55 protein-coding genes (1 of these 55 running past the window's edge) are annotated in these 55,796 nt (G+C 74.4%); 36 read left to right on the forward strand and 19 right to left on the reverse strand.

What is annotated here, in order from left to right:
* The first annotated feature begins 104 nt into the window (after positions 1–104).
* Positions 105–623, forward strand: a complete 519-nt coding sequence (locus tag AB0O09_RS27825) for an SMI1/KNR4 family protein (protein WP_363545896.1) — start codon at positions 105–107, stop codon at positions 621–623.
* A 79-nt stretch (positions 624–702) separates the two neighbouring features.
* Here the strand turns inward: AB0O09_RS27825 and AB0O09_RS27830 are convergent, their stop codons facing one another.
* Both AB0O09_RS27830 and AB0O09_RS27835 read right to left on the reverse strand, forming a co-directional pair.
* Positions 703–2,172: a glycoside hydrolase family 6 protein gene (locus AB0O09_RS27830; RefSeq protein ID WP_363545899.1), complete on the reverse strand. Its 1,470-nt coding sequence runs from the start codon at positions 2,170–2,172 to the stop codon at positions 703–705.
* Positions 2,173–2,421: 249 nt separating this feature from the next.
* Positions 2,422–2,688 (reverse strand): GlsB/YeaQ/YmgE family stress response membrane protein, encoded by a 267-nt coding sequence (locus tag AB0O09_RS27835; RefSeq protein ID WP_030265783.1) that lies wholly within the window; start codon positions 2,686–2,688, stop codon positions 2,422–2,424.
* 227 nt (positions 2,689–2,915) lie between these two features.
* Between AB0O09_RS27835 and AB0O09_RS27840 the strand changes: the two genes are divergently transcribed.
* The 12 genes from AB0O09_RS27840 (at position 2,916) to AB0O09_RS27895 (ending at position 12,379) form a co-directional block, all read left to right on the forward strand.
* Complete coding sequence (locus tag AB0O09_RS27840) at positions 2,916–3,626, forward strand: response regulator transcription factor (protein WP_363545902.1); 711 nt, start codon at positions 2,916–2,918, stop codon at positions 3,624–3,626.
* The gene (locus AB0O09_RS27845) at positions 3,623–5,062 is read left to right on the forward strand and encodes a HAMP domain-containing sensor histidine kinase (protein WP_363545905.1); all 1,440 of its coding nucleotides are present in this window, start codon (positions 3,623–3,625) and stop codon (positions 5,060–5,062) included. Before AB0O09_RS27840 ends, AB0O09_RS27845 begins: the two co-directional genes overlap by 4 nt.
* A gap of 112 nt (positions 5,063–5,174) precedes the next feature.
* Entirely contained in the window at positions 5,175–5,564 is a 390-nt protein-coding gene (locus AB0O09_RS27850) for a hypothetical protein (protein WP_363545908.1), read from the forward strand.
* Positions 5,561–5,767, forward strand: coding sequence for a hypothetical protein (locus tag AB0O09_RS27855; protein WP_030265795.1), 207 nt, complete (start codon positions 5,561–5,563; stop codon positions 5,765–5,767). Before AB0O09_RS27850 ends, AB0O09_RS27855 begins: the two co-directional genes overlap by 4 nt.
* Positions 5,768–6,140: 373 nt before the next feature.
* Positions 6,141–6,695, forward strand: coding sequence for a cysteine dioxygenase family protein (locus tag AB0O09_RS27860; RefSeq protein ID WP_363545911.1), 555 nt, complete (start codon positions 6,141–6,143; stop codon positions 6,693–6,695).
* Positions 6,689–7,087: a rhodanese-like domain-containing protein gene (locus AB0O09_RS27865; protein WP_363545914.1), complete on the forward strand. Its 399-nt coding sequence runs from the start codon at positions 6,689–6,691 to the stop codon at positions 7,085–7,087. Before AB0O09_RS27860 ends, AB0O09_RS27865 begins: the two co-directional genes overlap by 7 nt.
* A gap of 100 nt (positions 7,088–7,187) precedes the next feature.
* Complete coding sequence (locus AB0O09_RS27870) at positions 7,188–8,273, forward strand: ATP-binding cassette domain-containing protein (protein WP_363545916.1); 1,086 nt, start codon at positions 7,188–7,190, stop codon at positions 8,271–8,273.
* On the forward strand, positions 8,263–8,922 hold the full coding sequence (locus AB0O09_RS27875) for an ABC transporter permease (RefSeq protein ID WP_359981093.1): 660 nt from the start codon (positions 8,263–8,265) through the stop codon (positions 8,920–8,922). The genes AB0O09_RS27870 and AB0O09_RS27875 overlap by 11 nt, the downstream gene beginning before the upstream one ends.
* Positions 8,919–9,638, forward strand: a complete 720-nt coding sequence (locus tag AB0O09_RS27880) for an ABC transporter permease subunit (protein WP_363545919.1) — start codon at positions 8,919–8,921, stop codon at positions 9,636–9,638. Before AB0O09_RS27875 ends, AB0O09_RS27880 begins: the two co-directional genes overlap by 4 nt.
* Positions 9,635–10,543 carry an ABC transporter substrate-binding protein gene (locus tag AB0O09_RS27885; protein ID WP_363545922.1) on the forward strand — a complete coding sequence of 303 codons (909 nt, stop codon included), beginning with the start codon at positions 9,635–9,637 and terminating at the stop codon, positions 10,541–10,543. The genes AB0O09_RS27880 and AB0O09_RS27885 overlap by 4 nt, the downstream gene beginning before the upstream one ends.
* A 57-nt stretch (positions 10,544–10,600) precedes the next feature.
* Positions 10,601–11,413 carry a class I SAM-dependent methyltransferase gene (locus AB0O09_RS27890; protein WP_363545925.1) on the forward strand — a complete coding sequence of 271 codons (813 nt, stop codon included), beginning with the start codon at positions 10,601–10,603 and terminating at the stop codon, positions 11,411–11,413.
* A 42-nt stretch (positions 11,414–11,455) separates the two neighbouring features.
* Positions 11,456–12,379 (forward strand): hypothetical protein, encoded by a 924-nt coding sequence (locus AB0O09_RS27895; protein ID WP_363545928.1) that lies wholly within the window; start codon positions 11,456–11,458, stop codon positions 12,377–12,379.
* A gap of 7 nt (positions 12,380–12,386) precedes the next feature.
* Here AB0O09_RS27895 and AB0O09_RS27900 read toward each other — a convergent pair whose 3' ends face one another.
* Positions 12,387–13,655, reverse strand: coding sequence for a multidrug effflux MFS transporter (locus AB0O09_RS27900; protein ID WP_363545931.1), 1,269 nt, complete (start codon positions 13,653–13,655; stop codon positions 12,387–12,389).
* A gap of 87 nt (positions 13,656–13,742) precedes the next feature.
* The gene (locus tag AB0O09_RS27905) at positions 13,743–14,114 is read right to left on the reverse strand and encodes an ADP-ribosylation/crystallin J1 (protein ID WP_363545934.1); all 372 of its coding nucleotides are present in this window, start codon (positions 14,112–14,114) and stop codon (positions 13,743–13,745) included.
* A 170-nt stretch (positions 14,115–14,284) separates the two neighbouring features.
* On the opposite strand from AB0O09_RS27905, the gene AB0O09_RS27910 reads away from it, so the two are divergent.
* On the forward strand, positions 14,285–15,298 hold the full coding sequence (locus AB0O09_RS27910; RefSeq protein WP_363545937.1) for a chitinase: 1,014 nt from the start codon (positions 14,285–14,287) through the stop codon (positions 15,296–15,298).
* A 45-nt stretch (positions 15,299–15,343) separates the two neighbouring features.
* On the opposite strand, the gene AB0O09_RS27915 is transcribed toward AB0O09_RS27910, so the two are convergent.
* On the reverse strand, positions 15,344–15,667 hold the full coding sequence (locus tag AB0O09_RS27915; protein WP_363545940.1) for a hypothetical protein: 324 nt from the start codon (positions 15,665–15,667) through the stop codon (positions 15,344–15,346).
* Positions 15,668–15,775: 108 nt separating this feature from the next.
* Here AB0O09_RS27915 and AB0O09_RS27920 point away from each other — a divergent pair, with 108 nt between their 5' ends.
* Both AB0O09_RS27920 and AB0O09_RS27925 read left to right on the forward strand, forming a co-directional pair.
* On the forward strand, positions 15,776–16,633 hold the full coding sequence (locus tag AB0O09_RS27920) for a carbon-nitrogen hydrolase family protein (protein WP_363545943.1): 858 nt from the start codon (positions 15,776–15,778) through the stop codon (positions 16,631–16,633).
* Between the two features lie 104 nt (positions 16,634–16,737).
* Positions 16,738–18,132, forward strand: coding sequence for a class II fumarate hydratase (locus tag AB0O09_RS27925; protein ID WP_363545945.1), 1,395 nt, complete (start codon positions 16,738–16,740; stop codon positions 18,130–18,132).
* A gap of 103 nt (positions 18,133–18,235) precedes the next feature.
* On the opposite strand, the gene AB0O09_RS27930 is transcribed toward AB0O09_RS27925, so the two are convergent.
* Together AB0O09_RS27930 and AB0O09_RS27935 are read right to left on the reverse strand one after the other, a co-directional pair.
* Positions 18,236–18,655 (reverse strand): SPW repeat protein, encoded by a 420-nt coding sequence (locus AB0O09_RS27930; RefSeq protein WP_363545948.1) that lies wholly within the window; start codon positions 18,653–18,655, stop codon positions 18,236–18,238.
* A gap of 147 nt (positions 18,656–18,802) precedes the next feature.
* Positions 18,803–19,846: a winged helix DNA-binding domain-containing protein gene (locus AB0O09_RS27935; RefSeq protein WP_363545950.1), complete on the reverse strand. Its 1,044-nt coding sequence runs from the start codon at positions 19,844–19,846 to the stop codon at positions 18,803–18,805.
* A gap of 95 nt (positions 19,847–19,941) precedes the next feature.
* Between AB0O09_RS27935 and AB0O09_RS27940 the strand changes: the two genes are divergently transcribed.
* Complete coding sequence (locus tag AB0O09_RS27940; protein WP_363545952.1) at positions 19,942–20,508, forward strand: PadR family transcriptional regulator; 567 nt, start codon at positions 19,942–19,944, stop codon at positions 20,506–20,508.
* On the forward strand, positions 20,508–22,214 hold the full coding sequence (locus tag AB0O09_RS27945; RefSeq protein WP_363545955.1) for an acyl-CoA dehydrogenase family protein: 1,707 nt from the start codon (positions 20,508–20,510) through the stop codon (positions 22,212–22,214). The genes AB0O09_RS27940 and AB0O09_RS27945 overlap by 1 nt, the downstream gene beginning before the upstream one ends.
* A gap of 52 nt (positions 22,215–22,266) precedes the next feature.
* On the opposite strand, the gene AB0O09_RS27950 is transcribed toward AB0O09_RS27945, so the two are convergent.
* A complete protein-coding gene (locus AB0O09_RS27950; RefSeq protein ID WP_363546042.1) occupies positions 22,267–23,607 on the reverse strand; it encodes a M28 family metallopeptidase in 1,341 nt (446 codons plus the stop codon).
* Positions 23,608–23,873: 266 nt separating this feature from the next.
* Between AB0O09_RS27950 and AB0O09_RS27955 the strand changes: the two genes are divergently transcribed.
* The 7 genes from AB0O09_RS27955 to fahA all read left to right on the forward strand — a co-directional run bounded on the left by AB0O09_RS27955 (position 23,874) and on the right by fahA (position 31,078).
* Positions 23,874–24,764, forward strand: a complete 891-nt coding sequence (locus AB0O09_RS27955; RefSeq protein WP_363545957.1) for a hypothetical protein — start codon at positions 23,874–23,876, stop codon at positions 24,762–24,764.
* Between the two features lie 36 nt (positions 24,765–24,800).
* Positions 24,801–25,100, forward strand: a complete 300-nt coding sequence (locus tag AB0O09_RS27960; protein WP_344623677.1) for an antibiotic biosynthesis monooxygenase — start codon at positions 24,801–24,803, stop codon at positions 25,098–25,100.
* Between the two features lie 73 nt (positions 25,101–25,173).
* Positions 25,174–26,463: a phosphoribosyltransferase family protein gene (locus tag AB0O09_RS27965; RefSeq protein WP_363545961.1), complete on the forward strand. Its 1,290-nt coding sequence runs from the start codon at positions 25,174–25,176 to the stop codon at positions 26,461–26,463.
* 165 nt (positions 26,464–26,628) lie between these two features.
* A complete protein-coding gene (hppD, locus tag AB0O09_RS27970) occupies positions 26,629–27,837 on the forward strand; it encodes a 4-hydroxyphenylpyruvate dioxygenase (protein WP_363545964.1) in 1,209 nt (402 codons plus the stop codon).
* A gap of 27 nt (positions 27,838–27,864) precedes the next feature.
* Positions 27,865–29,064 (forward strand): cupin domain-containing protein, encoded by a 1,200-nt coding sequence (locus AB0O09_RS27975; RefSeq protein WP_363545967.1) that lies wholly within the window; start codon positions 27,865–27,867, stop codon positions 29,062–29,064.
* On the forward strand, positions 29,061–29,873 hold the full coding sequence (locus AB0O09_RS27980) for a hypothetical protein (protein ID WP_363545970.1): 813 nt from the start codon (positions 29,061–29,063) through the stop codon (positions 29,871–29,873). Before AB0O09_RS27975 ends, AB0O09_RS27980 begins: the two co-directional genes overlap by 4 nt.
* A complete protein-coding gene (gene fahA / locus AB0O09_RS27985; RefSeq protein WP_363545972.1) occupies positions 29,870–31,078 on the forward strand; it encodes a fumarylacetoacetase in 1,209 nt (402 codons plus the stop codon). The genes AB0O09_RS27980 and fahA overlap by 4 nt, the downstream gene beginning before the upstream one ends.
* Positions 31,079–31,129: 51 nt before the next feature.
* Here fahA and AB0O09_RS27990 read toward each other — a convergent pair whose 3' ends face one another.
* The gene (locus AB0O09_RS27990; RefSeq protein ID WP_363545975.1) at positions 31,130–31,738 is read right to left on the reverse strand and encodes a hypothetical protein; all 609 of its coding nucleotides are present in this window, start codon (positions 31,736–31,738) and stop codon (positions 31,130–31,132) included.
* Positions 31,739–31,819: 81 nt separating this feature from the next.
* On the opposite strand from AB0O09_RS27990, the gene AB0O09_RS27995 reads away from it, so the two are divergent.
* The 3 genes from AB0O09_RS27995 to AB0O09_RS28005 all read left to right on the forward strand — a co-directional run bounded on the left by AB0O09_RS27995 (position 31,820) and on the right by AB0O09_RS28005 (position 34,665).
* Positions 31,820–32,851: an enoyl-CoA hydratase/isomerase family protein gene (locus tag AB0O09_RS27995; RefSeq protein WP_363545978.1), complete on the forward strand. Its 1,032-nt coding sequence runs from the start codon at positions 31,820–31,822 to the stop codon at positions 32,849–32,851.
* Between the two features lie 111 nt (positions 32,852–32,962).
* Complete coding sequence (locus tag AB0O09_RS28000) at positions 32,963–33,739, forward strand: enoyl-CoA hydratase (protein WP_095872351.1); 777 nt, start codon at positions 32,963–32,965, stop codon at positions 33,737–33,739.
* A 98-nt stretch (positions 33,740–33,837) separates the two neighbouring features.
* Complete coding sequence (locus tag AB0O09_RS28005) at positions 33,838–34,665, forward strand: VWA domain-containing protein (protein ID WP_363545981.1); 828 nt, start codon at positions 33,838–33,840, stop codon at positions 34,663–34,665.
* A 3-nt stretch (positions 34,666–34,668) separates the two neighbouring features.
* On the opposite strand, the gene AB0O09_RS28010 is transcribed toward AB0O09_RS28005, so the two are convergent.
* Complete coding sequence (locus AB0O09_RS28010; protein WP_363545984.1) at positions 34,669–36,507, reverse strand: NAD-binding protein; 1,839 nt, start codon at positions 36,505–36,507, stop codon at positions 34,669–34,671.
* Between the two features lie 109 nt (positions 36,508–36,616).
* On the reverse strand, positions 36,617–37,240 hold the full coding sequence (locus AB0O09_RS28015) for a LysE family translocator (protein WP_363545986.1): 624 nt from the start codon (positions 37,238–37,240) through the stop codon (positions 36,617–36,619).
* A 122-nt stretch (positions 37,241–37,362) separates the two neighbouring features.
* Between AB0O09_RS28015 and AB0O09_RS28020 the strand changes: the two genes are divergently transcribed.
* Together AB0O09_RS28020 and AB0O09_RS28025 are read left to right on the forward strand one after the other, a co-directional pair.
* A complete protein-coding gene (locus tag AB0O09_RS28020; protein WP_344623665.1) occupies positions 37,363–37,839 on the forward strand; it encodes an Lrp/AsnC family transcriptional regulator in 477 nt (158 codons plus the stop codon).
* A gap of 176 nt (positions 37,840–38,015) precedes the next feature.
* The gene (locus AB0O09_RS28025; protein ID WP_030265899.1) at positions 38,016–38,276 is read left to right on the forward strand and encodes a hypothetical protein; all 261 of its coding nucleotides are present in this window, start codon (positions 38,016–38,018) and stop codon (positions 38,274–38,276) included.
* Between the two features lie 63 nt (positions 38,277–38,339).
* On the opposite strand, the gene AB0O09_RS28030 is transcribed toward AB0O09_RS28025, so the two are convergent.
* The 4 genes from AB0O09_RS28030 to AB0O09_RS28045 all read right to left on the reverse strand — a co-directional run bounded on the left by AB0O09_RS28030 (position 38,340) and on the right by AB0O09_RS28045 (position 43,420).
* Positions 38,340–39,638, reverse strand: a complete 1,299-nt coding sequence (locus tag AB0O09_RS28030) for a bifunctional GNAT family N-acetyltransferase/ATP-binding protein (protein WP_363545989.1) — start codon at positions 39,636–39,638, stop codon at positions 38,340–38,342.
* 187 nt (positions 39,639–39,825) lie between these two features.
* The gene (locus AB0O09_RS28035) at positions 39,826–41,079 is read right to left on the reverse strand and encodes a cytochrome P450 (protein WP_363545992.1); all 1,254 of its coding nucleotides are present in this window, start codon (positions 41,077–41,079) and stop codon (positions 39,826–39,828) included.
* A gap of 59 nt (positions 41,080–41,138) precedes the next feature.
* On the reverse strand, positions 41,139–41,990 hold the full coding sequence (locus AB0O09_RS28040; protein ID WP_363545995.1) for an EI24 domain-containing protein: 852 nt from the start codon (positions 41,988–41,990) through the stop codon (positions 41,139–41,141).
* A gap of 137 nt (positions 41,991–42,127) precedes the next feature.
* A complete protein-coding gene (locus AB0O09_RS28045; RefSeq protein ID WP_363545998.1) occupies positions 42,128–43,420 on the reverse strand; it encodes a PucR family transcriptional regulator ligand-binding domain-containing protein in 1,293 nt (430 codons plus the stop codon).
* Positions 43,421–43,614: 194 nt separating this feature from the next.
* Between AB0O09_RS28045 and AB0O09_RS28050 the strand changes: the two genes are divergently transcribed.
* A complete protein-coding gene (locus tag AB0O09_RS28050) occupies positions 43,615–44,040 on the forward strand; it encodes a nucleoside deaminase (protein WP_363546045.1) in 426 nt (141 codons plus the stop codon).
* Positions 44,041–44,060: 20 nt separating this feature from the next.
* On the forward strand, positions 44,061–45,029 hold the full coding sequence (locus tag AB0O09_RS28055) for a 2-oxoglutarate and iron-dependent oxygenase domain-containing protein (protein ID WP_363546001.1): 969 nt from the start codon (positions 44,061–44,063) through the stop codon (positions 45,027–45,029).
* 87 nt (positions 45,030–45,116) lie between these two features.
* Here AB0O09_RS28055 and AB0O09_RS28060 read toward each other — a convergent pair whose 3' ends face one another.
* The gene (locus AB0O09_RS28060) at positions 45,117–47,099 is read right to left on the reverse strand and encodes a hypothetical protein (protein ID WP_363546004.1); all 1,983 of its coding nucleotides are present in this window, start codon (positions 47,097–47,099) and stop codon (positions 45,117–45,119) included.
* A gap of 151 nt (positions 47,100–47,250) precedes the next feature.
* On the reverse strand, positions 47,251–48,708 hold the full coding sequence (locus AB0O09_RS28065; protein WP_363546048.1) for a lipase maturation factor family protein: 1,458 nt from the start codon (positions 48,706–48,708) through the stop codon (positions 47,251–47,253).
* Positions 48,709–49,003: 295 nt separating this feature from the next.
* On the opposite strand from AB0O09_RS28065, the gene AB0O09_RS28070 reads away from it, so the two are divergent.
* Entirely contained in the window at positions 49,004–49,927 is a 924-nt protein-coding gene (locus AB0O09_RS28070; RefSeq protein WP_363546007.1) for an EamA family transporter, read from the forward strand.
* Positions 49,928–50,151: 224 nt separating this feature from the next.
* Positions 50,152–51,237 (forward strand): substrate-binding domain-containing protein, encoded by a 1,086-nt coding sequence (locus AB0O09_RS28075; protein WP_344623657.1) that lies wholly within the window; start codon positions 50,152–50,154, stop codon positions 51,235–51,237.
* A 28-nt stretch (positions 51,238–51,265) separates the two neighbouring features.
* Here the strand turns inward: AB0O09_RS28075 and AB0O09_RS28080 are convergent, their stop codons facing one another.
* Positions 51,266–52,159 (reverse strand): DMT family transporter, encoded by an 894-nt coding sequence (locus AB0O09_RS28080; RefSeq protein ID WP_363546010.1) that lies wholly within the window; start codon positions 52,157–52,159, stop codon positions 51,266–51,268.
* Here AB0O09_RS28080 and AB0O09_RS28085 point away from each other — a divergent pair.
* A complete protein-coding gene (locus AB0O09_RS28085) occupies positions 52,158–53,588 on the forward strand; it encodes a PLP-dependent aminotransferase family protein (protein WP_363546012.1) in 1,431 nt (476 codons plus the stop codon). The two genes, AB0O09_RS28080 and AB0O09_RS28085, sit on opposite strands and share 2 nt — an antisense overlap.
* A gap of 81 nt (positions 53,589–53,669) precedes the next feature.
* Here AB0O09_RS28085 and AB0O09_RS28090 read toward each other — a convergent pair whose 3' ends face one another.
* Positions 53,670–54,743: a GAF domain-containing protein gene (locus AB0O09_RS28090; protein WP_363546015.1), complete on the reverse strand. Its 1,074-nt coding sequence runs from the start codon at positions 54,741–54,743 to the stop codon at positions 53,670–53,672.
* A gap of 326 nt (positions 54,744–55,069) precedes the next feature.
* On the opposite strand from AB0O09_RS28090, the gene AB0O09_RS28095 reads away from it, so the two are divergent.
* On the forward strand, positions 55,070–55,796 hold the 5' portion of the coding sequence (locus tag AB0O09_RS28095) for an acyl-CoA dehydrogenase family protein (RefSeq protein WP_363546017.1). It continues 500 nt past the right edge of the window; 727 of the gene's 1,227 nt are visible here — the first part of the coding sequence; it begins with the start codon at positions 55,070–55,072; the stop codon falls past the right edge of the window.

The raw sequence follows: 55,796 nt of genomic DNA on the forward strand, positions 1-55,796 counted from the left end.
GTCCTCGTACTGGACGTACTCGGACTTCCGTCCGGTGCGGCGAGAGTGCGTGCCGGGCGTCGAGACGGGGCGAAGGTCGCCTGACGCGGCACTAGCCTGCAGGCATGACGGACGACGACCGCATCCTTCCCGCCGCCCTCGCCGAGGTGGCCGGCCTCGGCTTCGACTTCGACGAGGGCGAGGGGGTGGACTTCGAGCCCTACGACGCCTTCCTGAGCGCCGAGGAGACCACGGACTGGCTGCGCGCCTGGACGGGCAACCCCGAGCTGGACGGGGACGCCTTCCGGGTGTTCGGGCAGGACGGCACCGGGGGCTACGGCGCGATCTGGCTGGCGCACCCCGGGCGGCCGCTGGCCGAGCAGCCGGTGGTGTTCCTCGGGTCGGAGGGCGAGACCGGGGTGGTCGCCTGCGACCTGGCCTCGTACCTGTGGCTGCTCGCGGACGGGTCCGGCCCGCGCGAGGCGGTCGAGCACCCGGGGCGGGAGGCCCGTCCGAACGCGGAGTTGGCCGCCGTCGCGGAGCGCCTGGCGCCGGGCGCCCGCCGTCCGGCCGCCGAGGTGGCCGCGGAGGCCGCCCGGCGGCACCCGGACTTCGAGGACATGGTCTTCGAGCTCTGCCGCTGAGCACGTGGCCGGACGCGCGGAAGCCGCCGACCGCGGTGGGGAAGCGGTCGGCGGCCGTGCCGTGCGGCGTGCCGCGGTGTCAGGCGAGGGTGCAGGCGGAGCCGTTCAGGGTGAAGGCGGCCGGGGCCGGGTTGGCGGAGCCGTAGGTGGCCTGGAAGCCGAAGCCGGTGGAGGCGCCGGCGGCCAGTGCCCCGTTGTAGCCGAGGTCGGTGGCGGTGACCGCGGTGCCGGACTGCGTCACCTTGGCGTTCCAGGCGCTGGTGACCTTCTGGTCGCCGCCGAAGGTCCACTTCAGCGTCCAGCCGGTGATCGCGGCGGTGCCGGTGTTCCTGACCGTCACGTCGGCGGTGAACCCGCCCGTCCAGGAGTTGGTCTTGTAGGCGACCGAGCAGGCCGCACTGCCGGTCGGCGGCTGGCTGGTCGGGGGCTGGGACGTCGGGGGCTGCGAGGTGGGCGGCTGGGACGTGGGCGGCTGGCTGGTCGGCGGGGTGCTCGGGTCGGTGGCGTTCTGGGCCAGCTGGTACGCGATGTCCGGGACGAAGGTGCCCGCGGCGGCGGCGCAGCCGTCGGCCTCGCCCGGGGGCTTCACCCACAGGAAGGCGTCGATCGCGGCGTCGCCGGTGGCCGCGGTCGGGTAGTTGCCGATCTTCCGGCCGGTCGGGTCGCACCAGGCGCTGCCCGCCGGGCCGTTGCCGTTGCGGCTGGTGTCGATCACGGCGTGCAGGTTGGCCGGGTTGCCGAGGGCGGAGAGCACGGACTTGGCGTAACCGACCTCGCCCGAGGTGGTGTTGAAGTTGGAGACGTTGGTGAAGAAGCCGTCCGCGTTGGTGAGGATGCCCGCGCTGCGCAGCCGGTTGGCCTGCTCGGAGGCGCTGTTCCAGGTGGAGTGGCCGCCGTCCAGGTAGACCTTGGCGTTGGGGGCGGCCGCGTGGATGGCCGCGCCGGCCCGGGAGAGCGAGGCGAAGCGGTCGGTCTGCTGCTGGGCGGAGAGGCAGGTGGTGAGCGCGATGGAGTCGGGCTCCAGGACGACGACCGAGCGCCCGCTGCCGAGGCCCGCCGCGAACTTGGTGACCCAGGCGTCGTAGGCGGCGAGGTCGGGGGCGCCGCCGGCGGAGGCGCCCCCGCAGTCCCGGTTGGGGATCTCGTAGACCACCAGCACCGGCACCTGGCCGGCCGCGGAGGCCGCGCCGGTGATCGCGCGGACGTCCGAGGTCACGGTGTCCGGCTTGTAGTTCGCGAACCAGACGCCCTGCGGCTGGCTGGCGATCCGCCTGGAGATCACCGGGGTGCGGGAGTCGTTGGGGTTGGCCGCGACCCACTTGACGACCTGGGAGGCCGGGTCCTTCCAGAACTGGGTGTCCGCGGGCAGGCTGCCCTGGACGGCGGCGCCGGCGCCGGTCTGGGTGCCGGCCAGCACCGAGACGGCCACCGCGCCGGCGGCGAGCGCCAGGGCTGCGGCGCGGCCTCGGCGGGCGGCGTGCCGGGGGCGGTCCGGGGTGGGGCGGCCGGGTGCCGGGGCGGCCCGTCGGACGCCGTCGGGGGTGCTCACAGTGGTCCTCCGCGTGCTCTCGGGTGGGAGAGGATGGGACGGCCGCCGGATATGGGAGCGCTCCCGCACGGCCGGGGCAGATGCTAGCCGCGCCCGGCCGTGGGCGTAATCCCTTGTGCAGAAGGAGTTTTCGACGATGTTCGACGACCGGGAGACCGGCGTCGGATCTGCCCTGGTGGGAGCGCTCCCGTAACGGAGTGAAGAAATCCGCCGCCGGCGGGCCCGCAGCGGGCCCGCCGGGGCGCGCGGTCAGTCCCGGGAGTTGCCGAACAGCAGGCGGTAGGCGATCAGCAGCACCAGGGCGCCGCCGATGGCGGAGACCCAGGTCGCCAGGTCGAAGAACTCCTTGGCCACCGGCCGGTGCAGCACGGTCGAGGAGATCCAGCCGCCGACGAACGAGCCGGCGATGCCGATGAGCGTGGTCACGATGAGGCCGCCCGGGTCGCGCCCGGGCAGCAGGAACTTGGCGATGGCCCCGGCGATCAGGCCGAGGACGATCCAGCTGATGAAACCCATACCTGTCTCCTTGCCCTCCGGGGTCCAACGCCGAACCGCGGTGCCCCGAAGGACGTCCGGCACGTCCCGCCCGGTTCCCGAACACCGCCCGAACACCCGCCCGGGCGGTCCGCCCCCGTGCCGGTGCTGCCCCCGGCCCCGCCCCGGCTCCCGCCGTGACCGCCGCCGCCCGCGTGTGGGAGAGTCGGCGGCCCCGGGCCGGACGGGCCCGACACGAGGAGGCGCCGATGACCGCGGGCACACAGGCCGGCCGGGTGCTGGTGGTGGACGACGACGCCGCGATCCGCCGCTCGCTGGAGCGCGGGCTGCGCCTCAGCGGCTTTACCGTGGGCGTGGCCGCGGACGGCGCGGCGGCGCTCGCCCGGGCCGCCGCCGACTCCCCCGACGTGCTGGTGCTGGACGTGTCGATGCCCGGCCTCAGCGGCACCGAGGTCTGCCGGGCGCTGCGGGCCCGCGGCGACGACACCCCCGTGCTGATGCTCTCCGCCCTGGACGAGCTCGCCGACCGGGTCGCCGGCCTGCAGGCCGGCGCCGACGACTACCTGGTGAAGCCGTTCGCCCTGGAAGAGCTGGTGCTGCGGCTGCACGCCCTGCTCCGCCGCCGCCCGGCGCCCCCGTCCGACCTGCTGCGCGCCGGCCCGCTCACCGTCGACCCGGCCACCCGCCAGGTGCACTGGGAGGGCGCCGAACTGCACCTCACCCGGCGCGAGTTCGAGCTGCTCGCGCAGCTCGTCCGGAACGCCGGGCTGGTGCTCACCCGGGACCAGCTGCTCGACCGGGTCTGGGGCTACGACTTCGACGTGCGCAGCGACGCCGTGGACACCTTCATCAGCTACCTGCGCCGCAAGCTGGAGGACGGCGGCCGGCCGCGGCTGATCCACACCGTTCGCGGTGTGGGCTTCGTGCTGCGGGTGCCCTCCGACGGGGGTGCCCGGTGAAGCTCTCCACCCGGATCGCCCTGTCGGTGACGGTGCTGGTGCCGCTGCTGGTGCTGGCCGCGGGGCTGCTGCTGCTCGGCCTCGTCCACCGGGACCTGCTGCGCCAGCAGGACGAGGTGCTGCGGGCCCGGGCGGCCGCGGTGCTGCCCAACGCCCGGACGCTGCTCGCCGCGAGCGCCGGCAACCGGCCGAAGGCGGAGCAGAACCAGCAGCGCAAGGTGCTGGACGGCGCACTGGACTCCGGGGTCAGGCTGGCGGCCGCGGACGGCGCCGTCCGGCTGGCGGTGGGCCCGCAGCCGGTCGAGTCCGTGGTGCTGCCGGCGGCCGGGTCCGGCCCGGCGACGGTGCGGGACGGCGGGCGGGCCTGGCGGGTGCTGGCGGTGCCGGTGGACGGCACGGCCCCGGGCACGCTCTGGCTGGTGCAGCCGTCCACGGCGGTCGACCCGCAGGTGAAGGCGGTCCGACGGCGGGTGCTGCTGGTCGCGGTGCTGGCCGCCCCGGCCGCCGGTCTGCTGGCCTTCGGCCTGGCGGGGCGGGCGACCGCCTCGCTGCGGACGCTGAGCGGCCGGGCCGCCGCGCTCGACCCGCGCACCGGCGCGGGCTCCCTCGACCACCGGCGCAGCGGCGTCACCGAGGTCGACGAACTCGCCGCCGCGTTCTCGCTGCTGCTCGCCCGCTACGACGAGCAGGCGGGCCGGACGGCGCAGGCGCTGGAGACGGCCCGGTCGTTCTCCTCCGCGGCGGCGCACGAACTGCGCACCCCGCTGACGGCGATGCGGACCAACCTGGACGTGCTGGCCGCCCATCCGGACCTGCCGCCCGTCGACCGGGCCGAGATCGTCGGCGAACTCGCCGAGGACCACGGCCGGTTGGAGGACCTGCTGAACGCGCTGCGGACACTGGCCGGCGGCGACCTGGTGGAGCTGTCGGCGTTCGCCCCGCTCGACCTGGGCGAGCTGGTGGAGGCGGCTGCGGCGGAGGCCGGCCGGCGGCACCCGCAGGCCCGGCTGGAGGTCGAAGCGGCGCCCGGGGTGCGGGTGTTCGGCTGGGAGGCGGGGCTGCGCATCCTGCTGGCCAACCTGATCGGGAACGCCGCGGTGCACGGCCGGACGGACGGCGGCCCGGCCCGGATCGCCGTCCGGCTGCGGGCCGGGCGCAGCGGTTCGGCGGTGCTGACGGTCGACGACCGCGGGCCCGGCGTGCCGCCGCAGGAGCGGACGGCGGTCTTCGCCCGCTTCCACCGGCGGCAGGACAGCCCCGGTTCGGGCCTGGGCCTCACCCTGGTGGCGCAGCAGGCGGCGCTGCACCGCGGCACGGTGGCGGTCACCGAGGGGCCGGACGGCACGGGCTGCCGCTTCGAGGTGCGGCTGCCGCTGCTGCGTCCGGAGGAGCCGACCCTGGTGCTGCCGGCTCGCCGGGACTGGATCACCCGCTGAACGCCGCGGCCCCGCACCGGGGCCGGGCTCCGGGCGGTCACAGGGTTTCCACAAGAAGCCGTCCTACGCTCCCCGGCGTCCGATCAACCAGGTATCCGGAGGAGAGACCGACATGCCCATGAACCGCAAGGCCGCCGCGATCGGCGCACTCGCCCTGGCCGGCTCCGTGCTCGCCGGTGCGGCCCCGGCCCAGGCCGCCGAGACCCCGAAGGGCGACGGCGCCAAGGCGATCTGCAAGCGCGTGCCGGCCACCCAGGCCCGCCTCGACAAGGCCCTGAAGCGGCTGAACGGCGATGCCACGGTGGTCGGTTCGGTGGCCCGCCTGGAGAAGCGGGTGGCCGAGGCGAAGTCCGCCGGGCACACCGAGGTGTACACCTACCTGAACGACCGGCTGGACTTCCGCAAGACCCTGGTGCCGACGCTGGAGCTCCGCCAGAAGGACCTGAAGGCCGTCTCCGACTGGTGCGGCAAGCAGGGCTCGTCCTCGGCGGGCTCCAAGTGAGCCGCCGGGCCGGTGCCGCGGTGGCGGCCCTCGCCGCGGCCGCCGCGCTGCTGCTGACGGGCTGCGGTCCGCACCAGGGCGGCGGCGACAAGGCCGCGCAGTCGCAGCAGGACGACGGCCAAACCCAGCAGATGCAGCAGAAGCTGGACGCGGCGGAGAGCGCCGCCGCGCAGGCGGACAGCGACGCCACCCAGAACAACTGACGCACCGCCCGCCGAGCGGCCCGTCCCGGACGATCCGGGGCGGGCCGCTCCGCCGTTCGCGGTGCGCCGGGCGGCCGGGTGCGCCTTCCGCCGGGTGGACGCGGCTTGACGCGGCCCTCTCCCGTCGTGAACGATCGGCGCATGAAGCCCGGCACCGCTCTGGTCTGCCGCCTGCACGTCGATCTGCGACGCCAGGCGAGCGACATGTGTGCCCGCTGACGGTTCCTCCCCGCCCCGTGCCGTTCTCCGGGGCCGGCGCCTGATCCGTCGGGTGCCGTCCGGGACCGTCCGCTCCTGAAACTCCCCCTCCTTCGGTCGGCGCACCGCTGTGCCCGGTGCGCCCGCCGCCCCTCCGGTCATCCGAGGACACGTCATGAGCCTGGACTTCGCCGTACCCGTTTCCGCCCCCGACACCGCTGCCACCGCTGCCACCGGCCCGGACAGCACCGCCCCCGAGTCCGGCGGCACCGCCCGTCCGCTGTCGCCGAACGCCCTGCGGGCGATCGTCCGTGACCTCGCCGAGCAGCCCGACCGCTGGATCCACCGGGTGCGCCTGGCCACCGGCGACCGCTGGTACGAGCGGCTGGTGAGCGCCGAGGACCACGAGGTGTGGCTGATCAGCTGGCTGCCGGGGCAGTCCACCGGGTTCCACGACCACGGCGGTTCGCGCGGCGCGTTCGCGGTGGCGCTGGGCGAACTGGAGGAACTGTCGCTGGGCGGGCCGGAGGACGGGCTGCTGGTGCGGCGGGTCGCGCCGGGGGCGGTGCGGGCGTTCGGCGCCGCGTACCTGCACGACGTGCGCAACACCTCGGCCGGGCCGGCCGTGACGATCCACGCGTACTCGCCGCCGCTGAGCGGGATGACGCGTTACGACCTGCGGGCCGGCGGCCTGGTCCGCACCGCGCAGGAGGGACCGGAGCAGTGGTGACGACGGTGGAGGAGCTGGTGGCGCGGGCCCGGGCCGGGGTGCACCGGCCCGGCCCGGCGGAGGCGTTCGCGGCGGCGGCCGAGGGGGCGCTGCTGGTGGACATCCGGCCGGTGGCGCAGCGGGCCCGCGAGGGCGGCATCCCGGGCGCGCTGGTGATCGAACGGAACGTGCTGGAGTGGCGGCTCGACCCGGCGGGCAGCCACCGGATCCCGGAGGCGGTGGACCACGCGGTGCACTGGATCGTGGTCTGCTCCGAGGGCTACGCCTCCAGCCTGGCCGCGGCGAGCCTGCGGGAGCTCGGGCTGCACCGGGCGACCGACCTGGACGGCGGCTACGTCTCCTGGGCGGCGGCCGGTCTGCCCACCCTTTCGGCCGACGGGGGTTTGGCCTGACGGACCCCCGGGGATTCGATCAGGTGTTTGTTTGTCACATCCGCCTCATGCGTGCGCACCTCATGCCGCGTCAGAACAGCAGAGCACCCTGGAACCACACGTGATCACTTTCGAGGGCGCCGCGAAGCGCCACCCGGACGGCACCGTCGCCGTCGAGGGCCTGGACCTCGACGTCCCGGCCGGCCGAATAACCGTGCTCGTGGGCCCGTCCGGCTGCGGCAAGACCACCCTGCTGCGGATGGTCAACCGCATGGTCGAACCGACCTCCGGCCGGGTGCTGCTGAACGGCGAGGACGTCGCCTCGCTGCCCGCCGCCCGACTGCGCCGGGGCATCGGCTACGTCATCCAGCAGGCCGGGCTGTTCCCGCACCGCCGGGTGCTGGACAACATCGCGACCGTGCCCCGGCTGCTCGGCCTGGACCGCCGGGCGGCCCGGGCCCGGGCCGCCGAACTGCTGGAGCTGGTCGGCCTGCCGCCGGAGACCGCCCGCCGCTACCCCTTCCAGCTCTCCGGCGGGCAGCAGCAGCGGGTCGGCGTGGCCCGCGCGCTGGCCGCCGATCCGCCGGTGCTGCTGATGGACGAGCCGTTCAGCGCGGTCGACCCGGTCGTCCGGGCCGGTCTGCAGGAGGAACTGCTGCGGCTGCAGTCCGAGTTGAACAAGACCGTGCTGTTCGTGACGCACGACATCGAGGAGGCCGTGCGGCTCGGAGACCAGGTGGTGGTGCTGCGCGAGCACGGCCGGATCGCCCAGTGCGCCGACCCGCACACCCTGCTCACCGCGCCCGCGGACGACGGCGTGGCCGCCTTCCTCGGCCGTGACCGGGGCCTGCGCGGGCTCGGCCTGCGGCCGGCCGCCGCGGTCGCGCTGCTGCCCGTCGGAACCGACCTGCACGGCTGGCGGCTGGCGGTGGACGCGGGCGGCCGCCCGACCGCCTGGGAGGGCAACGGCGAACGCCGGCCAGCCCCCGTCTTCGCCCCCGCCGCCGACAGCCTGCGGTCCGCCCTGGACGCCGCGGTGCTCTCCCCCGCCGGCGCCGCCGTCGCCGTGGACGGGGACGGCCGGGCGACCGGCCTGGCCACCCGGGCCGCCGTGCTCGCCGCGCTCGGCCCGGCCGTCCCGGAGGCCGCCGCCGGGGAGACCGCTTCCGGGCGGCCCAACGTCGGGGAGCCCGCCGGTGGACGGTGAACCGCTCGTCCGCTGGCACTGGATCGGCGACCACCTCGGCTACCTGCGCGACCTCGCGCTGGACCACGCGGTGATCTCCCTCGTCCCGGTGCTGATCGCCCTGCTCGCCGCCGTCCCGCTCGGCCTCCTCTGCGCCCGGCTGCCCCGGCTCTACCAACCGCTCGCCGCGGTCTTCAACGTGGTGTACGCGCTGCCCGCGATCGCCGTCTTCGTGGTGCTCATCCCGTACACCGGCCTCGCCACCCGGGCCACCGTGATGGTGCCGCTCACCTGCTACGCGCTCGCCGTGCTGCTGCCCGCCACCGTCGACGGCCTGCGGGCCGTGCCGGAGGACGTCCGGCAGGCGGCCACCGCCCTCGGCTACGGGCCCTGGCACCGCCTCGCCGCCGTCGAACTCCCCGCCTCCGTGCCGTACCTGGTCGCCGGGGTGCGGGTGGCCGCGGTCTCCTCGATCTCGCTCGCCGCGGTGGGCGCCCTGGTCGGCCGCGGCGGCCTCGGCTACCTCTTCGTCGACGGCTTCCAGCGGACCTTCCCGACCCCGATCCTCGCCGGGATCGCGCTGGTCGTGCTGCTCGCCCTCGCCACCGACCTGCTGCTGGTGCTGGCCCGCCGGCTGCTCGCCCCCTGGGCCGCCGGAGGTGCCCGGTGAACTGGCTCGGCTGGCTGACCACCTTCTTCACCGCCCCCGCCCGGCGCAGCGGACCCGACGCGATCGGCCACCGGATCGCCGAGCACCTGGTGTTCTGCGGGGAGGCCCTGCTGTGGGCCGCGGTGCTCGCCGTCCCGCTCGGGCTGCTGATCGGCTACACCGGCCGCGGCACCTTCGTGGTGACCGCGCTGACCGGTGCCGCCCGGGCACTGCCCACGCTCGGCCTGGTCACCCTCGCCGTGCTGCTGGCGGGCGTCGGCGACACCGCCGTGCTCGTCCCGCTGGTGGCGCTGGCCGCGCCGCCGCTGCTGGTCGCCGCCGCCGAGGGCGTCCGCGGCACCGACCCGGCCGTCCGGGACGCCGCGCTCGGCATCGGACTGACCCACCGCCAGGTGCTCGGGCAGGTCTGCCTGCCCGCCGCCGCGCCGGTGCTGCTCGCCGGGCTGCGCACCGCCACCGTGCAGACGATCGCGACCGCGACCGTCGCCGCCTACGTCGGCCTCGGCGGCCTCGGCCGCTACGTCGTCGACGGCCTGGCCACCAAGGACTACCCGGCCACCGTCGGCGGCGCCCTGCTGGTCGTCCTGCTGGCCGTGGCCGCGCAGCTGCTCTTCGCCCCGCTGATCCGCCGCGCCTCGCCGCCGCAGGCCCGGCTCACCCGCACCACCCGCCGTGCCCGCCGTACCCGTACGCCTCGAACGAAGGAAGCCCGATGACCGCCCGACTCGTCCGCACGCTCACCGCCGCCGCACTCGCGCTGGGCGGGGCGGCCTGCTCCTCCTCGTCGGGCGACCCGCTCGCCGCCGACGGCGGATCCGCCAAGCCCGCCGACGGCAGGACCGTCGTCGTCGGCTCCGCCAACTTCCCGGAGAACGTGCTGCTCGCCTCGATCTACTCCCGGGCGCTGAAGGCCAAGGGCGTCAAGGTCGAGGAGAAGTTCAACATCGGCAGCCGCGAGGTGCTGTACGGGCAGCTCAAGAGCGGCAGCCTGACCGTGCTGCCCGAGTACAACGGCGCCCTGCTCGCCTACCTGGACCCGAAGACCACCGCCGTCGGCACCGAGGCCGTCGACGCCGAGCTGGGGCGCAGGCTGCCCGCCGAACTCGGCATCCTCGACCCGGCCGCCGCCGAGGACAAGGACTCCCTGACGGTCAGCAAGGAGACCGCCGACCGGCTGAAGCTCACCTCGGTCGCGGACCTCGCCGGCAAGGCGGGCGACCTGGTGGTCGGCGGGCCGCCGGAGTTCAAGTCCCGCCGCGAACAGCAGTTCAAGGACGTCTACGGGCTGACCTTCAAGGAGTGGAAGCCGACCGCCGACACCACCGCGAACGCGCTCAAGGACGGCACCGTCCAGGTCGGCAACGTCTTCACCACCGACCCGCGGATCGTCCAGCTCGGCCTGGTCGCGCTCGCCGACCCGAAGAACCTCTTCAGCGTGCAGAACGTCGTCCCGCTGGTGAACAGGGCCGGGGTGGACGCCACCGCCACGGCCGCGCTGAACGCCGTCTCCGCCAAGCTCGACACCGCCGGCCTCACCGCCCTGATGAAGCGGGTCGCCGTCGACAAGGAGGACCCGTCGGCGGTCGCCGCCGACTGGCTGAAGACCAACGGCCTGGGCTGACCGCCGGCACCCGAAAACCCGGTGACCGGCACCGGGCGGACGATCATGATGGTTCGCATGACCGACGACACCGTGACCGTCCGCCCGGAGATCCTCGACTACTACAACCGCGGGGCCGAACAGGGCCGGCTGCAGCGCGAGCACAACCGGCTGGAGTTCTGGCGCACCCAGGACGTGCTGCGCCGGCTGCTCGGCCCCGCCCCGCTGCGGGTGCTGGACGTCGGCGGCGGGGCCGGCGTGCACGCCGAGTGGCTGGCCGCCGACGGGCACGAGGTCCACCTGCTCGACCCGGTGCCGCTGCACGTCGAGCAGGCGTCCGCGCTGCCCGGCGTCCGCGCCGCCCTGGGCGACGCCCGCGCGCTGGAGGCCGCCGACGGCTCGTACGACGCGGTGCTGCTGCTCGGGCCGCTCTACCACCTGACCGAACGCGCCGACCGGCTCCGGGCGCTCGCCGGGGCCCGCCGGGTCTGCCGACCGGGCGGTGCGGTGGTCGCCGCCACCATCAACCGGTACGCCGGGCTGCACGACCAGCTGCGGGTCGGCCGCTACTTCGAGCCCGGCCCGCGCGCGGCCACCGACGCCTGCGCGGCCACCGGTCTGCTCGGCGGCACCGCCGACAACCCGCTCTTCACCACCGCCTGGTTCCACCACCCGGCCGACGTCCTCGACGAGTTCGCCGCCGCCGGGCTGTCGGACGCCCGGCAGTACGGGCTGGAGGGCGCGGCCTGGCTGATGGGCGACGTCAACACGTGGCTGGACGACCCGGAGCGCCGCGACACCGTGCTCACGGCCCTGCGCACCACCGAGTCGGAGCCCTCCCTGCTCGGCATCAGCGGCCACCTGCTGACCGCGGCGACCGCCCCGAGCTGACGGTTTGCGCCGGTAGGACCGTCAGATCGTAGGATCGCGCGCATGACTGACGGGCGGAGCACGGTGCAGGGGTGGGGCGGACCGGCGGGCGCGGGCGAGCCGGACTGGGCGGCGATGGCCGACCGGCACCAGCAGGAGGTCAAGCGCCGCAAGCAGCTGCAGATCGTCGGTGGCGTGGTCGCCGCCACCCTGGTCGTCGGCGGGATCACCGCCACCGCGGTCGGACTGTCCGGCTCCGACCGCAGGGGCGGGACCCCGACGGCGGCCGGCAGCGGCACCCCCGCCACCGGCGGTCCCGCCGGCTCCGAGCCGGTCGACGCCGGAACGAGCGCCGTGCCGAGCACCTCGGCCGCGGCGTCGACCTCCCCCGGCGCCCCGGGCAGCCCCTCGGCGCACCCGAGCACCTCTCCGAGTGGCGCCCGGACCTCGGCCGGCGCACCCTCCTCCGCCGCGCCCGCGGACCCGCTCACGGTCATCTCCTCGGCCGCCACCGACACGGCGCCGCTCGACCCGGCCGCGCTCTTCCCGGCCACCGCCACCGTCGACGGCCGCACCTGGACCCGGCTCACCACCGCCACCACCGACCCCTGCTGGAAGGCCACCACCGGCGGCCTCGGCGACGTGCTCGCCGCCCACGGCTGCCGCAGCATCCTCCGGGCCACCTACACCACCGGCTCCAGCGCGGTGACCGTCGGCATCGCCGTCCTCGACACCAAGGCCCAGGCCGACGCCGTGGCAGCCGGGCACAAGGGCCAGGTCCAGGGACTGGTGCCGGCCGGCCACACCTCGTACTGCACCAGCGCCGGCTGCGCCAACACCCACGCGGCCGTGGGCCGCTACGGCTACTACACGGTCGCCGGCACGGTGAAGCCCGGCGGCACCGCCCAGGACCCGGTGGCCACCGCCGCCCAGGCCGACTTCGCCGGCCGCGCCCGCGCCGCCCTGCTGGCCCGCGGCCGCCGCTGACAGACCGCTACGCCGCCTGCCCGGCGGAGGGCTTGCGGGGCCGGCACAGCGTCAGGAAGGCCGTGAGCGAGAGCAGCGCGCTGCCGAGCACCACCGCGCCCAGCAGCAGCGCGGACGGCTCCCCGCCCGCGCTGCTGAGCGGGGCGACCACGGCTCCGCAGAGGAAGGTGCCGAGGCCGAGCAGGGCGGAGGCGGATCCTGCCGCGTGCGGGGCCGTGGTGAGCGCCTGCGCCGCCGAGTTCGGGCCGACCACGCCCATGGCCGCCATCAGCAGGCACATCGCCGGGCAGACCGCGGCCAGGCCGAGGTCCCACACCCCGGTGAAGAGGGTGAGCGCGAGCCCGGCCGCCCCGGCGGTCACCAGGCCCAGCAGCATCAGCGTGTCGGGGCGCAGCCGGGTGACCAGCACCCGGCCGTTGAGCTGGGTGGAGGCCATCAGGGCCACCGAGTTGACGGCGAAGAGCAGGCTGTAGGTCTGCGGCGAGACCCGGTAGACCTCCTGCAGCACGGTGGAGGACCCGCTGACGTAGGCGAAGAGCGCGCCGAAGGCGAAGGTGCTGGTGAGGACGTAGCCGAGGAAGCTCCGGTCGTGGAGCAGCCCGCCGACGGCCCGCAGGGTGGTGGTCAGGCCGCCACGGTGGCGGCGTTCGGGCGGCAGCGACTCGTGCAGGGCGGCCGCGGCGAGCACGGTGAGGACGGCGCCGAGTCCGGCGAGGACGGCGAAGGTGCCGCGCCAGTCGGTCACGTGCAGCAGTTGGGCGCCGAGCACGGGCGCGACGATCGGGGCCAGGCCGGAGATCATCGCCAGCGAGGCCATGAAGCGGATCATCGCGACGCCCTCGTAGCAGTCGCGGGCCACGGCCCGGGCGATCACCAGGCCGGCCGCGCCGGCGACGCCCTGCACGAAGCGGGCGGCTACGAGCACGCCGAGGCCGGGGGCGAGGGCGCAGACCAGGGTGGCGAGGGAGTAGACCGCGATGCCGGCGAGCAGCGGGCGGCGGCGGCCGTGCCGGTCGCTCAGCGGGCCGAACACCAGCTGGCCGGCGGCCATGCCGAACAGTTGCGCGGTGAAGGTCAGTTGGACGGCGGGTGCGGTGGCGTGCAGGTCCGCGGCGAGCGAGGGCAGGGCCGGCAGGTAGAGGTCGGTGGTGAAGGGGCCGAGCGCGACCAGGCCGCCGAGGGCGGCGACGGTGGCCCGGCCGGGCCGGGCAGCGGTCGCCGGGCCGGCGGCGGGGGTGGTCCGCTCGCCGCCGGCGTCGACGGTCGGGCCTGCCATGGCGCTCCTCGGGATCGGATCGGTGGTGGCTGCTCGGCGCGGCCGGCCGCGGGTGCCGGGATTCGTACCGTAACCCGGCGTGCCCGCTCAGGCTCGGGCGGCGTCCGGCCGTTCGGCCGCACCGAAGCTGCGGACGACCTCGATGGTGCCGACGATGTGCCGGTTGAACTCCGCCAGCTCCTCGGCGGGGACCCAGAGTTCGAGGATGGTCTCGCCGCCGGCCTGCCGGACGGGGAAGCGCTCCAGGTAGGCGCTCTCGACCTCGAACCGGGTGACGTAGCCGGCGCCGGAGGCGGGCACGTTCCAGTCCCGGGCGATCCGGACGGCGTAGTCCTCGTTGAGCACCGGGTAGAAGATCGGCTGCTCCGGCAGGCGGGGCGGCCAGGCGCGCCATCCGGAGGCCTCGACGAGCGCGAGCTCCTTCGGGCCTGTCGGACGCCAGAGGGTGGTGGTCTGCATACACTCGACCGTATCGGCCGCCGGCCCCGCCCGGCGACGCATTTTCGGCCTTCAACTTCCCTTAAGGCACCGGCTCTTGATGTGCACACGAGGGACTGCTTTGCTGGGTCCGGATGCAGTTAGGAAACTTTCCTGACGGTTCCCGCGACACCCACGACGAACGGAGAACCATGCCCTCGCACGCCCTGCGGCGCCGCGTCCGCCCCGCGCTCGCCCTCGCCGGCGCGGCCGCCCTCGCCGCCGGCACCTTCGCCCTGGCGCCGGCCGGACAGGCCGCCACCGCCGCGGCCGCCGACCCGGTGGGCCTCAACGCCCCGTACGAGTACCTCGGCTGGGGCAGCCCGCAGAAGCCGACCGACGTGATGGCGGCGACCGGGGTCAAGCAGTTCACCCTCGCCTTCCTGCTCAGCGACGGCGGCTGCAACCCCAAGTGGGACGGCAGCCGACCGCTGACCGGCGGCAGCGACCAGAGCGCGATCAACGCGATCCGGGCGGCCGGCGGGGACGTGGTGGTCTCCTTCGGCGGCTGGAGCGGCAACAAGCTCGGCGAGAAGTGCACCTCGGCGAGCGCCCTGGCCGCGGCCTACCAGAAGGTGATCGACGCCTACGGGCTCAAGGCGATCGACGTGGACATCGAGAACACCGAGGTGGCGAGCGCGGCCGTCCGGCAGCGGGTGGTCTCCGCCCTGAAGACGGTCGAGAGCAGGAACCCGGGCATCCGCACCTACCTGACCTTCGGCACCACGCCCACCGGCCCCGACGCCAACGGCCTCGACCTGATCAAGAAGGGCGCCGCGGCCGGGCTCGCCCTCGACGGCTGGACGATCATGCCCTTCGACTTCGGCAGCCACAGCGGCTCCATGGGCAGCGTCTCCACCAAGGCCGCCGACGGCCTGCAGAAGGCGGTGGCGAGCGCGTACGGCTACGACAGCGCCACCGCGTACCGGCACATCGGCATCTCCTCGATGAACGGGAAGACCGACGAGGCCGACGAGACCGTCTCCACCGGCGACTTCACCACCATGCTGAACTACGCCAAGGCGCACCACCTGGCCCGGTTCACCTTCTGGGCGGTCAACCGGGACCGGGCCTGCCCCTCCGGTACCCAGGCCGGCGACTCCTGCAGCGGGATCTCCCAGTCGGCGTACGCCTTCACGAAGATCGTCGCCGGCTACCACGGCTGAGCCGGGCGGCACCGGGACGCTGCGGCGGCGGCCAGCACGGGGCGATCAGCGCGGGGCGATCAGCGCGGCCTCGGCGAAGTTGTCCCAGTGGGCGGCCGCGCCGAGCGGGATGCAGGCCCAGTCCTTCATCGGCCGGCCGCCCATCGGATCGAACAGGTGGGCGCCCGGCAGCCGCAGCGCCTCCGCGAGGGCGGGCGTGTCCCGGCCCAACCGGCACACCAACTCGCCCTCGCGCAGGCCGGCGAAGGCCTTGCCCGCGGCGTCCTTCAGACAGGGCATGCCGAACATCTTCGACTGCGTCGCGCCCCGCGGGGCGAGCTCCTCGGCGATCTCCGCGTAGCGCGCGGCCGGGTCCGACGGTTCCGTCATGGCGCCATGGTGGCACCGGGCCCGGAACGGCGGCGCACGCCACGCGGACGGGTCCGGGCCGGCCGGGGCCTTGAGTGCGGACGGTCGGACATGTAAGGATTGAGACCCGTGAGCATCCCTGTACACACGCTTCCCGCCTCCCCGCTCCGCGTCGCCGTGGCGCAGGCCCCGCTCGTCCCGCTGGACATCGCCGCGAACACCGCAACCGCGGCCGCGCTGGTCCGTCGGGCCGCCGCCCGGGGCGCCCGGCTGCTGCTGCTCTCCGAACTCTTCCTGACCGGCTACGAGACCGCCGGCATCGCCGCCGACCCGGACACCCTGACCGTCGCCCCGGACGACCCCCGGCTCGCCCCGCTGGCCGCCGCCTGCGCCGGGACCGGCACCGCCGTGGTGGTCGGCGCCCCCGTCCGCGACCGGGACACCGGCACGCTGCACATCGCCGCCCTCGCCCTGGACGGGACCGGCCGCACGGCCGCCGTCTACCGCAAGCAGTTCGCCACCCCCAACGAGCGCGCCGCCGGCTTCTCCCCCGGCACCGGCGGCTGCACCCTGGAACTCGACGGCTGGCGGCTCGGCATCGGCGTCTGCTGGGACTCCGGTTTCCCCGAGCACGCCCGCGCCGCCGCCCTCGACGGCGCCCACGCCTACCTGGTGGGCGCCCTGTTCGGCACCGGCCCCGGCGCCCACCAGCGCCGCACCGTCTTCCCCGCCCGGGCCCTCGACAACACCCTGTACGTCCTGCTGGCCAACCACGTCGGCCGCTCCGGGCCGTACACCGGTTGCGGGCGCAGCGCCGCCTGGGGCCCGGACGGGCACCTGCTGGCCGAGGCCGCCGAGGACGCACCGGAGCTGCTCACCGTCGACCTCGACCCGGCCGCCCTGGCCCGCGCCCGCACCGACGACCCCGTCCTCCTCCAGCCCGGCCTCACCACCACCCCGCCCCGAACCACCGCCGGCCTGAGCTGACCCGCCGGGGAGCACCATCAGGGGCGCGAGGGGACACCTGTGGCATGCCCCGGAGGAAATACGCCGAGCCGTCGGGCGTTGTGCTGTGCAGGAGGTGTCCCACCATGGGTGACGAGGAGCAGTTCCGCATCGAGCACGATTCGATGGGCGAGGTCCGGGTGCCGGCGGCCGCCAAGTGGCAGGCGCAGACGCAGCGCGCGGTGCAGAACTTCCCGGTCTCCGGCCAGCGGCTGGAGCGCTCGCACATCGCGGCGCTGGCCCGGATCAAGGCCGCCGCGGCGAAGGTCAACGCGGAGCTGGGCGTGCTGGACGCGCCGACGGCGGAGGCGATCGCGGCCGCCGCCGAGGAGGTGGCGGAGGGCCGCTGGGACGACCAGTTCCCGGTGGACGTCTTCCAGACCGGCTCCGGCACCTCGTCCAACATGAACACCAACGAGGTGATCGCCACCCTGGCCGGGGAGCGGCTCGGCCGGCCGGTGCACCCCAACGACCACGTGAACGCGAGCCAGTCGTCGAACGACGTGTTCCCCTCGTCGATCCACGTCGCGGCGACGGGGGCGGTCGGCAACGAGCTGGTGCCGGCGCTGGAGCACCTGGCGGCCGCGCTGGAGCGCAAGTCCGCCGAGTTCGCCGAGGTGGTCAAGTCCGGCCGGACGCACCTGATGGACGCCACGCCCGTCACCCTCGGCCAGGAGTTCGGCGGGTACGCGGCCCAGGTGAGGTACGGCGTGGAGCGGCTGCGTGCCACGCTGCCGCGGGTCGCCGAACTGCCGCTCGGCGGTACGGCGGTGGGTACCGGCATCAACACCCCGCCGGGGTTCTCCGCCGCGGTGATCGCGGAGGTCGCCCGGGCGACCGGGCTGCCGCTCACCGAGGCCCGCGACCACTTCGAGGCCCAGGGCGCCCGCGACGGGCTGGTCGAACTGAGCGGCCAGCTGCGGACGGTGGCGGTCGGCTTCACGAAGATCGCGAACGATCTGCGGTGGATGGGCTCCGGCCCGCGCACCGGTCTCGGCGAGCTCAACCTGCCGGACCTGCAGCCCGGTTCGTCGATCATGCCGGGCAAGGTGAACCCGGTGATCCCCGAGGTGGTGCTGATGGTGGCCGCCCAGGTGATCGGCAACGACACGACCGTGACGGTGGCCGGCGCGAGCGGCAACTTCGAGCTGAACGTGATGCTGCCGGTGATCGCGCGCAACGTGCTGGAGTCGGTGCGGCTGCTGGCGTCGGCGGCCCGGCTGCTGGCCGACCGCACGGTCGACGGGCTGACCGCGAACGCCGAGCGGGCCCGGGAGTACGCGGAGTCCTCGCCGTCGGTGGTCACGCCGCTGAACCGGTACATCGGCTACGAGGAGGCCGCGAAGGTGGCCAAGCAGTCGCTGGCCGAGCGCAAGACGATCCGCCGGGTGGTGCTGGAGCGCGGCTACGTCGAGCGCGGCCTGCTGACGGAGGCGCAGTTGGACGAGGCGCTGGACGTGCTGCGGATGACCCGCCCCTGACGGCCCGTCCGCGGACCGGGTCGCCGGAACGGCCGGTGGAACGGTCGACGGGTGCGGACCGTGGGGTCCGCACCCGTCGGAGGGTTGTCCGTGTCGGTCTCCGTCATCCGCGGCTCCTACCCATCTTCGAGGACATGCCGGTCATCGCCATGGCGATCGCCGCACCCGCCAGGCAGGCCATCACGGCGCCGGTCACGCAGTTGGTCCAGATCGTCCGGTAGAACGCCTGGTCTCCGACGGTCGCCCAGGGGGCGATGATCGTCCAGACGCCGAGCGCCAGTCCGGCGTAGGCGCGTGCGTGGGTGCGCTCGAAGGCGGTCGCGTAGCCGCCCAGCAGGAAGGCGAAGGTGAGACCGCAGATCAGGTTGCTCAGGGTCACGCCCTGGATGCCGCCCGCGGCGGGGAAGAGGGCGAACCCGACCACCCACGGGGAGATCGCCAGGAAGATGCCGGCGATGATGCAGAGCGCCTCGACGCCCTGCGCGAGCATCGTCGAGGTGACGCGCTCGTAGTGTTCACGCATTGCAAGGATGTCCGGATGGCGCTCCATACCCGGAAGCTGGGTCGACACCGGGAACCACCTCCAAGGTCCGTGACGAGGCAGGCGACTGCCCCCATACCCGTCGAGCCCCTTATCTAACCTTTACGCCTGATTATTACCCATTTGTCGTCATTCGGCAGGTCGCTCGACCCTCAGCCCGGCATCGATCCGCAGGAACGCGGCGACCGCCTCGGCCTCCCCGTCCAGCCCGTCCCGCACCGCCGCCGGCAGTGCCCGGAAGGGCTCGACCACCAGGGCGCCCCTCTCCCGCCGCCAGCTGCCGAGCACCCGGCCGTCCGCCACCAGGGCCGGCTTCACGATCCCGCCGCCCGCGTTGATCCGCCGGGCGAACTCCGGCGCCAGCACGGCGTCCCGGTTCCGGTAGCCGATCACGTAGTTGTCGAAGGCCCCGAGCAGCCGCACCACCGGCGGCCCGGCCGGCAGCGACCCGGCACCGGGCGCCGCGAACAGGCCCGGTGCGACCTCCTCCGGCCCGGCCGCGGCGACGGCCCGCCGGGCCTCGCGCACCGGCAGGCCGGACCAGGCGGCGAAGTCGGCGGCCTCCGCCGGACCGAAGGCCGCCAGGTAGCGGCCGGCCAGCTCGGCGGCCGGGTCCTCGGGCGCGGGGCGGCCCTGCGGCAGCGGCAGGTAGCCGGGATCGCGCGGCGTCACGTCGGCGCCTCGGCAGAGCAGCCCGTGCGCCGTCGCCCAGCCCATCAGATGGGCCGGGGCCTGGCCCGTCGGGTCGATCCCGAGGCCCTGGCCGTTCAGCAGCCGGACGAGTTCCGCGCGGCCGCGCGGCACGTCCAGCAGTGCGGGCAGCAGCTCCCCGGCGCGGGCGCAGACCTCCTCGGTGAGCCCGAGTTCGCGGCGCCGCCGGGCACCGGCGGCCAGGTTGCGGGCGGCGAACAGGCCGAGCATCCAGCGCGCGTCCTCGGCGGGCACCAGGTGCAGCGTGCCGCGCATCAGCGCGAGCACCACCGTCTCCCCCGCGGCGAGCGCCCGCCCCGGCTCGGCCGGGTCCGCCACGCCGCGCGCCCGTAGCCCCAGCCGGGCCGCCCCGGCGTCCTGCGCCTGCACACCCCCCGACGCCCCGGCGGCCGCCGCGGCCCGCGTCCGCGCCCGCCCGAACTGCGCCTGCATCCGCCGCCGCAGCAGCTCCACCTCGTCCACCCGGCCATTCTTCCGCCGGGGTGGACCGCGTGAGGTGCGTCTCACGCGGCGCACCCGCATTGCCTATGCAACTCGTTGCATAGCAGGATGCGGGCATGGCACTGGAGCACGCGATCCTCGTCTCCCTCCTGGAGCAGCCCGGGTCGGGCTACGAACTGGCCCGCCGCTTCGACCGCTCCATCGGGCGCTTCTGGACGGCCACCCACCAACAGATCTACCGGGTGCTGCGGCGGATGGAGGCGGACGGCTGGGTCGCCGCAGAGGAGGTCGCCCAGGACGGGCGGCCGGACAAGAAGGTGTACTCGGCGACCGCGGCGGGCCGCGGTGTCCTGGTCGGCTGGCTGCGCGAGCCGGTCGAACCGGAGACCGTCCGGCACGAACTCGCCGTGAAGATCCGCGCCGCCGCCTTCGACGACCCGGCCGCGCTCGTCCCCGAGGTCGAGCGGCACCGCGCGGAGCACGCCGCCCTGCTCGCCCGCTACCTCTCCGGCGAGCAGCGCGACTTCCCCGAACCGGACGCCCTCGACGCCCAGCAGCGCCTCCAGCACGTGGTGCTGCGCGGCGGCATCGAGTACGAGCGGATGATCCTCGCCTGGCTGGACGACGTGCTCGCCACCCTGCACCGCCTGCAAGCCACGCCACCCTCGACCCCTGGGACCTGATGATGCAGCTGTTCAACCCGCGCTCCTACGACCCCGCGCAGTTCGACGACACCACCCGCCGGTTGCTGCGCGCCACCGTCGACTGGTTCGAGTCGCGCGGCAAGAAGGCGCTGATCGACACCTACATCGACCGCGCCTGGTACGCGGACTTCCTGGAGTTCGCCGCCAAGGAGGGCCTGTTCGCGGAGTTCCTGACGCCGTCCTCGGCCGACCCGGCGAAGCGCTGGGACACCGCCCGGATCGCCGAGCTCAACGAGATCCTCGGCTTCTACGGCCTCGGCTACTGGTACACCTGGCAGGTCACCATCCTCGGCCTCGGCCCGGTCTGGCAGAGCGAGAACGAGGCCGTCCGCGCCCGTGCCGCGCAGCTGCTCTCCGAGGGCCACGTGATGGCCTTCGGCCTGTCCGAGCGCAGCCACGGCGCCGACATCTACTCCACCGACATGGTGCTGACCCCGGACGGCGAGGGCGGCTTCACCGCCACCGGCTCCAAGTACTACATCGGCAACGGCAACGTGGCCGGCCTGGTGTCGGTCTTCGGCCGCCGCTCCGACGTGGAGGGCCCGGAGGGCTACGTCTTCTTCGCCGCCGACAGCCGGCACGAGGCGTACCACCTGGTCAAGAACGTGGTGAACGCGCAGATGTACGTCAGCGAGTTCCGCCTGGAGGAGTACCCGGTGCGCGCCGAGGACGTGCTGCACACCGGCAAGGCCGCCTTCGACGCCGCGCTGAACACCGTCAACGTCGGCAAGTTCAACCTGTGCACCGCCTCGATCGGCATCTGCGAGCACGCGATGTACGAGGCCGTGACGCACGCCCACAACCGGGTGCTGTACGGCAAGCGGGTCACCGAGTTCGCCCACGTGAAGCGCGAACTGACGGACGCGTACGCGCGACTGGTCGCGATGAAGCTGTTCAGCTCCCGCTCGGTGGACTACTTCCGCACCGCCTCGCCGGAGGACCGTCGCTACCTGCTCTTCAACCCGATGACCAAGATGAAGGTCACCACCGAGGGCGAGAAGGTCATCGACCTGATGTGGGACGTCATCGCGGCCAAGGGCTTCGAGGCGGACACCTACTTCGACAAGGCCGCCAAGGACATCCGCGGCCTGCCGAAGCTGGAGGGCACCGTCCACGTCAACCTGGCGCTGATCCTCAAGTTCATGGGCAACTACCTGTTCAACCCGGCCGGGTTCGCGCCGGTGCCGAACCGGGTGGACGCCGCGGACGACGAGTTCCTGTTCCGCCAGGGCCCGGCCCGGGGCCTCGGCGCGATCCGCTTCCACGACTGGCGCACCGCCTACGACGCGCACGCCGCCGTGCCGAACGTGGCCCGCTTCCGCGAGCAGGCGGACGGCCTCTGCGCGCTGCTGCTCGCCCACGCGCCGAGCGCCGAGCAGCAGCAGGACCTGGACTTCCTGCTGGAGATCGGCCAGCTCTTCGCGCTGGTCGTCTACGGCCAGCTGGTGCTGGAGCAGGCGGAGCTGACCGGCCTCGACGGCGACGTCCTGGACCAGATCTTCGACGCCCTGGTGCGGGACTTCTCCGCGCACGCCACCGAACTGCACGGCAAGTCCTCCACCACCGAGGAGCAGGCCGCCTGGGCGCTGGCGCACGTCCGCCGCCCGGTGGCCGACGCCGAGCGCGCCGCCCGGGTCTGGGCGAAGGTCGAGGCGCTGTCCGGCGCCTACGAGATGCAGCCGTAGGTCGGTCCCGGGAGGGGGTGCCGCCTCTCCGGCACCCCCTCCGCCCTGCCCGTCAGAAGGTCAGTTTCCAGCCGGCGATCGTGCCGGTGTCCTGCGCGGCCACGTCCTGAACCTTCAACTTCCAGGTGCCGTTGGCCACTTCGCTGGAGGCGTTGACGGTGTAGGTGGTGATCACGTTGTCGGCCGAGTCGTTGGAGCTGGAGTTCTTCAGCCGGTAGCTGCTGCCGTCCGGTGCGACCAGGTCGATCACCAGGTCACCGCGCCAGGTGTGCTTGATGTCCACGCCGACCTGCAGCGCGGCGGGCGCGTTGCCGGCCACCCCGGAGACGGTGATCGAGGAGGTCACCGCGGCCCCCGCGTCCGGGATCGCCACGGCGGTGGTGTTCTCGAAGACCTTGCCGGGCGGCGGCGCGCTCTCGGTGCCGAGCGTCCAGACCGCGTGGGCGATCGCGTCGCTCATCCGGTCCAGGGCGGTGTCGTCGATGTTGGCGCTGGTGTCGCAGGACGCGTGGTAGCAGCGGTCGAAGGCCTGGCCCGCGGTGCCGCCCCACTTGCTCGCCTGGGCGCTGGTCTTGGTGTAGTCGGCGCCGCTGAACAGGCCGCCGACCGGGATGCCGGCGTTCTTGAACGGTGCGTGGTCGGAGCGGCCGTCGCCCTCGGTCTCCGGCTCGGTGGCCACGCCGATCCCGGAGAAGTACGTCTTGAACAGGTTGTCCAGCTTGGTGTCGTCGTCGTAGACGAAGTAGCCGGGGTTCGGCGAGCCGATCATGTCGAAGTTGAGGTACGCCTCGATGCTCGAACGATCGGTGCCGGAAAGGCTGTTGACGTAGTTCTTGGAGCCGACCATGCCGTACTCCTCGGCGCCCCACCAGCCGAACCGCAGGTGCTTGGTGGGCTGCAGGCCGGCCCGCGACACGGCGAGCGCGACCTCCAGGATGCCGGCCGAGCCGGAACCGTTGTCGTTGATCCCGGGCCCGCCGGTGACGGAGTCCAGGTGGGAGCCGGCCATCACCGTGTGCGAGGCGTCGCCGCCCGGCCAGTCGGCGATCAGGTTGTAGCCGGTGGCGCCGTTGTACGTGAAGGTCTTCAGCGCGGTGGTGTAGCCGGCCGCGTCGAGCTTGGCCTTCACGTAGTCGACCGAGGCCTTGTACCCGGCCCGGCCGTGCGCCCGGTTGCCGCCGTTGGCGGTGGCTATGGACTGCAGCTGGGCGAGGTGCGCCTTGACGTTGGCGACCGGGATGTCGGGGGCCGCCGCGAGCGCGGCAGCGGGGGCGGGCCCGGCGGACGCGGAGGGGGCGAGCAGCGTCGCGGCGAGCGTGGCGGCGGCGACGGCGGCCAGGGCGGCGGGACGGCGCAGGCGGGATCGCCGCTGCGCACGCCGGAGGGCATGCAGGGACACGTAGGACTCCGGATTCCGGTGGGGCAGAACGGGACCTGACGGTGCGGCCGCCCGGTGGGGTGGGGGTGGGCGGCCGTGAATTTGACGCGCTCATGATAGTCAGGCTTCGGTCAAGCCTCCGTCAAGAGGCCTTCACGCAACGGCCGTTCGCCTGACCCCCGTTCACCGGCTCGACCCCGGACGGAGCAGCACCGGGCGCCGGTCGGGTCCGTGCCCGGCACAGTGGCCAGGAGTGCCCCCGCTGCGAAAGGCCTGCCGTCGTGCCGCCGAACCCCCGCCCCCGCCCCCTCCGCCGCCTGCTGGCCGCCGCGCTGCTGGCCACCGCCCTGCTGCCCGCCGCCCCGGCCGCCGCGGCCGAACACCTGCGCACCGTCTACGGCCGCCCCGTCCCCTTCGGCGACGGCGCCGCACACACCTACGCCCGCCTGCGCGGCGACGAGCCCGTCGAGATCGGCGTCGCCCTGACCCGCGGCTCGCTGACCGACCTGCCCACCGAACCCGCCGACGGCCGGCACTGCTACGACCGGGACGGTGACGGCACCGTCGACCCCATGCACGAGTGCGCCGGCGGCCACGAGTACGCGCTCGCCCTGCCCCGGGCCCTGCGCGGCCTGCCCGGGATGCCGCTGGACTTCGCCCTGCTCGACTGGGACCCGGCCGGCCACGGCCCGCCGAAGGTCTACGACCGCCCCCACTTCGACGTGCACTTCTACCTGCAGTCCGACGCCGAACGGCAGGCGATCCGCCCCGGCCCGTGCGGCATCCTGATCGACTGCACCGACTACGCGACCGCGACGAAGCCGCTGCCGCCCGAATACCTGCCCGCCGACTACACCGACAAGGGCCTCGCCCAGGTCGCCATGGGCAACCACCTCACCGACCTCACCGGCGAGGAGTGGCACGGCGGAGGATTCACCCGCACCTTTGTGTACGGCACCTACGACGCCCGGATCACCTTCCTGGAGCCGATGGTCACGCTCGCCGCGCTGCAGGCCGCCGAGGGCGCCGACCCGGCCGACGCGTGCCGGCCGGTCAAGCAGCCTCAGGCCTGGCAGGTGCCCGGCTGGTACCCGCGCGCCTACTGCGTGCGGCACTCGGCCGAGAGCGGCGAGTACACCGTCTCCCTGGAGGACTTCGCCCGGCACGCCTGAGACCCGCCGCCCCACCCGACCCCACCTGGAGGCCCCATGCCGCCCGTCGGACTGCTCGCCCGCATCGAGGCCAAGCCGGAACACGCCGAGGAGGTCGCCGAGCTGCTGCTCGGCGCGCTGCCGATGGCCGTCGAGGAGGTGGACACCCGGACCTGGTTCGCCTTCCGCGAGAGCGAGACCGTCTTCGGCATCTTCGACACCTTCGACGACGCCCAGGGCCGCGAGTACCACCTCCAGGGCCGGATCGCCGCCGCCCTCATGGAGGCCGCCCCCCGCCTCCTCGCCGCCCCGCCCGACATCCGCTACGTGGACGTCCTCGCGGCGGCGCTGCCGTAGGAGGGCGGCGGGACCGGCACCCCTGGGGGTGCAGCCGGGCACGGACGTACGGTGGACGTGGAGAGGCTCAGCCATGTACTACCCCGACCGCGAGGAAGCGGGCCGCCGGCTGGCGGCCGAACTGCAGCGGTGGCGCGGGGCCGACCCGGTCGTGGTGGCGCTGCCGCGCGGGGGCGTCCCGGTCGCCGCGCCGGTGGCCCGGGCGCTGCGGGCGCCGCTGGACATCTGTGTGATCCGCAAGCTCGGCGTGCCCTTCCAGCCGGAGCTGGGCATGGGGGCGATCGGCGAGGGCGGCGCCCGGGTGGTCAACGACGCGGTGGTGCGCGGTGCCCGGGTCTCGCCCGAGCAGCTCGCCGAGGTCGAGCGGGAGGAGCGGGCCGAGCTGGAGCGCCGCGCCGAGCGGTACCGCCGGGGCCGCTCGCCCGTTCCGCTGACCGGCCGGACGGTGATCGTGGTGGACGACGGGGTGGCGACCGGCTCGACCGCGCTGGCGGCCTGCCGGATCGTCCGTGCCCGCGGGGCGGCCCGGGTGGTGCTGGCGGTGCCGGTGGCGCCGCAGGACTGGGCGGCCCGGCTGGGCGGGGACGTCGACGACCTGGTCTGCCCGCACACCCCGGCCCGGTTCTGGGCGATCGGCGAGTTCTACACGGACTTCTCGCAGACCTCGGACGCCGAGGTGATCGCCCTGCTCGACGAGGCCGCGGCCCGGCAGCAGCAGCCTGAGGACCCGGAGATCACCCTGGAGGCGGGCGGCGTGGAGCTGCTGGGGGTGCTGACCCGGCCGCAGGACGCCCTCGGCCTGGTGCTGTTCGCGCACGGCAGCGGCAGCGGCCGGCTCAGTCCGCGCAACCGGTACGTGGCGGGCGAACTCAACCGGGCCGGGCTGGCGACGCTGCTGTTCGACCTGCTCACCCCGGCGGAGGAGATCGACCGGGAGAAGGTCTTCGACACGGAGCTGCTCGGCCGGCGGCTGGCGGAGGTGACCCGGCTGGTCACGGCGCGGCCGGACTGCGCCGGACTGCCGGTCGGCTACTTCGGCGCGAGCACCGGCGCGGCCGCGGCGCTGCGGGCGGCCGCCGAGCCGGGTCTGCGGGTGGCCGCGGTGGTCTCCCGCGGCGGGCGCCCTGACCTGGCAGGGCCGGTGCTGGGCGGGGTGTCGGCGCCGGTGCTGCTGATCGTCGGCGGGGCCGACCGCACGGTGCTGGAGCTGAACCGGCGGGCACAGGCGCAGCTGGGGGCGCCGGCGTCGCTGGCGGTCGTCCCGGACGCCGGCCACCTCTTCGAGGAACCCGGTGCGCTGGAGGCGGTCGCCGCCCTGGCCGCGGACTGGTTCGCGCAGCACCTCTCACCCGTGGCCCGATGACTGGGCAATCCGTACAGCCCGCCAGGCCCCGACCTGCTCACCTTGTACACATTGATCAGTGGAAATCGCAGCTGTTGCCCAACCTCCGGACCGAGGGCAAGCTCTGCGCAACCGCTACCGCCCGACCCCTCGCGGTGCGGAGAACCTCAACGTGGAGGAGCACCGATGACCGCCAACGCCGTGGAACTCACCCCCGCCGAGCTGGAGGCCGGCCTCGACGCCGAGCAGCTCCGCACGCTCGTCGGCCTGGTCGAGCACGACCCCGCGGGCGACCCCTTCCCGGTGACCGCCCAGGACGCGGTGGTGTTCGTCGTCGGCAACGCCACCCAGACGGCGCAGTTCTACCAGGCCGTGTTCGGCATGGAGCTGGTCGCCTACTCCGGCCCGGAGACCGGCCGCCGCGACCGCAAGGCCTTCGTGCTGCGCTCCGGCTCGTGCCGCTTCGTGATCAAGGGCGGTGTCTCCCCGGACAGCCCGCTGCTGGACCACCACCGCCGGCACGGCGACGGCGTGGTCGATCTGGCGCTGGAGGTGCCGGACGTCGACAAGTGCATCGCGCACGCCCGCGCCCAGGGCGCCACCGTCCTGGAGGAGCCGAACGACGTCTCCGACGAGAACGGCACCGTGCGCCGCGCCGCGATCGCCACCTACGGCGAGACCCGGCACACCCTGATCGACCGCTCCCGCTACAACGGCCCGTACCTGCCCGGCTACGTCGTCGCCGAGACCAAGGTGCAGCGGCCCGCGGGCGCGCCGAAGCGGCTCTTCCAGGCGCTGGACCACGCGGTCGGCAACGTGGAGCTCGGCCGGATGGACGAGTGGGTCTCGTTCTACAACCGGGTCATGGGCTTCGTGAACATGGCCGAGTTCGTCGGCGACGACATCGCCACCGAGTACTCCGCGCTGATGTCCAAGGTCGTCGCGAGCGGCAACCACCGGGTGAAGTTCCCGCTGAACGAGCCGGCGATCGCGAAGAAGAAGTCGCAGATCGACGAGTACCTGGAGTTCTACACCGGCGCCGGCTGCCAGCACATGGCCCTCGCCACCAACGACATCCTCACCACCGTCGACGTGCTGCGTTCGCGCGGCGTCGAGTTCCTCAACACCCCGGACTCCTACTACGACGACCCGGCGCTGCGCGAGCGGATCGGCAAGGTCCGCGTGCCGATCGAGGAGCTGAAGTCCCGCGGCATCCTGGTCGACCGCGACGAGGACGGCTACCTGCTGCAGATCTTCACCAAGCCGATCGGCGACCGCCCGACCGTCTTCTACGAGTTCATCGAGCGGCACGGTTCGCTGGGCTTCGGCAAGGGCAACTTCAAGGCGCTCTTCGAGGCCATCGAGCGCGAGCAGGAGAAGCGCGGAAACCTCTGACCCACCCCCTGACGAGGAGACCGGGACATGGCGCACTACCGGCAGCTGGGCGACATCCCGCCCAAGCGGCACACCCAGCACCGCACGCCCGAGGGCGGGCTGTACTACGAGGAGTTGATGGGCGAGGAGGGCTTCAGCTCGGACTCCTCGCTGCTCTACCACCGGGGCATCCCCTCGGCGATCGTGGACGCCCGGCCGTGGGATCTGCCGAGCCAGGCCACCACGCCCAACCTTCCGCTGATCCCCCGCCACCTGAAGCTGCACCAGCTCTTCGGCGAGGAGTGGAAGGGCACCGACGTGGTGGCCGGGCGCCGCCTCGTCCTCGGCAACTCCGACGTGCGGATCTCGTACGTGGTCGCCGGGGCGCCCAGCGAGCTGTACCGCAACGGGCTCGGCGACGAGTGCGTGTACGTGGAGGACGGCGAGGCCACCGTGGAGACGGTGTTCGGCTCGCTGGACGTCCACCGCGGCGACTACGTGATCATCCCGCGGGCCACCACGCACCGCTGGGTGCCCACCGGCGACGGCCCGCTGCGCGCGTACTGCATCGAGGCGAACAGCCACATCACCCCGCCGAAGCGCTACCTGTCCCGGTTCGGGCAGCTGCTGGAGCACGCGCCGTACTGCGAGCGGGACCTGCGTGGGCCGGTCGGGCCGCTGCTGGTCGACGGCGCCGACGTCGACGTGCTGGTCAAGCACCGCGGCACCAACGGCGTGGTCGGCACCCGCTACACCGTGCCGCACCACCCGTTCGACGTGGTCGGCTGGGACGGCTGCCTGTACCCGTACGCCTTCAACGTCGAGGACTACGAGCCGATCACCGGCCGGATCCACCAGCCGCCGCCGGTGCACCAGGTGTTCGAGGGCAACAACTTCGTCATCTGCAACTTCGTGCCGCGCAAGGTGGACTACCACCCGCTGTCGATCCCGGTGCCGTACTACCACTCCAACGTGGACAGCGACGAGGTCATGTTCTACTGCGGCGGCGACTACGAGGCCCGCAAGGGCTCGGGCATCGGCCAGGGCTCGATCTCGCTGCACCCCGGCGGCCACACCCACGGCCCGCAGCCGGGCGCGTACGAGCGCTCGATCGGCGTCGAGTTCTTCGACGAGCTCGCCGTCATGGTCGACACCTTCAAGCCGCTGGAGCTCGGCGAGGGCGGCACCGCGAGCGAGGACCCGGGCTACGCCTGGACGTGGTCGGGCGGACGGGGGCCGGGCCGGTGACGCCGCTGTACGCAGGGCTCTTCGACGACGCCGCGCTCTTCCCGCCCGGCGACCTGCCGCTCGCCGAGGCGGTGCCGGCCCACCGCGGCCACCGCACCGCCTGGTACGCGGAGACGGTCGGCCCGTTCCTCTGCGGCCCCGGCAAGCTGGCCGAGCTGGTGCGCACCGCCGGCCCCGGCCCGCTGCCGGTCGGGCTGGTGCTGCCGGGGGGCGGCGCGGGCCCGGCTGCGGCGCTCAAGGAGGCCGTCGGCCTCGACGTGGTGAGCATCGAGATCGCCACCGACGACGTCGCCGCCACCGTGGCGCAGCTCGCCGCCGAACTGCCCGAGGGCATCGCCGCGGCCGTCGAACTGCCGCGCGACGGCCGGACGGAGGACTCACTGGACGCCCTGGCCGGCACCCCCCACCGGGCCAAGTACCGCACCGGCGGGCTCACCGCCGGGGCCTTCCCGCCGGTCGGCGAGCTGGCCGCCTTCCTGGTCGGCTGCGCCGAGCGGGCGGTGCCGTACAAGTGCACCGCCGGGCTGCACCACGCCGTCCGGCACACCGACCCGGCGACCGGCTTCGAGCACCACGGCTTCCTCAACGTGCTGCTGGCCGCCGCCGCGGGCGACCGGGACGGCGCGGTGGCGGCGCTGGAGGAGCGCTCGCCCGCCGTGGTCGCCGCCGCGGTCGCCGCACTGACGGGCGACCGGGTCGCCGCCGCCCGCCGCTCCTTCACCTCCTTCGGCACCTGCAGCATCGCCGAACCCCTCGCCGACCTGGCCGACCTCGGCCTGCTCCACCCACCCACGCTGGAGGACCGTTGACCTGGCTCGCCATCCCGCAGGACTCGCCGTACGGCATCCACAACCTGCCGTACGGCGTCTTCAGCGCGAACGACCAGCCCGGCCGCCGCCGGATCGGCGTCCGGATCGGCGACCACGTGCTGGACGCCGGCGCGGCCGCCCGGGCCGTCGGCGCACCGTCCGTGCTGCTCGACGCCGACACCCTCAACCCGCTGATGGCGGCCGGCCACCGCACCTGGCGCGAGGTCCGCGGCGCCGTCACCGAGTGGCTCGGCGACGAGGCGCACCGCCCGGCGGTCGCCCCCTGCCTGCTGCCGCTCGCCGAGGTCGAACTGCACCTGCCGTTCGAGGTCGCCGACTACGTCGACTTCTACGCCTCCGAGCACCACGCCTCCAACCTCGGCCGGATCTTCCGCCCGGGCTCGGAGCCGCTCACCCCCAACTGGAAGCACCTGCCGATCGGCTACCACGGCCGGGCCGGCACGGTGGTCGTCTCCGGCACGCCGGTCGTCCGCCCGAGCGGCCAGCGCAAGGCCCCCGCCGACGCGGCGCCGAGCTTCGGCAAGTCCCGCCGGCTCGACATCGAGGCCGAGGTCGGCTTCGTCGTCGGCGCGCCGAGCGAGCTCGGCACGGCCGTCCCGATGTCGGCCTTCCGCGAGCACGTCTTCGGCGTCTGCCTGCTCAACGACTGGTCCGCACGCGACATCCAGGCGTGGGAGTACGTGCCGCTCGGCCCCTTCCTGGGCAAGTCCTTCGCCACCTCGGTCTCGCCCTGGATCGTCCCGCTGGACGCCCTGGAGCACGCCCGGGTCGCGCCGCCCGCCCGCGACGTGGAGCCGCTCGGCTACCTCGACGACCGGGGCGGCGAGCCCTGGGGCCTCGACCTGGCCATCGAGGTGTCGCTGAACGGGCACCGGATCTCCCGGCCGCCGTTCGCCACCATGTACTGGACGGCCGCCCAGCAGCTCGCCCACATGACGGTCAACGGCGCCTCGCTGCGCACCGGCGACCTGTTCGCCTCCGGCACCGTCAGCGGCCCCGAGGTGGACACCCGCGGCGCCCTGATCGAGCTCACCTGGAACGGCGAGAACCCGGTCAAGCTGCCCGACGGCACCACCCGCACCTTCCTGGAGGACGGCGACGAGGTGGTGATGACCGCCACCGCCCCCGGCCCCGACGGCAGCCGGATCGGCTTCGGCGAGGTCACCGGCCGCATCCTGCCCTGACCCGCGGGCTGCCCCGGCGCACCGCCCGGTCGCCTGCCCCGCCCGCCCCGTTCAGCCGGGGTGGACGGGGCAGGCGACCGGGCGGAAGGTCTTCCGCGGCCCGCTGACCGGACGCAGTTCTGCCTGCCAGCGGTCGTCGATCACCCCGCGGCTGAGCCGCAGCAGCTGGTTGGCCCCCTCGGCCAGTCGGCCCCGGTAGTCGTCGACCGCCGCTCCGTCCTCGGCCACCGCCAGGGCGACGCCCTCGACGAAGCAGATCGGGCAGCCCTCGGTCAGCCGCACCGAGGTGCTCACCGGCTCGTCCGCGATGCCCTGGACGAGCACCGTGCCGAACGGCGCCACCGCCAGGACCAGGAGTCTCGGACCGTCCGCCCGCTCCGCCGCCGCCAGGATCTCCCCCCGCAGCTCCGCGGGGGCGGCGACTCTGACCCGGCCGAGCACCGCGACGGCGAGCGCGACCTGCAGCAGGGCCAACGCCAGCACCGCGAAGACGACCGGCACCAGCCAGCCCGCGCCCGGCCCGAGCCCCCGCCACAGCGCGATCCCGCCCACGACCACGATCAGCGCCATGCTGCCCGCGTTGGGGCCGCGCCGGAAGGTCGTCCGTCCGAGCAGCAGCACCAGCGCCACCGCGAGGGTGATGTCCAGAAAGGTTCCCATGCCCGCCCCTCACCGCCGGTCCCGCCGACCGGTCACCCGTATCGTTTCCCCCGGCACGGCCATCGAGACGGGAGCAGGGGCATGAGTGTGCAGGTCCGACGGGACGGCGGGGCGGGGCGGATCGTCCTGGACCGGCCGAGGGCGCTGAACGCGCTGACCCACGGGATGCTCCTGGAGATCCGCGACACCCTGCTGGCCTGGGCCGACGACGACGCCGTGCGCACCGTGGTGCTCACCGGGGCCGGGGAGCGCGGGTTGTGCGCGGGCGCCGACATCCGGGAGCTCCACGACGACGCGCGGGCCGGCGGGGCCGGCGCCCGGGTGTTCTTCGCCGACGAGTACCGGCTGAACCACCTGATCTCCCGCTACCCCAAGCCGTACGTCGCCGTGATGGACGGCATCACCATGGGCGGCGGCGTCGGCCTCTCCGGGCACGGCTCCGTCCGGGTCGTCACCGAGCGGTCGAACGTCGCCATGCCGGAGACCCGGATCGGCCTGATGCCGGACGTCGGCGGCAGCCGGCTGCTCGCCCTCGCCCCCGGCGGGCTCGGCACCCACCTGGCGCTCACCTCCGGCTCGATGGGCCCCGGCGACGCGCTGCTGTGCGGCTTCGCCGACCACTTCGTGCCCGTCGCCGCGCTGGAGTCGTTCACCGCCGCGCTCGCCGGCACCGACCCGGCCGAGGCGCTCGCCGCGCACGCCGCCGAACCGCCGGCCGCCGCCCTCGCCGGGCACCGCGGCTGGATCGACCACTGCTACGCCCCCGACACCGTCGAGGAGATCCTCGACCGCCTCGACGCCGCCGGCGAGAGCGCGGCGGCCGCGGCCGCCGCGGAGATCCGCGCCAAGTCGCCGACCGCCCTCAAGGTCACCCTCGCCGCGCTGCGCCGGGCCCGCGGCCACCGCGGCCTCGGCGAGACCCTGGAGCAGGAGTACGTGATCTCCTGCGCCGCGCTGGACTCGCACGACCTGGTCGAGGGGATCCGCGCCCAGGTGGTCGACAAGGACCGCAACCCGCAGTGGAAGCCGGCCGCGCTCGCCGACGTCACCGCCGAGGACGTGGCCCGCTTCTTCGCACCGACCGGCGACCCGCTCGGCCTGGGCCCGGCCTGAGGTGACGACCGTCTCGCCTGGCGAGACTGGCGCACCGACCGGTCGGTCGGAGATCGTATCCACCGTCAGGACGCGCGCCGAGCGGCGGCGCAGCGAAGGGAGTCAAGGACGATGACCGAGTACGAGACGATCCTGGTGGACCGCAAGGGCCGGGTCGGCATCATCACGCTCAACCGGCCGAAGGCGCTCAACGCGCTGAACACGCAGCTGATGAACGAGGTCGTGGCCGCCGCCACCGCCTTCGACCGCGACCCGGAGATCGGCTGCCTGGTCGTCACCGGCTCGGAGAAGGCCTTCGCGGCCGGCGCCGACATCAAGGAGATGCAGGGCAACCGCTTCCCCGACGTCTACCTGGACGACTGGCTCGGCCCGTGGGACCGGCTCGGCCAGCTCCGCAAGCCCGTGGTCGCCGCGGTCGCCGGCTTCGCCCTCGGCGGCGGCTGCGAGCTCGCCATGCTCTGCGACATCCTGATCGCCGCCGACACCGCGAAGTTCGGCCAGCCGGAGATCAAGCTCGGCGTCATCCCCGGCATCGGCGGCTCGCAGCGGCTCACTCGCGCCGTCGGCAAGGCCAAGGCGATGGAACTCTGCCTGACCGGCCGGATGATGGGCGCCGAGGAGGCCGAGCGGGCCGGCCTGGTCTCCCGGATCGTCCCCGCCGCCGACCTGCTGACCGAGGCGATGGCCGTCGCGGAGACCGTCGCCGCGATGTCGGCGCCGGCCGCGGTGATGATGAAGGAGAGCGTCAACCGCGCCTTCGAGACCACCCTCGCCGAGGGCGTCCGCTTCGAGCGCCGGCTGTTCCACGCGGCCTTCGCCACGGCCGACCAGAAGGAGGGCATGGCCGCCTTCGCCGAGAAGCGCAAGCCCGAGTTCCAGGGCCGCTGACGGCCCGTCGGCCCCGCCCGGCCCCGGTGCGCGATCCATTGCGCACCGGGGCCGCCGCCTGCGACGATCGCAGCTCGCGACAGCAGGGGGGTTCGACCATGTGGAGTTTCTTCCGCCGGCGCCGGAACGGTGGGGCCGCACCGGCCGACGCCCCGCCGCCCGCACCCGCCGCGACCGCGGCACGAGCGGCCGCCCCGGCCCGCAGCGGCGCCGGCCCGGCGATCAGCCTCGACAAGCTGCAGGCCACCGCGCCCTCCCTGGTGTCGCTGTACAAGACGGCCGGGGTCTCGCTGCGCAAGCAGGGCCTGGACGGCCGGCGCGCCGCCGTCTACCTGGTGCTCGACCACTCCGCCTCGATGAGCGGGCTCTACCGGGACGGCTCGGTGCAGCGCCTCGCCGAGCAGTCGCTGGCGCTCTCCGCCAACCTCGACGACGACGGCACCGTCCCGGTGGTGCTCTTCAACGACCGGGCGTACGAGGCGCAGGAGGTCGTGATCGGGCGGCACGACGGCGCGGTGCAGCAGGTGCGGGCGGCGGTCGGCGCCAAGTTCGGCGGCACCCGGTACGCCCCGGCGATGAAGGCGGTGCTGAAGCACTACGCGGAGTGCGGGGCGACCGACCCGGCCTTCGTGATCTTCCAGACGGACGGCGCCGCCTTCGACAAGAAGGACGTGCTGGCGCTGATCCGCTCCTCCTCGCAGCTGCCGGTCTTCTGGCAGTTCCTCGGCTTCGGCGAGCACGACGCCAAGCACTTCGCCTTCCTCCGCTCGCTGACCGGCCTGGCCGGCCGGGCCACGCCGAACGCCGGCTTCTGCGCGACCGGCCGCCACCCGCGCTCGCTCGCCGACGACACGCTGTACGGGCGGCTGCTGGCCGCCTACCCCGCCTGGCTGGAGGCGGCGAAGGCGGCCGGCGTCACCGGCTGACCGTCACGGCTCCGACGCCACGGGCCCGGCGGCCGGCGGTTCCGGACTGCGCGGTTCGGGACTGCGCGGTTGCGGCGGTACGGCGGGCGGCACCGGCGTGGCGAGCCGGGCCAGGCCGCTGCGGGTGGCGGCGACCACGACCCGGTCGCCGGCCGCCAGCCGGCGGGCCCGGTCCGCGAAGTTCCACTGCAGGTCGGCGGGCCGCCGGGCGAGCCGGACGGCGAGCACCCGGACGCCGCCGGGCTGCTCGATGCCGTGCAGGTCCTGACCTGCCAGGCCCGAGGCGTCGTCGACGGCGACCTCGGCGATCAGCAGGACGTGCCGGTACACCGAGAGGGTGCCCAGCACCTCACGGCCCATCAGCGCCGCGGCGAAGGCCGGCGCGGACAGGTACGAGACGGAGCGGGAGGCGACGTTGCCGAGCGTCGCGTAGACGTGGTGCGCGAAGTCGTCATCGAACAGCCGGACCACGATCCGCATGTCCGGCCGGACGGCGCGGGCCTCCAGCGCCGCCTCCAGGTTCGCCGCGTCGTCGCTGGTGACGGCGGCCAGCGCCCGGGCCCTGTGGATCCGGGCCCGGCGCAGCTGGCTCTCCAGCGGGGCGTCACCGACCAGCACCGGGATGCCCCGCGCCCGGACGGCCGCGATGCCGCGGGCCTGCGGGTCCCGTTCGACGCAGACCACCGGTACGCCGGTGTCCTGCACCAGGGTGGCCACCCGGATGCCGACGCTGCCGAGGCCGACCACCACGACGTGGCCGCGCACCCCGGCGCTCGGGGCCCGGGGGACGCCGCGGCGGCCGCTGGCCAGCGCCTCGACCACGACGGCGGTCGCCACCGGCATGAAGGTGATCCCGCAGAAGGTGATGACCACCTGGGCGGCCCTGGCCCAGATCCCGCCCGGCGCACCCGCCGCCGGATCGTCCGGCTGGGCGGCGCCGGCGAGGTCGAGCAGCGCGAGGTAGAGCGTCCAGCCGACGTCCCGGTGGGCGAGGTAGAGCACGGCGGTGCTGAGCAGCACGGCGGCGAACGCGGTGCTGAGCACCAGCCGCATCCGGACGCCGGTGACGTAGCGCAGCGCGTCGAGCAGCGTCCAGCGCAGCCGGGAGGTCCACGGGATGCGCAGCAGCGGTTCGGAGCCGAGGGCCTGCAGGGCGGCCAGCCCTCCCCGGCCGGCGGCCGGTGCGGGCGGGCCGGCGGGGTCGGTGCCGGGCGGGCCGTTGTCGCCGTATCTTCGCGCCAGTTCGATGAACTCGGCCGCGCGGCCGGCGGTCTCCGGCAGCAGCCGCAGCCGGGACAGGTCCTGCCGGTCGATCCGGTCGGCGACCAGGCAGAGCCGGCCCGCGCCGATGTCCTCGTCGTACGCGACGTAGAGGTAGCGTCCGCCGACCGGCACCGAGTTGGGGCGGCCGAGGACGCCGTTGGCGAAGGCCGGGGCGGCGGTGGCGGAGCCGGAGAGGGCCGCGCAGTTGGGCAGCAGCCGTTCGATGTGTTCGCCGAGCCGCTGGTTGAACATCCGCAGCACGATCCGGATGCCCGGGTTGGTGCCCTGGGCGGTCAGCGCCGCGTGGATGTTCTGCTGGTCGTCGCCGTCGACCAGGGCGATGCCGAGCGCGCCTTCGACCCCGGCGGCCCGCAGCGCCTCCTCGGTCACCGTGCCGTGCTCCAGTACGGCGGCGACGCCGGGCAGCCGCCCGATCCGCGGCCCGTGGTCGCGGTCCCGGTCGGGCAGCACGGCGACCACCGGGACCTCGTAGTGCTCCGTCAGCTCCAGCACCAGCCGGTGGGCCAGCGCGTTCCCGCCGCACACGATGTAGTGCCCGCGGTGTCCGTCCCCTGTCATACCGGTGAAGCGTATGCGCAGAATCCTTCCGGCGGGCGGCCGGAAGGTGTCTGACGTGTGATCAGTTCGATGTGCCGCGGCCGGTGTTGCGCGGTCTCCCGGTGCGGTGTCAGGCGGTGGCGGTGACGCCGGCGACGAGGAGCAGCAGGACGGAGGAGACGGCGGTCATCCGGCGGGCCGCGGTCGGGGTGGAGCCGAGGGTGGTGCGGGCGCGGCCGGCGGCCAGGGCGACGGCGGCGTAGACCACGGCGCAGGACAGGACGTTGAGCGCGCCGAGGGCGAGGACCTGGCCGCCGACCGGGAGGGCGGCCGCGGGGTCGACGAACTGCGGGACGAGGGAGAGGTAGAGCAGCAGGCCCTTGGGGTTGAGCAGGGCGGTGAGGACGCTCTGCCGCAGCACGGCGCGGGCGGGCTGGGGCCGGGCCTCGGGCAGGCTGCCGCCGTCGCGGCGCAGCGAGAGCAGCATGGTGACGGCGAGCACCGCGAGGTAGGCGGCGCCGGCCCAGCGGAGGGTGGGCAGGACGGCGGGGACGGCGCGCAGGGCGGCGGCGAGTCCGGCGGCGGAGAGCAGGGTGTGGACGGTGTAGCCGGCGCAGACCCCGGCTACGGCGAGCAGCGCGGCGCGGCGGCCCTGGCCGAGCCCGCGGGCGGCGATGAGCAGCCAGTCGGGTCCGGGGGTGCAGACCAGCAGGAGGTCCACCCCCAGGAAGAGGATCAGGGCGTGTACGTCCATGGCGGTGCGGTGCTCTCCGTGGCCGGCGGTCGGGTGTCGGTGACCGAAGGTAGCCGGAAGGGCTGAGCAGCCGATGACCTGTTTGCGCAGTTCAGCGAGGTCGTTTGGCAGAATGTTGCGCCATGGACCGCACTGACCGCAGAATCCTCCACGAGCTCCAGCAGGACGGCCGGCTGACCAACGCCGAGCTGGCCGACCGGGTCGGCCTGACGCCCTCGCCCTGCCTGCGGCGGGTGCGGCAGCTGGAGCGGTCCGGGGTGATCCGCGGGTACCGGGCGATGCTGGACGGCGCGGCGGTCGGCTGCGGCTTCCAGCCCTTCGTGACGGTGGTGATGCGGCACGAGGACCGGGCGACGGTCGCCGAGTTCGAGCAGCGGGTGGCCGAGCTGCCCGAGGTGGTCGAGGCGCACCGGCTGTTCGGCGACCCGGACTACCTGCTGAAGATCGCGGTGGCGGACGTCGCCGCGTACGAGCGGTTCATCACCGACGTGCTGTCCGGCCTGCCGGGGATCGCGCAGGTCAACTCGCTGATGACGATGAAGCGGGTGAAGGAGGACACCGGCCTGCCCGTCCGGCCCGCCGCGGGCTCCCGCGGCTGATCCCCGTCGCACCGGGACCCGTCGCACCCGGACCCGCCGCCCCCGGTCCCCGCCACGCGGCCACCCGTGCGGGTGGTCCCCGCCCGCCGTTCGGCAGCCCAGCGATTGCCGCCCCCGCGGACCGGCCGGACACTCGGAAAGGCCCGGAACACGGACGACGGAACGAGGTGGAGACCATGGCGGTCTGCGTGGTGTGCAAGAACGACTACTGGCTGTCCTTCGAGATCAAGACGGTCAGCGGCGACACGTACACCTTCGACAGCTTCGAGTGCGCGATGGAGAAGCTCGCGCCGCGCTGCGAGCACTGCAGCGTGCGGATCGTCGGCCACGGTGTGGAGGTGGCCGGCATGTTCTTCTGCTGCGGCAACTGTGCGCGGGCCAACGGCGGGCTGGGCGACCAGATCCGCGACGCGGTCGGCGCCCACCCCGGCAGCTGAGCCGGCGGCCCGGCCGCCGCCCGAGGACGGCGGCCGGGTGGAGTGCACCGGACGGCGAGCTGCTCAGATGCGGGCGTGCGAGCCGATGTCCGCGGTGAACTCCTCCGTCATCGCCGGGGTGACGGTCGGCCGGCACTGGGCGATGGCGGCGAGGTAGTCCTCCGTGGCGGCCCCTGCCGCGGCCGCCCGCTCCCCCTCGGCGGGCTCGCCGAGATCGCGTTCGAACGCCGCCTGGGCCGCGATCCGGGCGGCGTGTTCGATGTCGGCGGGGGTGAACAGCCCGCTGGCGGCGACCAGGGCGTCGAGGTCGACCCCGGCCCGGCCCGCCGCGTACCGGGACCAGATCGCACGGCGGGCCGCCGCGTCCGGGGTGCCGATCGGGACGAGGTAGTCGAACCGGCCGTGGCGCAGGAAGGCCGGGTCGAGCGAGCGGATCGAGTTGGTGGCGCACACCAGCAGGCGCTCCTCCCCCTCGCGGAACCCCGGGATCAGCTTGAGCAGTTCGTTGGTGACCCCGTGCATGCCGCCGGCCGCGCCCTCGCCGCGCACCGGGGCGATCTCCTCGACCTCGTCGATGAAGACCAGCACCCGCTCCAGCTCGGCGATCCGGGCGAAGGCCGTGCGCAGTGCCGCGGCGAGGTTGCCCTCGTCGGCGAGCCGCGACGGCAGCAGTTCCACGAACGGCCAGCCGAGCCGGGAGGCGACCGCCCGGGCGAAGGTGGTCTTCCCGGTGCCGGGCGGGCCGAACAGCGCGACGGCCCGCGGCGGCCGGACGCCGTGCCGGGCGGCCCGCTCGGGCTCGGCGAGCGGCAGCACCACCCGGCGTTCGATCAGCGCCTTCTCTGCCTCCATGCCGGCCACCTTCTGCCACAGGTCGCCGGGCAGCACCCGGCCGCCGAGCTCCTCCAGCAGACCGGCCGACGGCCCGTGCTGCGGCTCGGCCTTCTCGAAGTAGGCGACGGCCGGCCGGCGGCTGTACCCGGCGTTGTGCAGGCCCTCGCCGAGCTGCTCCTCCTCCGGCAGGACGTAGGCGATCCGCCGGACCCGGCGGTCCACCAGCCGGCGTTCGAGCTCGCGGAGCAGGGCGCTGGCGAGTCCCCGGCCGCGCCACCCCGGGGCGATGGCGATCCGCATCACCCAGGCCCGGTCCCCCGCGACGTGGGCGAGGGCCGCGCCGATCGGGGCGCCGCGGCTGACCGCGACCACCGCCGGCTGCCGGGAGGTGAGCGCGGTGATGCACTCGGCCAGCGAGAACACCGACTCCTGGCCGAGGCCGGCGGTGGTGTCGATGAGATGGACGACCGCCGCCAGGTCGTCCTCGCGGTAGTCGTGGATCAGCCACTCGGTGGTGGACACCTGCACGGTGCGCGCCTCTCGTCCGTCCTGGTGGGATGCCAGGACGGTAGGGGGAGGCGGTGGACGGCGGCGCCTGCCGGAGCGGACAAGCGACCGGGTGCGAACCGTACGGACTGCGGGTGGCCGGCCGCGCCGCGAAAGGGCAGGTCGGGGAGGACCGGGAAGCCCGGAGGACCCGGGAAGCTCCGAGGGCTCAGAAGGTGAAGCGCAGCGAGCGGACCCGGTGGTCGAAGCTGGACGGGATCAGCACCGGCTCGCCGACCGAGCGCAGCTCGGGCATCCGGGTGAACAGCTCGCGGAAGAGCACCTTCATCTCCTGCCGGGCCAGGTAGGCGCCGAGGCAGAAGTGCGGGCCGCCGCCGCCGAAGCCGAGGTGCGGGTTGGGCGAGCGGGTGATGTCGAAGGCGTCCGGGTCGGTGAAGACCGCCTCGTCCCGGTTGGCGGAGGCGAAGAACAGCACCACCTTCTCGCCCTGGGCGAGCCGGGTGCCGTTGAGGACGTGGTCGACCGCGACGGTGCGGCGGAACTGGATGATCGGGCTGGAGTGCCGGACGATCTCCTCCACCGCGCCGCCGATCCGCGCGTCGAAGTCCTCCGCCAGCAGGGCGCGTTGGGCCGGGTGGCTGGTGAGCAGGTGCAGGCCGTGGGCGAGCGCGTTGCGGGTGGTCTCCACGCCGGCGACCAGCAGCAGCGAGAAGAAGGCGCCCAGCTCGCGGGCGTTGAGGTGGCGGCCGTCGACGTCGGCGGCGACCAGGGCGGAGATCAGGTCCTCGGTCGGCCGGCGGCGGCGCTCGCGACCGAGCGCCGCGATCACCAACTGCATCCGGGCCAGCGCCCGCAGGCCCCGCCCGGGCACCCGCAGCCGGCCGCGGGCCACCCCGGTGTGCTCCGAGGCGTGGTTGACCTGGGCGAGGATCTGCCGCCGCTGCCGCTCGGGGATGCCCATCATGTTGCAGATCACCTGGTAGGGCAGCTCCGCGGCGACGGCGGTGACGAAGTCCTCCGGGCGGCGGTCGAGCACCTCGTCGGCGAGTCGCACCGCGACCCGGCGGATGTCCTCCTCGACCCGGGAGATCAGCCGCGGGGTGAAGGCGCGGGAGACGATCCGGCGCAGGTCGGCGTGGCGCGGGTCGTCCAGGTTGACCATCGAGTCGCCGAACACCGTCCGCACCCAGCGGGCCGGCTCGGGCGTGGTCACGCCCGGGCCGCTGATGAACACCTCGGGGGTGCGGCTGGCGGCGACCACGTCGGCGTGCCGGACGAGCGCGAGGAAGCTCCGGCCGGTGGCCCGGTGGGTGAAGCGCACCGGGCCGTCCAGGCGCCGGAGTTCGGCGAAGGCCGCGGACCGGTCGGCCTCCGGCAGCCGCCAGAAGCCGGGATCGGCGAGGTCGACGCCCGCGGGGGCGGGCGGGGTCGCGGTGGCCTGGGTGCCTGCCGGTGCGCTCATGACGGCTTTTATCTTCCACCCGGTGGCGGAAAGTCAAATCGCCGTCACTCGCTGTGGTTTCACTTCCCCAGGTCGATGGCGTGATCCGATCGGCGGGCCGGGTCGGAGCCGCTGCCGAGGGCGTCGTCCTCGGCGTCGTCGGCGTCCTCGGCGTCGTCCGACTCGTCCGACGGCTCCACCGGAGCCAGGTCGCGGCCCAGCAGGGTGGCGCCGGCCACCGCGCCGGGCATCGCCAGCACCGTCACGAACGGCACCAGGAACAGCAGCACCAGCGGCACGCCGAAGCCGAGCGCCAGACCGAGGCGGGACCGCAGCAGGCGCAGCCGCTCCTTCTGCGGGACGCTGCGGCGCTGCAGCGCCACCGCGGTGAGCTCGGCGGTCAGGAAGTAGCCGGACACCACGAAGCCGATCGCCGGGACGGCGGTCTGGCCGACCACCGGCAGGAAGCCGCAGAGGAAGAGCACCAGGCCGATCGCGGCGACCCGGACGAGGACGTACAGGCTGTCCCGCGCCGAGATCCACAGCTCGCGCCAGAGCGGCACGTCGGAGCGGGCCGGAGCGCCGCCCTCCGTCTCGTCGACCTTCTCGCAGAGCGACTCGTAGAACGGCTGGCCGACCAGCAGGGTCACCGCGGTGAAGGTGATCACCGACAGCAGCCCGCCGACGGCGACCGCGGTCACCGCGAGCGCACCGCGCAGCAGGCCCTGCCAGGGCGAGCCCCAGCCGTCGGCGAACGGCGTCGCCCAGTCGGCGAGGTCCCCCGCGTACAGCACGAGCGCCGTCATCGCACCGGCGTACCCGACCAGGGTGATCAGCGCCGGGATCATCCCGAAGCCCCACCAGCGCCCGTGCCGGGCCACCCAGCGCTGGCCCTTGAGGAGGTACCCGATCCCCGCCGCAACATCTCGCATGGCCCCAGCCTACGGGCCGGGCGCACTCCATGATCGCCTGCGGGGTCGCGGTCGCGGCACAAGGAGGTAACGGGTCCTCCCTGCCGTGGATGCACAGGGCGCCGGTGGTGACGGTCCGTCCGCCCGGCCGCGGGCCGCTACCCGGTGCGGCCACCACCGGCGACCGGTCTGCGGTGCGGGCGGGCGGCGGCCTGACGGGTGCCCGGGACGGCCTGCAACAAGCGGTGTGCGCAGGTGGCGAGCAGCAGCTCGCCCTGCACCTCGGGGTCGGCGACCGCCGTCCCGAGCAACCCCTCGATCCGCTCCAGCCGCTGGTAGAGCGACTGCCGGCCGATGTGCAGCAGGGCGGCGGTACGGGTCGGCGAGCAGCCGTGGCGCAGGTGCACCTCCAGGGTGCGCACCAGGTCGCCGGCGTACCGGGACTCCCACTCCAGCAACGGGCCGAGCACGTCCCCGGCCAGCCGGGCCCAGCGCTCCCGGCCGCCGGACCGGGTCAGTTCCCGCTCCAGGGCGAACGCCCGGGCAGTGGCCACCCGCGGCTGCTGCGGGCCGGATCGGCGCGGCTCGGCGGGCGGCACGGTGACGGCGAGTTCGAGGGTGGCGGCGGCCTCGCGCAGACTCTCGCCGTACCGGTCCCAGCCGGCAGCGGCGGGGACGGCCGGCCCGAGGGCGACCACCGAGCCCGGCGGGGCCGTCTCCTCCAGCACGGCCCGGACCGCACGCACCGGGTCCGGGGCCGGCGGCACCGCGATCAGCGCGAACAGACCGCCCCGGACTGCGGCCGCCAGGGCGGCGCCGGGCACCCGGCCGAGCAGCGGCGCGGTGGTCCGGGGCGGCAGGGCCTGCGGCAGGCCGCGGGCGGCCAGGCCCAGGAGCCGGTGGCCGTCCGGCACCCAGAACCCGGCCAGTGCGGCGCGCACGACGGCCTCCGCCCGGGCCGGGTCCACCCCGTCCAGCAGGGCCCCGATCAGTGCCCGGGCGGGGTGGGAGTCCGGGGTCTCCCGCAGGTCGCGGGCCGACCGGCCGATCGTCGGCGAGCCGATCGCGGAGTTCACGGCCTCGGCGACCCGGGCGAACGGCACCACCCGGCGCAGCGCCACCAGCGGCAGGCCCAGCCGCTCCGCCTCGGCCGTGACCGCGGCCGGCATCCGCGGCAGCGCCCGGCCGACCTCGGCGAACAGCGCCGCCGCCCCGGAGCCGGCCAGCTCCCGGACGCAGGCGCGCTGCCGCTGCGGTGTGGCCCGGGCCAGCCCGTGGCCGTCGGTGAGCAGCAGTTCGCCACCGGACAGCGCAGCGGCGCCCTCGGGGACCTCGCCGGTGCACACCCGGCGGACGGACCGTTCCAGCCCGCCCCGGCCGGCCAGCAGCAGCGGGGCGGCCGGCCCGAGGACGTCGAGGGCGAGGACCTCGCGGACGGTGAGTGCGGGCACGGCGGCCTCCCGGGTGCTCGGTGGTTCAGGTGGGTGTACGGGCGCAGCTCGCAGCGGGTGGGACGGGGCGGGAGGATGCCGCCGGGTGGGGAGTCGGACGTGGAAGCACGTCGGACCGGGCGCCAGGGAGGGTACGCACCCTTCGTTGCCACGGTGTTTCGGATCGGGAGGTGGAGCCGGTGGATGTGCAGGAGATGCTCGCGGTCGCCGTCGAGGAGGCCCGCGCCGGGCTGGCGGAGGGCGGGATCCCGATCGGGGCCGCGCTCTTCGACGAGCACGGCGAACTGCTCGGACGCGGTCGCAACCGCCGCGTCCAGGACGGCGATCCGTCGATGCACGCGGAGACGGCGGCGTTCCGGGCGGCCGGCCGGATGCGCGGCTACCGCTGGACCACGATGGTCACCACGCTGTCGCCCTGCTGGTACTGCTCCGGCCTGGTCCGGCAGTTCGGCATCGGCCGGGTCGTCGTCGGCGAGGCCCGGACGTTCAGCGGCGGCCACGACTGGCTGGCCGAACACGGCGTCGGCATCACAGTGCTGGACGACCCCGAGTGCGTCCGGCTGATGACGGACTTCGTCGCGGCCCGGCCCGAGCTGTGGTTCGAGGACATCGGCGAATGACGCGGACAGGAGCGAACGGCATGGCAGAGGTACGGATTCCCACGGTCGACCTCGGTGCGTGGACCGGCGGCACCGCGGAGGAGCGGGCCCGGATCGCCCGCAGCGTCGACGAGGCGCTCGGCCGCGCGGGATTCCTGCTGCTCACCGGGCACGGGGTGACCGAACGGGAGCGGGCCGAGGTCCGGGCGGCGGCCCGCGGGTTCTTCGCCCTGCCGGAGGCGGTGAAGCAGCGCTACGCCGTCGCGGTCGGCGGCCGCGGCTGGCTCGGCCCCGGCGCCGAGGCGAACGGCTACGCCGAGGGCACCGAGACCCCGCCCGACCTCAAGGAGTCCTGGACGGTCGGCGCCGACCGGCCCACCGGCGACGAGGAGGTGGACGACTACTGGTTCCGGCCGAACGTCTGGCCGACCGCCGAGGCACCGCGCCTGCAGGCCCTGGTGGAGACGTACATGGCGAGGATGCGGACCGTCGCCGACGAGACGCTGCGGCTGCTCGCGGCGGCCCTCGGACAGCCCGGGGACTTCTTCACCCGGCACACCGGCGCCCCCACCTACACCTGCAACATCAACTGGTACCCCTCGGCCGGCACGCTCGGCGAACCACTGCCCGGCCAGTACCGGATCGGCCCGCACACCGACTTCGGCACGGTGACCCTGCTCGACCGCCAGCAGGGCCGCGGCGGGCTCCAGATCTGGACGGAGGAACAGGGCTGGGCCGACGCCCCCTGGGACCCGGCCGCGCTCACCGTCAACATCGGCGACCTGATGGCCCGCTGGACGGGCGACCGCTGGCGGTCCGGACGCCACCGCGTCCTGCCGCCCTCCCCCGAGGCCCCCGACGAGGAGCTCATGTCCCTGGTCTACTTCTACGAGTGCGACCCGCACACCCGCGTCAGCCCGCTGCCCGCGCCGATCGGACGGGTGGCGCACCCGCCGGTCGACTCCACGGCCTACCTGCGGGCCAAACTGGACGCCATCACCGTCGGCTGACCGCACCGGCACCCGGCCCGGACACGGCCGTGCCCGCCGCCCCCGGTCGGGGAGTCGGCGGGCACGGACCCGGCACGGTCGGTCCGGTCAGGCACGGACCTCGGAGACGGCGGCGCCCAGCGCCTCCTTGATGCGGGGGCCGAGGCGGGTGAAGCCCAGCTCCTTCATCGCGGCGCGGAGCAGCTCGTCGTCCGAACGCTCGGTGCCGTCACCGTCCAGCCAGCCCACCAGCGCCACCAGCTCGGCCGGGGTGTAGGCGGTCACCGCCTTGCCCGGGGTGATCTCCGGCTTCTCCGGCCGACCACCGGCAGCCGCCTCGACGACCGGCTCGGCAGCAGGCTCCTCGACGACGACCTCGGGCTCGACCTCGGCCACCGGCTCCTCGACGACGGGCTCCTCGACGGGCGCCTCGACCTCGACGGCCGCCTCCGGCTCGACGACAGCCTCGGGCTCGGCAACCGGCTCGGCCTCGACAGCGGGCTCGGCCTCGGCGACGGCCTCCGCCTCGACGGCCGGCTCGACGTCGGCGACGGCCTCGACGGTCTCCTCGACCTCGACAACCGGTTCGGCCTCGACGACGGCCTCCGCCTCGACGGCCGGCTCGACGTCGGCGACGGCCTCGACGGGCGCCTCGACCTCGGCAACCGGCTCGACCTCGACCACGGGCTCGACCTCGACCACGGGCTCGACCTCGACCACGGGCTCGACCTCGGCGGCAGCCTCCGCCTCGACGGCCGGCTCCGCCTCGACGTCCGGCTCCTCCATGACGGCCTCGGGCTCGACCTCAGCCACCGGCTCCTCGACGGGCGCCTCGACCTCAGCCACCGGCTCGACCTCGACCACCGGCTCGGGCTCGGGCTCGGCGACGGCCTCCGTCTCGGCGGGCTCAGCCTCGGCCTCGGCCACCGGCTCGACGTCGGCGACGGCCTCCTCGGCCGCAACCTCGGCCACCACCGGCTCGGCCTCGACCTCGACCTCGACCTGAGCCTCAGCCTCCGCGGTCTCCTCCGCGACGGCCTCGACCTCGACCTCAACCGCCTCGATCTCGACCTCGGCAACCTCGACCGCCTCAGCAATCTCGACGGCCTCCGCGGTCTGCTCGCCCCGCGGACCGGCCGCGAGCGCCTGGCGGGCGGCTTCCTCCGCGTCCGTACCGTCCTCGGTGGCACCGGCGGTGTGCCGGTCGTACGCGGCGAGGGCGGCCTCACGGTCGGCCTGACGCTCCGTCAGCTCAGCGAGCAGGCCGTCGAGGCCCTCCTCGGCGAGTGCGGCACGGAGGGAGGCGAGGGCGGGCAGCCGGAAGAGGGTGCCCTCGTCGGCGGCCAGGCGGTCGACCAGGTCGGCGAGTTCGCCGAGCGGCAGGGACTCCGGCTCCTGGCCGGGCAGCAGGCGGCCGAGGGCGCGGACGGCGGTGCCGAGCGAGTCGATGGCCTGGGCGGTCTCGGCGAGCAGGGCGCCGTCGACCGGGACGGCCGGGTTGGCGCCGCCGGTGGCGAGGGCGGACCAGTCGCTGCGGGCGCCGGCGGCCGCGGCGAGGGCGGCGTGCAGGTCGGCGCGGCCGATCTTCTTGCCGCCGGTGAGCGCCTTGGCCTGCGAGCGCAGCGTCCAGCGGCGGCCGATCGACAGCTTCACGTTCTGCTCGGCGCGCCAGCGGCGGGTGCCGGTGGCGGCGGCGAGGGCGTCGAGGTCTGCGGAGAAGGCCTCGGCACTGAGCGTGGTGGTGGCGGACTGGACGCGCTGCAGGACGTCGAGCAGGGTGCTCAGGCCGAGCAGGGTGTCCGGGACGTCGAGTTCGGCCTTGGCGGCGAGGCCGCTGACCGCGCCGCCGACGGCGCGGATCTCGAGGCTGCGCAGTTCGGCGAGGACGGTGGAGGCGGCGCGCGCGTCCTCGCCCTCGGTGACGGTGGTGGCTGCGGCGAGCCACGGGTTGGCGTCGGGGGTCAGGGTGAAGCCGCCCTGGTCGGCGTACCGGCCGAGCTCCTCGCGGGTGTCCGGCCCGGCTTCGCCGTCCGGAGTGGCAGCCGGGGCCGGCACCGAGGCGTCGGCGTCGTTCAGGTAGCGCACTGTCATGTGGAAGTCCGGTTCGTGGCGGGTGACGGGAGGGGGTTCTGCGGAGAGAGGCGCCGAGATGCGGCTCGGCGGGTACGGCGCGAGGGCCAGAATACGGGTGCCCGTTCGACGGGCGCGAGCACCTGGCGCGTTGTTGCGGAGCTGTGCCGTGTCATGGCCCGGCCCGGGGTGCGAGGTGCCGGACGTCGCTGAGCGTGACCGGCGGGAGGAAGTCGCGCAGGGGCTCGCGCTGCCACCACTCGCCTGTGGACCTGAGTCGGCGCCAACTGCTGTACCGGTAGCGGTAGAGGCGGGCGCGGACGAAGGTGGGCGGGGTGTCCGGGAAGGGGTTGTGGTGGAGCAGCCGGAGGGTGTCGGGGTCGTTGACGAGCAGCCGGGCGACCAGTGGGGCGAACCAGGGCCGGGCGTAGGAGGGGGAGATGGCGGCGAACCACATGAGCCAGTCGAGACGGAGGTGATAGGGGGCGATCTGTCGCGGCATACGCCGGAGTTCGCCCGGTTTGCCCCGGAATCCATAGGCGTGCCAGCGGGTGTCGGGACCGGGGAGTCGGGCGTCGGTGCCCTCCAGGACGATCTCGTGTCGGATCCGGGTGACCGAGCCGAAGGCGCCGTAGCTGTTCACCAGATGGAGTCGGTCGTAGGACCGGTTCATCGCCTGGTGGGGTGAGAGCAGGTTGCGGGCGGGCCGGTAGCTGAGGACGAGCACGCCGGCGGTGAACGCGAGCACCAGCACCTCGTACCAGACGGGGGCGGCGGAGTGGTGCGGGGCGTCGGGGAGCGGGAGCACGCGGCCTGCGGTGCCGGCGTCGACCGCGGAGAGCGCCAGGGCGATGGTGAGCCAGTTCAGCCAGGCGAAGTTGCCGGAGAGGACCAGCCAGAGCTGGGTGACGGCCATCAGGGCGGCGGCGATGCTCGCCTCCGGCTGGGGCAGGAAGAGCGCGAACGGCACGAGCAGTTGGACGGTGTGGTTGGCCGCGACCTCGACCCGGTGCAGCGGTTTCGGCAGATGGTGGAAGAACCAGCTGAGCGGGCCGGGCATCGGCTGGGTCTCGTGGTGGTAGTAGAGGCAGGTGAGGTCGCGCCAGCAGGCGTCGCCGCGCCACTTGATCAGTCCGGCGCCGAACTCGACGCGGAAGAGCAGCCAGCGCAGCAGCCACAGGACGGTGACCGGCGGGGCGACGTCGCCGTTGCCGAGGAAGGCGGCGAGCACCCCGGACTCCAGCAGCAGCGACTCCCAGCCGAAGGCGTACCAGGTCTGGCCGACGTTGACGACGGAGAGGTACAGCGCCCAGAGCAGCGCCCACCAGGACATCGCGGCCCAGAGCGGAACGAGGTCGCCCGCCCCGGCGGCCAGCGCGGCGGAGAGGGCGGCTCCGGCCCACGCGGTGGCGGCGAAGGCCCGGTCGCTGTAGTGCCAGTGGAACAGGCTGGGCGAGCGCCGGAAGGGGACGGCGGCGGTGAAGCGCGGGACGGGGAGCATGCCGCGCTCGCCGATCAGGGCGCGGAACTGGTTGGCCGCGGCGACGAACCCGACGGTGTAGAGCAGCGCGACCAGCCGCTGGAAGACCTGGCGGGCGAGCCAGTAGTCGGGGGCCGCGAACCACTCCACCTCGTGCGCTCCTCGGTCGTCCGCGCTCGGACCGTCCATGCCTACCACTGCGAGGCCGGTCCGGCGCGCGGTGGCGTCCGTCCGGGCCGCCGACTTCATCCGGAAGGCGCACGGGGCGAGCGGGGCCACGGGGGGCGGGCGCGCCGGCCGCAGGGTGGGACGGGGCTCCCGCGGTCCGCCGGACTGTGATCTCATACCGGATGTTCAGTACCGAACCAGGGAGACGCCCGTGACATCGGCTTCGCCGCAGCCAGCCGCCGACCCGTCCTGTCCAGATCCGTCCCGATCCGTCCCTGTGAGTACTCCCGTCGCGGCCCCGAAGGACGCCGCTCCCCCGCGCGGCCTGTCCGGCGCGGTCTGGGGCGCGCTCGGCATCGTCTACGTGGTGTGGGGCTCGACCTACCTGGCGATCCGGGTCGTGGTGGAGACCATGCCGCCGTTCCTGTCCGGGGCGATGCGCTTCGTCGCGGCGGGGCTGGTGCTGGCGGTGCTGATCGCCGTCCGCCAGGGGCCCGCCGCGCTGCGGGTGTCCTCGCGCGAGCTGGGTTCGGCGGTCCTGGTCGGCCTGCTGCTGCTGGTCGGCGGCAACGGCATGGTGGTGCTGGCGGAGCGGTCGGTGCCGTCCGGGCTGGCCGCGCTGATGGTGGCGAGCGTGCCGCTGTGGGTCGTGGTGCTGCGTCGGGTGCTGGGGCACCGGACGCCGGCGGCCACCCTGGGCGGGGTGCTGGTCGGCCTGCTCGGGCTGGTGGTGCTGAGCGCACCGGGCCTGACCGGCGAGGTGCGGCTGCTGGGCCTGGTCGCGCTGCTGGTCGGCTCGCTGCTGTGGGCCTGCGGCTCGGTGCTGGCGGGCCGGCTGCCGATGCCGGCCAATCCGCTGACGGCCAGCGTGTACGAAATGCTGGCGGGCGGCGTCGGGGCGCTGGTGCTGGCCCTCGTCCGGCACGAGCCGCAGGGCTTCGACCCGGCCGCGGTGTCGGGGGCGTCCTGGGCCGGGCTCGCCTATCTGGTGGTGTTCGGTTCGCTGATCGCGTTCAGCGCGTACGCCTGGCTGCTGCAGCGCGCGCCGCTGCCACTGGTGGCCACCTACGCGTACGTGAACCCGGTGGTCGCGGTGCTGCTCGGCTGGACGGTCCTGTCCGAGGCGCTGACCTGGCCGATCGCGGTCGGCGGCGGCGTAGTGGTGGCCGGGGTGTGCCTGGTGGTGCGGACCGAGCGCTGATCGGACGGGCCCGCACCGTCGGGTGGCCGGGCCCTGTCCGTGAGTTGAGAAGTTGACGGCATCATCGCTCGGAGGGGGGCCGGAGGGAGATCATGTATTCAACAAGGTAACAATGTGGTCGAGAAATCTTAGTGAACGTTTTACTTGTTGACGGGCCTCGGCGTCGGCGGATTGACTTCCTGCTCGCCGCACTCCGCGGCGCTGTCAGGGAGGCACCACCCACCATGAACGCAATGACGCGTCGCATCCTCGCCGGCACGGCCGCTGTGTCGGCGGCGCTGTCACTGGCCGCGTGCGGCTCGGGCAGTAGTGCGAGCACCTCCTCCGGCACGAAGACCATCGGTCTGCTGCTGCCGGAGAAGTCGTCGTCGACCCGGTACGAGAGCTTCGACAAGCCGCTGATCGAGGCTTCCGTCGCCGCGCTGTGCACCAAGTGCGAGGTCGACTACGCCAACGCGGACGGCGACGAGACCGTCCAGAAGCAGCAGTTCGACGCACTGCTGGCCAAGGGCGTGAAGGTCATCCTCCTCGACCCGGTGAACTCGGGCGCCACGGCGACCTGGGTGGACGCCGCCGCCAAGAAGGGCGTGAAGGTCATCGCGTACGACCGCCTCGCCGCGGGCAAGGTCGCCGCCTACATCTCCTTCGACAACGAGCGCACCGGCGAGCTCCAGGGCCAGGCCCTGCTGGACGCGCTGGGCAACAAGGCGTCGAACGCCAATGTCGTGATGATCAACGGGGCCGAGTCGGACCCGAACGCCGCCCAGTTCAAGAAGGGCGCGCACAAGATCCTCGACGAGAAGGTCAAGAAGATCGTCTACGAGCAGTCGGGCGAGTGGAAGCCCGAACTCGCGGCCACCAAGGTCAACGAGGCGATCGGCCACTTCGGCAAGACCGGTATCCAGGCGGTCTACTCCGCCAACGACGGCATGGCCTCGTCGATCATCGGCGCACTCAAGGGCGCGGGCATGAACGTGCCGGTCGGCGGCCAGGACGCCTCGCTCGACGCGATCCAGCGGATCCTGACCGGCGACCAGACGTACACCATCTACAAGCCGTACAAGCCCGAGGCCGACGCCGCCGCCACCATGGCCGTCTACCTCGTGAAGGGCCTGGACATCACCTCGGTCGCGAGCGCCATGACCGAGAGCAACGGCCTGCAGATCCCGTCGATGCTGCTCAGCCCGATCGTCGTCACCAAGGAGAAGGTGGCCTCGACCGTCATCGCCGGCAACCTCTACAAGGCCAAGGAGGTCTGCACCCCGCAGGTCGCCCAGGCCTGCCAGGAAGCCGGCATCGAGGTCAAGTGACACCCTGCGGCCACCCGGCGGGCGGGCGTCAGCCCCGCGCCCGCTGGGTGGCCGCGATGCATCCCAGCACCAGGAGCGCCGCGACCGGCGCCGCCGGGGAGAACCGCTCCCCCAGCACCAGCACCGCCCAGCCCAGCGTGAGCAGCGGCTGCGCGAGCTGCAGCTGACTGGCCTTGGGCACGCCGATCGCCGCCATCCCCCGGTACCAGAGCACGAAGCCGCCGAACTGCGAGACCGCCGCCGTGTAGGCGAGACCGGCCAGCGCCCGCGGCCCCGCGTGGAACGGCTCCGCGGCCAGGGCCAGGCCCGCCGCCAGCGCCGATGCGGGCAGCGCCGCCACCACCGCCCAGGCGATCACCTGCCAGCCGGGCATCGAGCGGGCCAGCCGCCCGCCCTCCGCGTAGCCCGCCGCGCACACCGCCAGCGCCGCGACCAGCAGCAGGTCCGCACGGCTCAGCGCACCGCGGCTCTGCTGCACCGTGAAGCCGAGCACCACCACCGCCCCGGCCAGTGCCGCCCACCAGAAGCCCCGGGACGGCCGCCCGCCCGAGCGCACCGCCGCCACCACGGCGGTGGCCAGCGGCAGCAGGCCGATCACCACCGCCGAGTGCGCGGTGGACGAGGTCTGCAGGGCCAGCGTGGTGAGCAGCGGGAACCCGAGGACGCAGCCGACCGCCACGGCCGCCAGGCCCGGCCAGTGCGCCCGGTCCGGCAGCGGCACCCGGGCGGCGAGCAGACCGGCGCCGGCCACGGCCGCCGCGAGCACCCCGCGCAGGCCGGCGGCCGTCCACGGCCCGAAGCCGGTGAGCGCCCAGGCGGTGGCCGGGAAGCTGAAGGAGAAGGCGAGGACGCCCAGGGCGGCGAGTGCGGTGCCGCCGACCGCTACTGGACGGGTGGCGATAGCGCTATCGTGTGCTGTCATGCACGAGCGTAGCAGTGGGGCGGATCTTGCCGCGATTCTCCGATCCGAACTGGACCGCTACCCGGTCGGCGGTCGACTGCCGTCCAGCCGGGCCCTGATGGAACGCCACCAGGTGAGCCCGGTGACGGTCGCCCGGGCGATCGCCCTGCTGGCGGCCGAGGGGCTGGTCGTCTCCCGTCCGGGCGCCGGGGTCTTCCGGGCCGCGGCACCGCGCCCGGTGCCGGTCGCCGGGGACACCTCCTGGCAGGAGGTCGCCCTCAGCGCCGAGGCCGGGGTGCCGCCGGCCCGGTCCGCCGACGCCTCCGGGGTGCTCGGCGCGCTCGCCGTCCAGCCCGCCGAGGTGATCGACCTCAACGGCGGCTACCTGCACTCCTCGCTGCTGCCCGAACAGGCGCTGGCCGGGGCCCTCGCCCGGGCCGGCCGGCGGCCCGGCGCCTGGAGCAGGCCGCCGCTGGAGGGCCTGCCCGAGCTGCGCACCTGGTTCGCCCGCGACATCGGCGGGACGGTGAGCGCCTCCGAGGTGCTGGTGGCCGCGGGCGGGCAGAGCGCCCTCACCGCCGCGCTGCGCTCGCTGGCCGCACCCGGTGCGCCCGTCCTGGTGGAGTCCCCCACCTACCCGGGGCTGCTGGCGGTGGCCCGCGCGGCCGGGCTGCGCCCCGTCCCGGTGCCGGTGGACGCCGACGGCGTGCGGCCCGGTCTGCTCGCCGACGCCTTCGCGGCCAGCGGGGCACGGGTGTTCGTCTGCCAGCCGCTCCACCAGAACCCGACCGGGGCGGTGCTGTCGGCCGCCCGGCGGCCCGAGGTGCTGCGCATCGCCCGGGCGGCCGGCGCCTTCGTGGTCGAGGACGACTTCGCCCGGCGGCTCGCGCACGCCGACGCCCCGCCGCCCCCGCCGCCGCTGGCCGCGGACGACCCGGACGGCGTGGTGGTGCACATCCGCTCGCTGACCAAGCCCACCTCGGCCAACCTGCGGGTCGCGGCGCTCACCGCCCGCGGCCCGGCCCTGGAGCGGCTGCGGGCCGTCCAGGCCGTCGACAGCTTCTTCGTGCCGCGGCCGCTGCAGGAGGCGGCGCTGGAACTGGTCGGCGCGCCGGCCTGGGCGCACCACCTGCGGTCCCTGGCCGGGCGGTTGCAGGAACGCCGGACGGCGCTCGCCGGTGCGCTCGGGCGGCTGCGGCCCGAGCTGCTCCCGCAGCGGCTGCCCACCGGCGGCCACCACCTGTGGCTGCGGCTGCCCGACGGCACCGACCCGCAGCGGCTCGCCGCCGCCGCGCTGCGCGCCGGCGTCGCCGTCACGCCGGGACGCGCCTACTTCACCGCCGAGCCGCCGGCCCCGCACCTGCGGGCGGGCTACGGTGCGGCCGAGGGCGTCGACCGGCTGGTGGCCGGGGCGGAGCGGCTGGCCGCGGCCCTCGACGGGATGGCTTGATCCGTACGCCCCGGTCGGCTCGGCCGGCCCCGCGGCGGCCGGCCGGACCGGGGCGCCGTGCGCGCCCCGGCCGGAAGGCGGTCAGCCCGACAGGCCCGGGCGGCCCTGCGGGTACGGGGGGAGCATCTCGCCGGGGTTGCGGCCGGACTGCTGCAGCCGGTCCACCAGCAGTGCGGCGAGGGTGCCGAGCTCCTCCTCGGTGCGGGACTGCGCGGTGACGTCCATGCCCACCGTCAGCACGCCGTTCACCATGCCCGTGCGGGCGTTGCGCAGCGGGGTGCAGGTGAAGGTGTACACCTGCTCGGCGCGCCGGGCACCCGGCAGGTAGGACTGGACCCGGATGTCCTTGAGCACGGTGGACCGGCCGGTGCGGTGGGCCTCGCCGACCGCGAGCGGCAGACCGGCGGCGGCCAGCTGCGGGTAGGCCTGGGCCAGGTCGGAGTACGGGCCGGGGGCGCCGAAGATGCCCGCGTGCTCGGCGTTGGCGTAGCGGATCGCGTTGTCGACGCCGTCGGTGAGCATGATCGGGAAGGGCGAGCCGTCGAAGGCCGCGAACATCTCCTGCTGCTGGGCGAGCAGGTTGTCGCGCAGCCGGATCTCGGAGAGCAGCGCCTCGGCCAGGTGCTGGATGTCCTTGAGGCGCTCGCGGCCCCACTGGCGCGGCTCGCGGTCCAGCACGCAGACCGTGCCGATGACGGTGTTGGTGTCGTCCACCAGCGGGGCGCCGAGGTAGGCGCGCACGCCCAGCTCGTCGACGACCGGGTTACCCGCGAACCGGGGGTAGGCCAGGATGTCGTCCAGCGCCAGCGGCGAGCGCTGCGCCACCACGTGCGGGCAGAACCCGTGGCTGAGCGGCATCTCGCGGGCCGGGAGGTCGAAGGCGATGCCGCGGTCGGCCCAGGCGTCGTCCTCGACGGGCTGGTTCTGCGCGGGATTTGGCGGGATGTAGAGCCCGCGGAACATCTGGCGCTCGTCGTTGATGAAGTTGACCATCGCGATCGGGGCGCGGGTGATGCTGGCCGCGAGGTGCGCGAAACGGTCGAAGGCCTCGTCCGGGCTGGGGTCGTTGAGTCCCAGGTCGCGGAGCCGGCGGGTCCGTCCGGACTCGCCCCCACCGCCCGGATAGGCGTTCTGAGCGCTCATCACATCAGTCATGGCGGACATGGTGTCAGAACTCCTTGCCGACCGGATCGGCGACGTCTCGTCAGATGGTCGGAAACAGGAAGGGAAGATCCATTCCCATCCGGAACACGATCAAATCCTGCACCGAAAACGTCGCACCCGTTTCACGCCAATCCATGATCACGCTCTGGAGGTGCGCAGTGACGCATATGACAATGAGTGCTTGCCGAGGACGGGTCACCCGTCCAACCGCGCGCGGCCCTCAACGGCGCGGCGGCCGTTCCGACCGTCCCCCCACCCCCGGTCACCCCTGCGCGGGCGGCGGGACGGCGGCGCTCCCGACCGACGAGAGGACGCCCATGCTGGGCCAGGACTACTTCACCGACGAGCGGCACGAGCAACTGCGTGCCGAGGTCAGGGAGTTCGCCGAGAAGGAGGTACGACCGCAGATCGCCCGGATGGAGGCGGAGCGCACCGTCGAGCACGACCTCGCACGGGAGATCGCCCGCAGAGGATGGATCGGCGTCACCATCCCCCGGGTGTACGGCGGCATGGGGCTCGGCCACCTGGCCAAGACCGTCGTCATCGAGGAACTCTCCCGGGTCAGCGGTGCGATGGGCGCCATCGCCCAGGCCTCCCAGCTCGGCGTGGCCAAGGTCATCCACTTCGGCTCCGAGCAGCAGCGCCGACAGTGGCTGCCGCAGTTCGCGGACGGCCGGGCGCTGCCGACCATCGCGGTCACCGAGCCGGAGTCCGGCGGCCACGTGCTCGGCATGTCCGGCACCGCCCGCAAGCGCGGCCGCGACTACGTGCTGAACGGCCGCAAGTGGTTCGTCGGCAACTCGCACATCGGCGACGTGCACGGCGTGGTGTTCCGCACCGGCAAGGGCTCCCGCGGCCTCTCCGCCTTCCTGGTGCCCGGCGACGCACCCGGCTTCCGGCTCGGCGACCCCGGCTGCCAGAGCGGTCTGCACGGCTTCAGCTTCGGCGAGCTGGTCTTCGAGGACTGCCGCATCCCGGCCGCCAACCGCCTCGGCGACGAGGGCACCGGCCTGGACGTCGCCTACTCCTCCAGCATCCTGTACG

The organism is Kitasatospora sp. NPDC093679 (assembly GCF_040683455.1).
GTDB classification, from domain to species: domain Bacteria; phylum Actinomycetota; class Actinomycetes; order Streptomycetales; family Streptomycetaceae; genus Kitasatospora; species Kitasatospora arboriphila.

Coding starts and splice junctions, on each gene's coding strand:
- AB0O09_RS27825 (WP_363545896.1), top strand. CDS start 105: ATGACGGACGACGACCGCATCCTTCCCGCCGCCCTCGCCGAGGTGGCC.
- AB0O09_RS27835 (WP_030265783.1), bottom strand. CDS start 2,688: ATGGGTTTCATCAGCTGGATCGTCCTCGGCCTGATCGCCGGGGCCATC.
- AB0O09_RS27840 (WP_363545902.1), top strand. CDS start 2,916: ATGACCGCGGGCACACAGGCCGGCCGGGTGCTGGTGGTGGACGACGAC.
- AB0O09_RS27850 (WP_363545908.1), top strand. CDS start 5,175: ATGCCCATGAACCGCAAGGCCGCCGCGATCGGCGCACTCGCCCTGGCC.
- AB0O09_RS27860 (WP_363545911.1), top strand. CDS start 6,141: ATGAGCCTGGACTTCGCCGTACCCGTTTCCGCCCCCGACACCGCTGCC.
- AB0O09_RS27885 (WP_363545922.1), top strand. CDS start 9,635: ATGACCGCCCGACTCGTCCGCACGCTCACCGCCGCCGCACTCGCGCTG.
- AB0O09_RS27890 (WP_363545925.1), top strand. CDS start 10,601: ATGACCGACGACACCGTGACCGTCCGCCCGGAGATCCTCGACTACTAC.
- AB0O09_RS27895 (WP_363545928.1), top strand. CDS start 11,456: ATGACTGACGGGCGGAGCACGGTGCAGGGGTGGGGCGGACCGGCGGGC.
- AB0O09_RS27900 (WP_363545931.1), bottom strand. CDS start 13,655: ATGGCAGGCCCGACCGTCGACGCCGGCGGCGAGCGGACCACCCCCGCC.
- AB0O09_RS27905 (WP_363545934.1), bottom strand. CDS start 14,114: ATGCAGACCACCACCCTCTGGCGTCCGACAGGCCCGAAGGAGCTCGCG.
- AB0O09_RS27910 (WP_363545937.1), top strand. CDS start 14,285: ATGCCCTCGCACGCCCTGCGGCGCCGCGTCCGCCCCGCGCTCGCCCTC.
- AB0O09_RS27915 (WP_363545940.1), bottom strand. CDS start 15,667: ATGACGGAACCGTCGGACCCGGCCGCGCGCTACGCGGAGATCGCCGAG.
- AB0O09_RS27925 (WP_363545945.1), top strand. CDS start 16,738: ATGGGTGACGAGGAGCAGTTCCGCATCGAGCACGATTCGATGGGCGAG.
- AB0O09_RS27930 (WP_363545948.1), bottom strand. CDS start 18,655: ATGCGTGAACACTACGAGCGCGTCACCTCGACGATGCTCGCGCAGGGC.
- AB0O09_RS27940 (WP_363545952.1), top strand. CDS start 19,942: ATGGCACTGGAGCACGCGATCCTCGTCTCCCTCCTGGAGCAGCCCGGG.
- AB0O09_RS27945 (WP_363545955.1), top strand. CDS start 20,508: ATGATGCAGCTGTTCAACCCGCGCTCCTACGACCCCGCGCAGTTCGAC.
- AB0O09_RS27960 (WP_344623677.1), top strand. CDS start 24,801: ATGCCGCCCGTCGGACTGCTCGCCCGCATCGAGGCCAAGCCGGAACAC.
- AB0O09_RS27965 (WP_363545961.1), top strand. CDS start 25,174: ATGTACTACCCCGACCGCGAGGAAGCGGGCCGCCGGCTGGCGGCCGAA.
- hppD (WP_363545964.1), top strand. CDS start 26,629: ATGACCGCCAACGCCGTGGAACTCACCCCCGCCGAGCTGGAGGCCGGC.
- AB0O09_RS27975 (WP_363545967.1), top strand. CDS start 27,865: ATGGCGCACTACCGGCAGCTGGGCGACATCCCGCCCAAGCGGCACACC.
- AB0O09_RS27990 (WP_363545975.1), bottom strand. CDS start 31,738: ATGGGAACCTTTCTGGACATCACCCTCGCGGTGGCGCTGGTGCTGCTG.
- AB0O09_RS27995 (WP_363545978.1), top strand. CDS start 31,820: ATGAGTGTGCAGGTCCGACGGGACGGCGGGGCGGGGCGGATCGTCCTG.
- AB0O09_RS28000 (WP_095872351.1), top strand. CDS start 32,963: ATGACCGAGTACGAGACGATCCTGGTGGACCGCAAGGGCCGGGTCGGC.
- AB0O09_RS28005 (WP_363545981.1), top strand. CDS start 33,838: ATGTGGAGTTTCTTCCGCCGGCGCCGGAACGGTGGGGCCGCACCGGCC.
- AB0O09_RS28010 (WP_363545984.1), bottom strand. CDS start 36,507: ATGACAGGGGACGGACACCGCGGGCACTACATCGTGTGCGGCGGGAAC.
- AB0O09_RS28015 (WP_363545986.1), bottom strand. CDS start 37,240: ATGGACGTACACGCCCTGATCCTCTTCCTGGGGGTGGACCTCCTGCTG.
- AB0O09_RS28020 (WP_344623665.1), top strand. CDS start 37,363: ATGGACCGCACTGACCGCAGAATCCTCCACGAGCTCCAGCAGGACGGC.
- AB0O09_RS28025 (WP_030265899.1), top strand. CDS start 38,016: ATGGCGGTCTGCGTGGTGTGCAAGAACGACTACTGGCTGTCCTTCGAG.
- AB0O09_RS28035 (WP_363545992.1), bottom strand. CDS start 41,079: ATGAGCGCACCGGCAGGCACCCAGGCCACCGCGACCCCGCCCGCCCCC.
- AB0O09_RS28040 (WP_363545995.1), bottom strand. CDS start 41,990: ATGCGAGATGTTGCGGCGGGGATCGGGTACCTCCTCAAGGGCCAGCGC.
- AB0O09_RS28050 (WP_363546045.1), top strand. CDS start 43,615: ATGCTCGCGGTCGCCGTCGAGGAGGCCCGCGCCGGGCTGGCGGAGGGC.
- AB0O09_RS28055 (WP_363546001.1), top strand. CDS start 44,061: ATGGCAGAGGTACGGATTCCCACGGTCGACCTCGGTGCGTGGACCGGC.
- AB0O09_RS28060 (WP_363546004.1), bottom strand. CDS start 47,099: ATGACAGTGCGCTACCTGAACGACGCCGACGCCTCGGTGCCGGCCCCG.
- AB0O09_RS28075 (WP_344623657.1), top strand. CDS start 50,152: ATGAACGCAATGACGCGTCGCATCCTCGCCGGCACGGCCGCTGTGTCG.
- AB0O09_RS28085 (WP_363546012.1), top strand. CDS start 52,158: ATGCACGAGCGTAGCAGTGGGGCGGATCTTGCCGCGATTCTCCGATCC.
- AB0O09_RS28080 (WP_363546010.1), bottom strand. CDS start 52,159: ATGACAGCACACGATAGCGCTATCGCCACCCGTCCAGTAGCGGTCGGC.
- AB0O09_RS28090 (WP_363546015.1), bottom strand. CDS start 54,743: ATGACTGATGTGATGAGCGCTCAGAACGCCTATCCGGGCGGTGGGGGC.